General features: G+C 66.8%; 58 protein-coding genes and 1 pseudogene. 15 read left to right on the forward strand and 44 right to left on the reverse strand.

Features of this window, described 5'->3' with window-relative positions; translation table 11 throughout:
• Positions 1–118: 118 nt before the first annotated feature.
• A complete protein-coding gene (locus WC597_RS15530) occupies positions 119–385 on the reverse strand; it encodes a hypothetical protein (RefSeq protein WP_372694752.1) in 267 nt (88 codons plus the stop codon).
• 195 nt (positions 386–580) lie between these two features.
• Between WC597_RS15530 and WC597_RS15535 the strand changes: the two genes are divergently transcribed.
• Positions 581–1,033, forward strand: a complete 453-nt coding sequence (locus WC597_RS15535; RefSeq protein ID WP_372694754.1) for a hypothetical protein — start codon at positions 581–583, stop codon at positions 1,031–1,033.
• Positions 1,034–1,105: 72 nt separating this feature from the next.
• On the opposite strand, the gene rsmD is transcribed toward WC597_RS15535, so the two are convergent.
• The 3 genes from rsmD to WC597_RS15550 are packed head-to-tail and all read right to left on the reverse strand — an operon-like array spanning position 1,106 to position 3,672.
• Positions 1,106–1,681, reverse strand: a complete 576-nt coding sequence (rsmD, locus tag WC597_RS15540) for a 16S rRNA (guanine(966)-N(2))-methyltransferase RsmD (RefSeq protein ID WP_372694756.1) — start codon at positions 1,679–1,681, stop codon at positions 1,106–1,108.
• A complete protein-coding gene (locus tag WC597_RS15545; protein ID WP_372694758.1) occupies positions 1,681–2,094 on the reverse strand; it encodes a GFA family protein in 414 nt (137 codons plus the stop codon). Before WC597_RS15545 ends, rsmD begins: the two co-directional genes overlap by 1 nt.
• Positions 2,095–2,115: 21 nt before the next feature.
• Positions 2,116–3,672: a pseudouridine synthase gene (locus WC597_RS15550; protein ID WP_372694760.1), complete on the reverse strand. Its 1,557-nt coding sequence runs from the start codon at positions 3,670–3,672 to the stop codon at positions 2,116–2,118.
• Positions 3,673–3,684: 12 nt separating this feature from the next.
• Between WC597_RS15550 and tadA the strand changes: the two genes are divergently transcribed.
• Both tadA and WC597_RS15560 read left to right on the forward strand, forming a co-directional pair.
• The gene (gene tadA, locus WC597_RS15555) at positions 3,685–4,143 is read left to right on the forward strand and encodes a tRNA adenosine(34) deaminase TadA (protein WP_372694762.1); all 459 of its coding nucleotides are present in this window, start codon (positions 3,685–3,687) and stop codon (positions 4,141–4,143) included.
• A 43-nt stretch (positions 4,144–4,186) separates the two neighbouring features.
• Entirely contained in the window at positions 4,187–4,618 is a 432-nt protein-coding gene (locus WC597_RS15560; protein WP_372694764.1) for an MliC family protein, read from the forward strand.
• On the opposite strand, the gene WC597_RS15565 is transcribed toward WC597_RS15560, so the two are convergent.
• From WC597_RS15565 to WC597_RS15575, 3 genes are read right to left on the reverse strand one after another with little or no spacing between them, the layout of a single operon-like run.
• Positions 4,615–5,199 carry a GNAT family N-acetyltransferase gene (locus WC597_RS15565; protein WP_372694842.1) on the reverse strand — a complete coding sequence of 195 codons (585 nt, stop codon included), beginning with the start codon at positions 5,197–5,199 and terminating at the stop codon, positions 4,615–4,617. The two genes, WC597_RS15560 and WC597_RS15565, sit on opposite strands and share 4 nt — an antisense overlap.
• Positions 5,199–6,305, reverse strand: a complete 1,107-nt coding sequence (aroB, locus tag WC597_RS15570; RefSeq protein WP_372694766.1) for a 3-dehydroquinate synthase — start codon at positions 6,303–6,305, stop codon at positions 5,199–5,201. The genes WC597_RS15565 and aroB overlap by 1 nt, the downstream gene beginning before the upstream one ends.
• A complete protein-coding gene (locus tag WC597_RS15575) occupies positions 6,302–6,868 on the reverse strand; it encodes a shikimate kinase (RefSeq protein ID WP_372694768.1) in 567 nt (188 codons plus the stop codon). Before WC597_RS15575 ends, aroB begins: the two co-directional genes overlap by 4 nt.
• A 125-nt stretch (positions 6,869–6,993) precedes the next feature.
• On the opposite strand from WC597_RS15575, the gene WC597_RS15580 reads away from it, so the two are divergent.
• The 6 genes from WC597_RS15580 to WC597_RS15605 all read left to right on the forward strand — a co-directional run bounded on the left by WC597_RS15580 (position 6,994) and on the right by WC597_RS15605 (position 10,583).
• On the forward strand, positions 6,994–7,896 hold the full coding sequence (locus WC597_RS15580; protein WP_372694770.1) for a site-specific tyrosine recombinase XerD: 903 nt from the start codon (positions 6,994–6,996) through the stop codon (positions 7,894–7,896).
• A 17-nt stretch (positions 7,897–7,913) separates the two neighbouring features.
• Entirely contained in the window at positions 7,914–8,138 is a 225-nt protein-coding gene (locus tag WC597_RS15585; protein WP_159844687.1) for a DUF1902 domain-containing protein, read from the forward strand.
• A gap of 65 nt (positions 8,139–8,203) precedes the next feature.
• Positions 8,204–8,395, forward strand: a complete 192-nt coding sequence (locus WC597_RS15590; protein WP_372694772.1) for a type II toxin-antitoxin system HicA family toxin — start codon at positions 8,204–8,206, stop codon at positions 8,393–8,395.
• A 90-nt stretch (positions 8,396–8,485) separates the two neighbouring features.
• Entirely contained in the window at positions 8,486–9,433 is a 948-nt protein-coding gene (locus WC597_RS15595) for an acetyl-CoA carboxylase carboxyltransferase subunit alpha (protein WP_159844693.1), read from the forward strand.
• A 122-nt stretch (positions 9,434–9,555) separates the two neighbouring features.
• Positions 9,556–10,107 (forward strand): response regulator, encoded by a 552-nt coding sequence (locus WC597_RS15600; RefSeq protein ID WP_372694774.1) that lies wholly within the window; start codon positions 9,556–9,558, stop codon positions 10,105–10,107.
• A complete protein-coding gene (locus WC597_RS15605) occupies positions 10,104–10,583 on the forward strand; it encodes a chemotaxis protein CheE (protein ID WP_372694776.1) in 480 nt (159 codons plus the stop codon). The genes WC597_RS15600 and WC597_RS15605 overlap by 4 nt, the downstream gene beginning before the upstream one ends.
• Here the strand turns inward: WC597_RS15605 and WC597_RS15610 are convergent.
• From WC597_RS15610 to WC597_RS15640, 7 genes are all read right to left on the reverse strand, one after another.
• On the reverse strand, positions 10,568–12,460 hold the full coding sequence (locus WC597_RS15610; RefSeq protein ID WP_372694778.1) for an ABC transporter ATP-binding protein/permease: 1,893 nt from the start codon (positions 12,458–12,460) through the stop codon (positions 10,568–10,570). The genes WC597_RS15605 and WC597_RS15610 overlap by 16 nt on opposite strands.
• A gap of 68 nt (positions 12,461–12,528) precedes the next feature.
• Positions 12,529–13,545 (reverse strand): low specificity L-threonine aldolase, encoded by a 1,017-nt coding sequence (locus tag WC597_RS15615; protein WP_372694780.1) that lies wholly within the window; start codon positions 13,543–13,545, stop codon positions 12,529–12,531.
• Positions 13,545–14,486 carry a mechanosensitive ion channel family protein gene (locus WC597_RS15620; RefSeq protein ID WP_372694782.1) on the reverse strand — a complete coding sequence of 314 codons (942 nt, stop codon included), beginning with the start codon at positions 14,484–14,486 and terminating at the stop codon, positions 13,545–13,547. The genes WC597_RS15615 and WC597_RS15620 overlap by 1 nt, the downstream gene beginning before the upstream one ends.
• Positions 14,487–14,537: 51 nt before the next feature.
• Positions 14,538–16,226, reverse strand: coding sequence for a cisplatin damage response ATP-dependent DNA ligase (locus tag WC597_RS15625; RefSeq protein ID WP_372694784.1), 1,689 nt, complete (start codon positions 16,224–16,226; stop codon positions 14,538–14,540).
• 237 nt (positions 16,227–16,463) lie between these two features.
• On the reverse strand, positions 16,464–16,748 hold the full coding sequence (locus tag WC597_RS15630) for a hypothetical protein (protein ID WP_372694786.1): 285 nt from the start codon (positions 16,746–16,748) through the stop codon (positions 16,464–16,466).
• Between the two features lie 124 nt (positions 16,749–16,872).
• Positions 16,873–18,693 (reverse strand): response regulator, encoded by a 1,821-nt coding sequence (locus WC597_RS15635; RefSeq protein ID WP_372694788.1) that lies wholly within the window; start codon positions 18,691–18,693, stop codon positions 16,873–16,875.
• A gap of 80 nt (positions 18,694–18,773) precedes the next feature.
• Complete coding sequence (locus WC597_RS15640) at positions 18,774–19,079, reverse strand: BolA family protein (RefSeq protein WP_372694844.1); 306 nt, start codon at positions 19,077–19,079, stop codon at positions 18,774–18,776.
• A gap of 45 nt (positions 19,080–19,124) precedes the next feature.
• On the opposite strand from WC597_RS15640, the gene WC597_RS15645 reads away from it, so the two are divergent.
• Positions 19,125–19,793, forward strand: coding sequence for a J domain-containing protein (locus WC597_RS15645; RefSeq protein ID WP_372694790.1), 669 nt, complete (start codon positions 19,125–19,127; stop codon positions 19,791–19,793).
• A gap of 6 nt (positions 19,794–19,799) precedes the next feature.
• On the opposite strand, the gene WC597_RS15650 is transcribed toward WC597_RS15645, so the two are convergent.
• Positions 19,800–20,480, reverse strand: coding sequence for an SDR family oxidoreductase (locus WC597_RS15650; protein WP_372694792.1), 681 nt, complete (start codon positions 20,478–20,480; stop codon positions 19,800–19,802).
• 39 nt (positions 20,481–20,519) lie between these two features.
• Positions 20,520–21,695 carry an N-acetylmuramoyl-L-alanine amidase gene (locus WC597_RS15655; protein ID WP_372694794.1) on the reverse strand — a complete coding sequence of 392 codons (1,176 nt, stop codon included), beginning with the start codon at positions 21,693–21,695 and terminating at the stop codon, positions 20,520–20,522.
• A gap of 507 nt (positions 21,696–22,202) precedes the next feature.
• Between WC597_RS15655 and WC597_RS15660 the strand changes: the two genes are divergently transcribed.
• Genes WC597_RS15660 through WC597_RS15670 form a run of 3 tightly spaced genes read left to right on the forward strand, consistent with a single transcriptional unit; the run spans position 22,203 to position 27,217 of the window.
• Positions 22,203–24,950, forward strand: a complete 2,748-nt coding sequence (locus tag WC597_RS15660; protein WP_372694796.1) for a ribonuclease E/G — start codon at positions 22,203–22,205, stop codon at positions 24,948–24,950.
• Between the two features lie 59 nt (positions 24,951–25,009).
• Positions 25,010–26,410: a M48 family metalloprotease gene (locus WC597_RS15665; RefSeq protein ID WP_372694798.1), complete on the forward strand. Its 1,401-nt coding sequence runs from the start codon at positions 25,010–25,012 to the stop codon at positions 26,408–26,410.
• A 24-nt stretch (positions 26,411–26,434) separates the two neighbouring features.
• Positions 26,435–27,217, forward strand: a complete 783-nt coding sequence (locus tag WC597_RS15670) for a thioredoxin domain-containing protein (protein WP_372694800.1) — start codon at positions 26,435–26,437, stop codon at positions 27,215–27,217.
• 157 nt (positions 27,218–27,374) lie between these two features.
• Here WC597_RS15670 and WC597_RS15675 read toward each other — a convergent pair whose 3' ends face one another.
• Together WC597_RS15675 and WC597_RS15680 are read right to left on the reverse strand one after the other, a co-directional pair.
• Positions 27,375–29,096, reverse strand: a complete 1,722-nt coding sequence (locus WC597_RS15675) for a tetratricopeptide repeat protein (RefSeq protein WP_372694802.1) — start codon at positions 29,094–29,096, stop codon at positions 27,375–27,377.
• A 61-nt stretch (positions 29,097–29,157) separates the two neighbouring features.
• Positions 29,158–30,414 (reverse strand): ectonucleotide pyrophosphatase/phosphodiesterase, encoded by a 1,257-nt coding sequence (locus WC597_RS15680; RefSeq protein WP_372694804.1) that lies wholly within the window; start codon positions 30,412–30,414, stop codon positions 29,158–29,160.
• A gap of 99 nt (positions 30,415–30,513) precedes the next feature.
• Between WC597_RS15680 and WC597_RS15685 the strand changes: the two genes are divergently transcribed.
• Positions 30,514–31,425, forward strand: a complete 912-nt coding sequence (locus WC597_RS15685) for an ABC transporter ATP-binding protein (protein WP_372694806.1) — start codon at positions 30,514–30,516, stop codon at positions 31,423–31,425.
• On the forward strand, positions 31,415–32,272 hold the full coding sequence (locus WC597_RS15690) for an ABC transporter permease subunit (protein WP_372694808.1): 858 nt from the start codon (positions 31,415–31,417) through the stop codon (positions 32,270–32,272). The genes WC597_RS15685 and WC597_RS15690 overlap by 11 nt, the downstream gene beginning before the upstream one ends.
• Here WC597_RS15690 and WC597_RS15695 read toward each other — a convergent pair.
• The 26 genes and pseudogenes from WC597_RS15695 to rplB all read right to left on the reverse strand — a co-directional run.
• The gene (locus WC597_RS15695) at positions 32,244–33,161 is read right to left on the reverse strand and encodes a LysR substrate-binding domain-containing protein (RefSeq protein WP_372694809.1); all 918 of its coding nucleotides are present in this window, start codon (positions 33,159–33,161) and stop codon (positions 32,244–32,246) included. The two genes, WC597_RS15690 and WC597_RS15695, sit on opposite strands and share 29 nt — an antisense overlap.
• A 189-nt stretch (positions 33,162–33,350) precedes the next feature.
• The gene (locus WC597_RS15700) at positions 33,351–33,809 is read right to left on the reverse strand and encodes a GNAT family N-acetyltransferase (protein ID WP_372694811.1); all 459 of its coding nucleotides are present in this window, start codon (positions 33,807–33,809) and stop codon (positions 33,351–33,353) included.
• Positions 33,810–33,898: 89 nt separating this feature from the next.
• On the reverse strand, positions 33,899–34,318 hold the full coding sequence (gene rplQ / locus WC597_RS15705; RefSeq protein WP_055753399.1) for a 50S ribosomal protein L17: 420 nt from the start codon (positions 34,316–34,318) through the stop codon (positions 33,899–33,901).
• A gap of 104 nt (positions 34,319–34,422) precedes the next feature.
• Entirely contained in the window at positions 34,423–35,442 is a 1,020-nt protein-coding gene (locus tag WC597_RS15710; RefSeq protein WP_372694821.1) for a DNA-directed RNA polymerase subunit alpha, read from the reverse strand.
• Positions 35,443–35,535: 93 nt separating this feature from the next.
• Positions 35,536–35,925, reverse strand: coding sequence for a 30S ribosomal protein S11 (gene rpsK / locus WC597_RS15715; RefSeq protein ID WP_013268944.1), 390 nt, complete (start codon positions 35,923–35,925; stop codon positions 35,536–35,538).
• 9 nt (positions 35,926–35,934) lie between these two features.
• Entirely contained in the window at positions 35,935–36,303 is a 369-nt protein-coding gene (rpsM, locus tag WC597_RS15720) for a 30S ribosomal protein S13 (protein ID WP_159844768.1), read from the reverse strand.
• A gap of 128 nt (positions 36,304–36,431) precedes the next feature.
• Entirely contained in the window at positions 36,432–37,127 is a 696-nt protein-coding gene (locus WC597_RS15725) for an energy transducer TonB (protein ID WP_372694824.1), read from the reverse strand.
• Between the two features lie 27 nt (positions 37,128–37,154).
• Positions 37,155–37,715 (reverse strand): adenylate kinase, encoded by a 561-nt coding sequence (locus tag WC597_RS15730; protein ID WP_372694826.1) that lies wholly within the window; start codon positions 37,713–37,715, stop codon positions 37,155–37,157.
• 37 nt (positions 37,716–37,752) lie between these two features.
• On the reverse strand, positions 37,753–39,132 hold the full coding sequence (gene secY / locus WC597_RS15735) for a preprotein translocase subunit SecY (protein WP_372694828.1): 1,380 nt from the start codon (positions 39,130–39,132) through the stop codon (positions 37,753–37,755).
• 128 nt (positions 39,133–39,260) lie between these two features.
• The gene (rplO, locus tag WC597_RS15740) at positions 39,261–39,854 is read right to left on the reverse strand and encodes a 50S ribosomal protein L15 (RefSeq protein ID WP_372694830.1); all 594 of its coding nucleotides are present in this window, start codon (positions 39,852–39,854) and stop codon (positions 39,261–39,263) included.
• A gap of 142 nt (positions 39,855–39,996) precedes the next feature.
• Positions 39,997–40,185, reverse strand: coding sequence for a 50S ribosomal protein L30 (gene rpmD, locus WC597_RS15745; protein ID WP_183194946.1), 189 nt, complete (start codon positions 40,183–40,185; stop codon positions 39,997–39,999).
• Positions 40,186–40,188: 3 nt separating this feature from the next.
• Entirely contained in the window at positions 40,189–40,797 is a 609-nt protein-coding gene (gene rpsE, locus WC597_RS15750) for a 30S ribosomal protein S5 (RefSeq protein WP_135195334.1), read from the reverse strand.
• A 12-nt stretch (positions 40,798–40,809) separates the two neighbouring features.
• Positions 40,810–41,166, reverse strand: coding sequence for a 50S ribosomal protein L18 (gene rplR / locus WC597_RS15755; protein WP_135195333.1), 357 nt, complete (start codon positions 41,164–41,166; stop codon positions 40,810–40,812).
• Between the two features lie 3 nt (positions 41,167–41,169).
• Positions 41,170–41,703 carry a 50S ribosomal protein L6 gene (gene rplF, locus WC597_RS15760; protein WP_372694833.1) on the reverse strand — a complete coding sequence of 178 codons (534 nt, stop codon included), beginning with the start codon at positions 41,701–41,703 and terminating at the stop codon, positions 41,170–41,172.
• 1 nt (position 41,704) lies between these two features.
• Positions 41,705–42,103: a 30S ribosomal protein S8 gene (gene rpsH, locus WC597_RS15765; RefSeq protein WP_135195331.1), complete on the reverse strand. Its 399-nt coding sequence runs from the start codon at positions 42,101–42,103 to the stop codon at positions 41,705–41,707.
• 15 nt (positions 42,104–42,118) lie between these two features.
• Positions 42,119–42,424: a 30S ribosomal protein S14 gene (gene rpsN, locus WC597_RS15770; protein ID WP_135195330.1), complete on the reverse strand. Its 306-nt coding sequence runs from the start codon at positions 42,422–42,424 to the stop codon at positions 42,119–42,121.
• Between the two features lie 19 nt (positions 42,425–42,443).
• Positions 42,444–43,004, reverse strand: a complete 561-nt coding sequence (gene rplE / locus WC597_RS15775) for a 50S ribosomal protein L5 (protein WP_135195329.1) — start codon at positions 43,002–43,004, stop codon at positions 42,444–42,446.
• Positions 43,004–43,312 carry a 50S ribosomal protein L24 gene (rplX, locus tag WC597_RS15780; protein WP_372694836.1) on the reverse strand — a complete coding sequence of 103 codons (309 nt, stop codon included), beginning with the start codon at positions 43,310–43,312 and terminating at the stop codon, positions 43,004–43,006. The genes rplE and rplX overlap by 1 nt, the downstream gene beginning before the upstream one ends.
• 1 nt (position 43,313) lies before the next feature.
• Positions 43,314–43,682 (reverse strand): 50S ribosomal protein L14, encoded by a 369-nt coding sequence (gene rplN, locus WC597_RS15785; protein WP_003164378.1) that lies wholly within the window; start codon positions 43,680–43,682, stop codon positions 43,314–43,316.
• 18 nt (positions 43,683–43,700) lie between these two features.
• Complete coding sequence (gene rpsQ / locus WC597_RS15790; protein ID WP_008262472.1) at positions 43,701–43,943, reverse strand: 30S ribosomal protein S17; 243 nt, start codon at positions 43,941–43,943, stop codon at positions 43,701–43,703.
• Positions 43,944–43,953: 10 nt separating this feature from the next.
• Positions 43,954–44,151, reverse strand: coding sequence for a 50S ribosomal protein L29 (gene rpmC / locus WC597_RS15795; RefSeq protein ID WP_008263673.1), 198 nt, complete (start codon positions 44,149–44,151; stop codon positions 43,954–43,956).
• On the reverse strand, positions 44,151–44,591 hold the full coding sequence (rplP, locus tag WC597_RS15800) for a 50S ribosomal protein L16 (protein ID WP_017506052.1): 441 nt from the start codon (positions 44,589–44,591) through the stop codon (positions 44,151–44,153). Before rplP ends, rpmC begins: the two co-directional genes overlap by 1 nt.
• A gap of 3 nt (positions 44,592–44,594) precedes the next feature.
• Positions 44,595–45,350, reverse strand: coding sequence for a 30S ribosomal protein S3 (rpsC, locus tag WC597_RS15805; RefSeq protein ID WP_159844791.1), 756 nt, complete (start codon positions 45,348–45,350; stop codon positions 44,595–44,597).
• Positions 45,350–45,730: a 50S ribosomal protein L22 gene (rplV, locus tag WC597_RS15810; RefSeq protein WP_159844793.1), complete on the reverse strand. Its 381-nt coding sequence runs from the start codon at positions 45,728–45,730 to the stop codon at positions 45,350–45,352. The genes rpsC and rplV overlap by 1 nt, the downstream gene beginning before the upstream one ends.
• Before the next feature lie 3 nt (positions 45,731–45,733).
• Positions 45,734–46,012, reverse strand: coding sequence for a 30S ribosomal protein S19 (gene rpsS, locus WC597_RS15815; RefSeq protein WP_135195324.1), 279 nt, complete (start codon positions 46,010–46,012; stop codon positions 45,734–45,736).
• 2 nt (positions 46,013–46,014) lie between these two features.
• Positions 46,015–46,310 (reverse strand): annotated as a pseudogene (gene rplB / locus WC597_RS15820) (50S ribosomal protein L2); the annotation flags it as partial.

Genomic DNA, 46,310 nt, shown 5'->3' on the forward strand with positions numbered 1-46,310 from the left:
CCGGCCTCCTGCTCGCGCAGGATCCCGATGATCTGCTCTTCCGTGAATCTTGATCGCTTCATTCTGTCCGTCCTTTCGAGGGGCGGACTCTAGCTATTCCTGGAGGAGTTTCAGGGGGTCACGTCAGCAGCCGTTCCGTTGGTGCGAAGGCAGGCGGCAGTAGCCGTCGAACCTCAGTGGTTATCTCTGCTGTCGTCAGAGGCTGGTCGGCAGCCCTGAGGATTCTCAGAACCGTGCGGACGGCTTCTCCGTTTGGCTGCCTTCTTCCTTCGGCGTCCCGCAATGGTTGCTTGGGCCGAAAGGCGAGCAAGGCCGCATCGATCTTATCGAGATCAAGGCACGCACGGCTCTGCTCCGCCTGAAGGGCGCCGAGGTAGATGAGCAAGGCCTCTCGCCTGTCGAGCAGGCTGGATCGGTCCGGGTGGTCGTTTGATGCGTTCTCCATGGCGAAGAACGTAAACAGAACAGCCAGTTAGTCACCCCGGCTCTAGGTGACTTTGCGCCCTAACAGCGCCAACGGGAGAAGGACAGGACACGCCCACGTCCGCATCTGACGTAGCGTTGGTTTACGGCTGCGGTCATGACCGACGTCTATCGCATCCGCGCCGCTCAAACCTGGGCCCAGGCCCGCGCCGACTATCTGTCCGGCCTCAGCGCCGAGGCCGTGTGTCGCCGCCACGACCTGGGCCTGTCCGCCTTTCGCCGTCGCGCCCGCAAATACGGCTGGCGTCGCAGCGACCAGGTCGAGCCCCCGCCCGGCAAGATCGACCTCGGTCTCTATTCCGACCTGGACATGGACGACCTGGCCCGCACCGCGCGCCTGCGCTTCGCTGAGGCGGTCGAGAGCGGGCGCGCCACGGACGCCCGGCGCTGGCGGCGTCTGGCCGATGACCTGGCCCGCGAGGCCCGAGATTTCGACGCCGACTTCTTCAAGGGCATGAGCCGCGAGGCCATCGACGCTTGTCGCGTCACGATACGACGCGAGATCGCAGAGGAGGACGAGGCCCTGCTGGGTCCGCCGCCCGAGGACTGATCCCGTTGCGATCTGCTCGCAAAAATCTGCACGAAAGTGCACTCAAAAAATTCGGAGTGCACTTTTTCCCGCTCAGGCGGTCGGGGCCATCACTTTCAGGAACAGCACCCGCGCCGCGCCATAGTCTCGCGCGTCCAGCCGCTGATAGCCGGGCGTGTCGATCTCCGGCTCGTCCGACCCGCGCTCGAACACCACGATGGCGCCGGGCTTGAGCCAGTTGCCCTCCAGCAGCCGCGCCAGCGTCTGCTCCCCCAGCCCCTTGCCATAGGGCGGGTCCAGGAAGGCGATGTCGAAAGCCTCGGCGATGGGGCCGGGCCGCACGCCCAGGTCCGTGGCGCTGCGCCGATGCACCCGCGTGCGCCCCATAAGCCCATAGGCGTCGGCGTTCTCGCGGATGGCGCCGCGCGCGCCGTCGTCGGTCTCGACGAACAGGCAGAAGCCCGCCCCCCGGCTGACCGCCTCGAACCCCAGGGCGCCCGATCCGGCGTACAGGTCAATGACCCGCGCCCCCTGCAGGCTCTCGGCCCAGGCGGCATGTTCCAGCACATTGAACACGGCCTGCCGCGCCCGGTCCGAGGTCGGGCGCGTGCCCTGCCCGTCCGGCGCGACGATGGCCCGGCCCTTCAGGCTGCCGGCGACGATCCGCATCAGGCCTCAGGCGCCGCGAACTGCGCCCACAGTTGTTCGGTGGTCAGGCGCGGCCGGTCGCCCGCCAGCGCATAGGTCGCCGGCTTGCTCTCGATGCAGAACTCGTCCTCCAGCGCAAAGGCCGTCGGATCGTCGAAAGCCTGGGCCGAGACCATGGTGATCCCGCCATCGTTGGCGCGCCAGAACAGGCCGGTCCCGCACGCGGGGCAGAACTGCCGCGTCGCCCAGTCGGACGAGGCATAGGTCGCCACATCCCCCTGGACCTCGACGCTGTCGCCGCAATCGACGCTGAACAGGATGCCGCCCGAGATGTGTCGGCACGTGCCGCAATGGCAGGCGTGCATGCCGCCCTTGGGCGAGGCGGTGAAGCTCACCGCGCCGCACAGGCACCGGCCGGACAGGCGTGCATCCATCGTCAGGTCTCCAGTCGCCGCTTAGCGCGGCGTGCGGGGCTTGCCCCCTGGCGCGCGGCCGCTGGTGCCCGAGGGTCCAGCCGGCTTGCCGCCGCCGGTGCGGGGCGGCCGCGTCTCGCGGCTGCTGCCGCTGGCGCCGAAGCCGCGTGGCTTGAAGTCGCGCTTGCCTGCGTCTGCGCCCGCCGTGCGCGGCTTGTAATCACGCTTGGGACCGTCGCTGCTGCGCGCCGGAGCGCCGTCACGCGGCGTATAGGTGCGGGCGGGCCGATCACCATCCTCGCGGGGCGTGTAGACGCGCGCAGGGCGTTCGCCATCCTCGCGAGGCTTGTAGGCCTTCTTGGGATGGACGGTGCGGGGCGTCGCCTTGGCCCAGCCTTCCTTCTTGGGCGGACGCTCACGGCGCTCGACCGCATCGGCCTGGGCCGTCTCGGCGGCGCGGACCCGGCTGGGCTTGCGCGACGGATCGGACATGGCCGAGCCCGAGTTGCCCTTGAGGATCGGCGTCGACACCCGACGACCAGGGATGGGCGCCGGCGTCTCGACCGTATTGCCCATCGGCAGGTTCTCGGGCCGGATGTAGTCGGCCAGCAGCTCGCGGATCACGCGCGGCCCGATCTCCTCGACCGACCCGACGGGCAGGACGTCCAGACGGAACGGGCCATAGGCCAGGCGGATCAGCCGGTTGACCGTAAGGCCGACGGACTCCAGCACCTTGCGGACTTCGCGGTTCTTGCCCTCGGTGATCGAAACCGAAATCCACAGGTTGCTCGGCGTGCGGCCGTCCTCGGATTTGCTTTCCTTGGCCTTGTCCAGCGTCGCCACCATTGGACCGTAGGAGATGCCCTCCACGACGGCGCCTTTCTTCAGCTCGTCCAACTGCTCTTGGGTTATTTTGCCCCGCGCCCGCGCCCGGTACTGACGCACCAGCCCGGCCGAGGGCAGCTCCATCGCCCGGCTCAGCTCGCCGTCGTTGGTCAGCAGCAGCAGGCCTTCGGTCGACAGATCCAGCCGTCCGATCGAGATCACGCGCGGCAGGCCGGCCGGCAGGGCGTCGAACACCGTCGGGCGGCCCGTCGGATCCTTGTGGCTGGTCAGCAGGCCAGCGGGCTTGTGATAGCGCCAGACGCGCGTCGCCTGCGCCCCGCCCATGGGCTTGCCGTCCACGGTGATCACGTCGTCGCGCGTCACCAGGGTCGCCGGCGTGTCCAGGATGCGGCCGTTCACCGCCACCTTGCCCAGGCCGATCAGACGCTCGACCTCACGACGCGAGGCGATACCCGCGCGGGCCATGGTCTTGGCGATTCGCTCGGCGCGCAGGGGCGTGTCGGACGCCTTGTTGTCCTTGCCGCCGCCCCTATCCGCGCCCTTGTCGCTGCGCGGACGATCGCTCGCCCCCGCTCGCGCCGGCTTGTCGCCGAACCGCTTGGGGCCGTCTTCGCGAGGGCTGCGTGGCTTGTCGCCATAGGATTTCGTCCCGTCGCCGCTCTTGCGGGGACCGGAGGATTTAAAGGGCCGGGGCGACCGTTCGTCTTGACGGGCGCGGGGCTTCTTGTCGTTGTCGTCTGTATGGCGGACCATGATGAGCGGTTCATGCGCATGGCGCTGGACCAAGCGCAAGCGGCGGCGGACGCAGGAGAGGTGCCCGTGGGTGCAATTCTTGTCGATCCGGCCTCAGGTGAGGTAATTTCGACCGGCGCCAACGGTCCCATCGCCGCGCACGACCCCACCGCCCATGCCGAGATCGTCGCCATGCGCCGCGCGGCGACGGCGCTGGACAACTACCGTCTCACGGGCCTGACCCTCTATGTCACGCTGGAGCCGTGCGCCATGTGCGCCGGCGCCATCAGCCACGCCCGCATCGGCCGCGTCGTCTGGGCCGCCGACGATCCCAAGGGCGGCGCGGTCATCCACGGCCCTCGCCTGTTCGAACAATCCACCTGCCACTGGCGCCCGACGACGGACTCAGGTCTTCTGGGGCAAGAGGCGTCCAACCTGCTCAAGTCCTTCTTCCGTCAACGGAGGGGAACGGCTGCAGGCGGCGCACGTTAGAACGCCGCGAAAAGCTGCGCTGTTGGGCGTCGCCGTGGAGGGAATGTCGTTGTTCAAGCCGGATCTGCCGCAGTCGATCGTCTTCAGCGGGCTTGCCGCCCTGGCCCTTTTGACCGCCTGCGGTCCCGATCCCGACAAGGCGCCGCGTACCGGCGACGAGGTCAAGGAACGCGCCATCGACGCCCAGACCGCCCGCCAGCGCACCGGCGCCGAGATCCAGGACCGCACGCTGAACCGCGTCGTCCACACCGTCTATCTGTGCGACAATGGCGAGCGCCTGTCGGTCGATTTCGACAATCCGCGCCAGATGGCGACTATCCGCAACTCGTCCGGCGAGGCCATCGACCTGTATCAGGAACGCGCCGCCGACGGCATCTGGTACCGTGCCTCCAACGTCGAACTGCGCGGCAAGGGAGTCCTCGCCACCTGGTCCGTCGAAGGCCGCCAGCCCACGCAGTGCCGGGCGGTGGACTAAAACGCCGCCAGCCGCCGATCCAGCCCGTCGCGCACCGCGGGCCAGTCATCGTCGATAACCGCGAACATGGCGGTGTCGCGCGCCCGGCCGGTCCAGGTGATCTTGTGCTTGCGCAGCACGCCTTCGGCCTTGGCGCCCAGCTTCAGGATGGCGGCCTGGCTCTGGGCGTTAACGGCGTCTGTGATGATCTCGACCCGCACCGCGCCAGAATCGAACGCGTGGCCCAGCAACAGCCGCTTGCAGGCCGGATTGCTCGCCCCGCCCCGCGCCTGCGGCCGATAGAAGGTCGACCCGATCTCGCAGCGGCGATAGGCCGGATTGATCTCGTACAGGCTGGTCGTGCCGACCACCACGCGGTCCGACAGCCGCCGCACCGCATAGGCGATCCGTGTGCCCGCCTGCATCGCCGCCAGGGCGCTGTCCCACCAGGCTTCGAAATGCGCGCCATAGGCCGGCGCGACCATGATGTCCCAGGTCGCCGCGTCGCAGTCCAGCGCCGCCCGCACCTCGGTTTTCAGCCCATCCTCGAACGGCTCCAGCCGCACGAAACGGTCCTCCAGCGGGATCGTGGCGATTCGCATCACGCGGTCGCGCCTTCCTCGATCAGGAAGGCGCGCACCTTGGCGGCATCCACACCCTTGGCCACGAAGGCCTGGCCGATGCCGCGCGCCAGGATCAGGGTCAGCGCCCCGCCCTCGGCCTTCTTGTCGCCGGCCATCAGGGCCAGCAGCCGATCCGCCGCGAACACCCCCGCCTGCGCCAGCTGGGTCGGCAGGCCCGCCGCCGCGACCACCGCCTCGACCCGTTCCACATCGGCGGCAGAGCACAGCCCCTCGCGCGCCGAATACCGGAAGGCCATGCAGCACCCAAGGGCCACCGCCTCGCCGTGGGCCAGCGCACCCTCGGCGAAGCCGACCTCGGTCTCGACCGCATGGCCGAAGGTGTGGCCCAGGTTCAGCAGGGCGCGCCGCCCCGCCTCCTTCTCGTCCTCGCCGACCACCGCGCTCTTGATCTCGACCGAGCGGACCACCGCCCGTTCCAGCGCGGCCGGATCGCCGTCTGCGCCCGCCGCTCCCTCGCCCGCCAGCCAGTCGAAGAAGGCCGCGTCGCAGATCAGCCCATGCTTCAGCACCTCGGCCCAGCCGGACTTCACCTGACGCGGCGGCAGCGTCGCCAGCACGTCGATATCGGCCAGCACCAGACGCGGCTGATGGAAGGCCCCGACCAGGTTCTTGCCGCGCGGCGTGTCGATGGCCGTCTTGCCGCCGACCGACGAATCGACCTGGGCCAACAGGGTCGTCGGGATCTGCACGAAGTCGATCCCGCGCATGAACAGCGCCGCCGCCAGACCGGCCAGATCCCCCACCACCCCGCCGCCCAGAGCGATCACCACATCCTTGCGGTCCAGCCCGATCTCCAGCAACCGGTCCAGCACGCGCTCCAGCTCGGAGAAGGACTTGGACCCCTCGCCTGCCGGCACGGCCACGATCTCGCTCTTGACGCCCGCCGCCGTCAGCGACGCCATAAGGGCCTGGGCGTGGATGCCCGCCACCGTCTCGTCGGTGACGATGACCGTCCGCCCCTTGGCCAGCGGCGCGATATGCGCCCCCGCCTGCGCCAGCAGGCCGCGTCCCACCACCACGTCATAGGCCGCAAAGGCCCCGCCGCTGACCGGAATGATCGTCACGTCTTCGTCTCCGCACGCCGTCTGTGGCGCCAGTGCCGGCGCAGGTTCTTGTGAATGGCGTCCACCGCCTGGCCGTGCGAGCCCTGGCCCACGTCCACCGTCACGTCCGCCTCGCCATAGATAGGGTAGCGCGCCTCGGCCAAGCCGGTCAGCACCTCCAGCGGATCCTTGCCGCGCAGCAACGGCCGCGTGTCGCGCCGCGCCACCCGTTCCGCGATCACCGCCAGATCGGCCCTCAGCCAGACGGTGTCGGAACGCGTCTTCAGCAGGGCGCGCGTCTCGGGGTTCATCATCGCCCCGCCGCCGGTGGCCAGCACGATGGGCGGCCCCTCCAGCAGGCGGCGGATCACCCGCGCCTCGCCTGCCCGGAACTCGGCCTCGCCCAGGGCGGCGAAGATTTCCGACACCGTCATCCCGGCCGCCGATTCGATCTCCACGTCCCCATCGGCGAACGGCAACCTCAGCCGATTGGCCAGCCGGCGTCCCACCGACGATTTGCCCACCCCCATCAGCCCGACCAGGGCTATGGTGCGGGTCGGTCCCGGATTCGCGCGCCGCCTCATCCGGCGGCTCCGGCGGAACGGTCGGTCGAAAGGACGGCGAAGGCGGCGACGCAGGCAGGCATGATCGATCAAACCTCTACACCAAGCCCGCTCCCACGCCATCCGTTCGAAGGACGGACGGTGCGATGACGCCCCAGATCGAGGCCTTTCTGGAGATGATGGCCGTCGAACGCGACGCCTCGCCCCACACCCTGTCCGCCTATGGCCGCGACCTGGCCGACGCCGAGACGGCGCTGTCGGACGCCGGCGGCCTGATGAAGGCCGACGCCGAGGCGGTCGAGGGCTGGTTCGCCGACCTGTCGCGGCGCGGCCTGTCCGCCGCCACCGCCGCGCGCCGCCGGTCCTCCGCGCGTCAGTTCTATCGTTTCGCCCTGGCCGAAGGCTGGCGCACCGATGATCCGTCGCGCCGCCTCGACGCCCCGAAACAGGGCCGGTCCCTGCCCAAGGTTCTGACCCGCAACGAGATCGACGCCCTGCTGGCCGCCGCGGCCGCCCGCGACGCGGCGGCGGGCCTGCGCCTGGTCGCCCTGGTCGAGATGGCCTACGCCTCGGGCCTGCGGGTCTCGGAATTGCTGGGGCTCAAGGTCGAGGTCATCCGCCGCGACCCCGCCTATCTGATCGTGCGCGGCAAGGGCGGCAAGGAACGGCTCGCGCCCCTGAACACCGCCGCCCGCGAGGCCATCAAGGCCTGGCTGACCGCCCGCGATGAGAAGCGCAAGCCCGAGACGCCCGACAGTCCCTGGCTCTTCCCGTCATCCGGCCGCACCGGACATCTGACCCCGCGCCGCTTCGCCCAGTTGCTCGACGAGGCCGCGATCACGGCGGGCATCGACCCGGCCCGCGTCAGCCCCCACGTCCTGCGCCACGCCTTCGCCACCCACCTGCTGGAAGGCGGCGCCGACCTGCGCGTCGTCCAGACCCTGCTGGGCCACGCCGACATCGCCACCACCCAGATCTACACCCACGTCGCCACCGACCGCCTGGCCCAGGTCGTCCAGCAAAACCACCCCTTGGCGCGCGACGACTGACGGCGCATATTCGGGCCATGGCGCATTCATTCTACGTCAAGGCGATCTGGGACGCTGAGGCCAGCGTTTGGTACAGCGAGTCCGACATTCCGGGCCTCGTCCTTCAGACGGACACGCTGGAAGAATTCGAGGATCTGATCAGGCATTTCGCGCCCGACCTCCTCGCCTCCAATCTGGACATCCACGAACCCGTCGCTATTCGTTTCGAGGCGTCACGGCAACTCGATCTGGTCGCAGCCTGACCATGGCGTTGCGACTTTGCGGCCCGCGCGAGAATCGTTTCTAGATTCGATTCCGGGGAAGATTGATGGTTCAGGACTACTACAGAGACCTGACGCGACGGCTTAAGGATGCCGGCTTCGAGCGCGTTCCAGGCGGCAAGGGCAGTCACGAGAAGTGGCGAAATGCAGCGGGTCGCCAAGTCACCGTGCCATCCAAGCCCATGCGGATCATGGCCAACGAAATCCTCAAACAGGCCGGTTTGCCAAAGGCCTTCTGAACCGCCGCTTGCCCGGCGGCGTTGACCTCTCTAGGTTCCCCCGCCTTCCCCAAGGGCGCTCTTGCCCGCTCGCAGTTCCCGGACGCCTTGATGGCCACGCACTATCTCGACTTCGAAAAGCCGATCGCCGATCTGGAAGCCAAGATCGAGGAGCTGTCGCTGCTGTCCGACGCCTCGGGCGATTTCGACAACGAGATCGAGGGCCTGCGCAAGAAGGCCGAGCAGCTGCGCAAGAAGACCTACGCCGGTCTGGACCCCTGGATGAAGACCCAGGTCGCGCGCCACCCGCAGCGTCCGCACTTCATCGACTATGTCCAGAGCCTGTTCACCGACTGGAACGAACTGCACGGCGACCGTCAGTTCGGCGACGACCAGGCCATCCTGGGCGGCCTGGCGCGCTTTCGCGGCCGTCCGGTCGTGATCATGGGACATGAAAAGGGCCACGACACCGCCACCCGCATCACCCACAACTTCGGCATGGCCCGGCCCGAGGGCTATCGCAAGGCCGTGCGCCTGATGGACATGGCCGAGCAGTTCGGCCTGCCGGTCCTCAGCTTCATCGACACGGCCGGCGCCTATCCGGGCCTGGGCGCCGAGGAGCGCGGTCAGGCCGAGGCCATCGCCCGCTCGACCGAGCGCTGCCTGACCCTGGGCGTGCCCTCCATCGCCACCATCACCGGCGAAGGTGGATCCGGCGGCGCCATCGCCATCGCGGCGGCCAGCCGCGTGCTGATGCTGGAGCATTCGATCTATTCGGTCATCTCGCCCGAGGGCGCGGCCGGCATCCTGTGGCGCGACGGCGCGCGGGCCAGGGACGCGGCCATGGCGATGAAGATCACCGGTCCGGACCTGATGGGCCTGAAGATCGTGGATCGCCTGATCGAGGAGCCAGTGGGCGGCGCCCACACCGACCGCGACGCCGCCATGGCCAATGTCGGCGACGTTCTGGCGGAAGAGCTGAAAGGCTTCGAGGGTCTGTCGCCCCAACAGATCAAGAAGCGGCGCGCCGACCGTTTCTACGCCATCGGCGCCCTCTAGCCGAACAGCGTTAACGCAGCATCCACCATCGTCTGCCACGCTGCGACCTTCACTGGAGCGCATGGGGGTTTGCGACCGGCCATGATCACGACGACGGCGGGACAGACCGAAGCCTTTGCGGCATGAGCGGCGGCGAATCCCTGCGCGAAAGCGCCGTCTTCAACCTGGGTGGCGCGATCACGATGATCGTCGACGATTCGCCCTTCTCGCTGACGCTGACGTCCAACGCCTTGACCGGGTTCGGCATCCGGCCCGCCTTCGCCTGCGGCACAGGAACCCAGGCCAAGAAGCTGCTGACCGACAAGCCCATCGATCTGCTGGTCGTGGATACCGACATGCCCGACATCGACGGGTTCGAACTGGTGCGCTGGCTGCGCCGATCCGGGCCCAACCCCAACGCCTTCACTCCCGTCATCATGACCGCCAGCCACATCCGGCGCGGGCGTGTAGCCGAGGCACGGGACTGCGGCGCCAACTTCGTCGTCACCAAGCCGTTCAGCCCCGCCATGCTGCTGGAGCGGATCCTGTGGGTCGCGCGCGGCAGCCGGCCCTTCCTCGAAGTCGGCGACTATCTGGGACCCGATCGCCGGTTCCGACACAGCGGCTATGAGGGCGTCGAACGCCGGGTCGACATGATACGCAAGGCCAAAGGGATGGAGAGCCTGGCCCTATGACCGTCATCACCCACAATCAGCGCAAGTCGCGCCTGTCCGAGATGCTGGATCGCCCCGGCGGCGTCAGCGTCGGTGTCGCCCTGGCCCAGGCCAGGGCCAATCTGGACGCCTTGCAGGACCAGGCCCGCGCCATCATCGCCGACAATATCGCCGTGCTGTTGGCCAAGCCCGAGCCCGGCCTGATCGAGCCGATGCGGCTGGATCTGGCCTATTCCGCCTCCAGCCAGATCATCGACGCGGCCAGCCCGTTCGCGATGGACGACCTGTGCACGGCGGCGAAAGGGCTATGCGACCTGCTGGACGCAGCCCCGCGCCAAGGCGGATTCGACTGGCGCATCGCAACCGTCCACGCCCAGGCGATGAAGGTGCTGCTGTCCCTGCCGCCCGAGGAGCAGGCCGCCCGCAGCGCCATCCTGACCAATCTGCACGAAGTCCTGCGCAAGAAGCTGCCTTCCAGCGATCAGTCCGCGACCTGAGACGCCTTGCCGGCGCGCGTCTGCTTGCGCCACAGGGCGGCGTATTCCCCGCCCTGCCGCGCGACCAGCTCGTGGTGCCCGCCGCGCTCTACGATCCGCCCGGCTTTCAGCACCAGGATCTGATCGGCATCCGCCACGGTGGACAGCCGGTGCGCCACCACCAGGGTCGTGCGGCCATGACGCGCCTTTTGCAGGGTCTTCTGGATCGCGGCCTCGGTTCGGCTGTCCAGGGCGCTGGTCGCCTCGTCCAGGATCAGGATGCAGGGATCGGCCAGCAGAGCCCGCGCGATGCCGACACGCTGACGCTCGCCGCCGGACAGTTTCAACCCCCGTTCTCCCACCCGCGTCTCCATCCCGTCCGGCAGGCCGCGAATGAAGTCGGCCAGTTCCGCCGCCTCGGCCGCCGCCCAGACCTGGGCCTCGTCCGCATCGGGTCGGGCGAACGCGATGTTGGCGCCCAGGGTCTCGTTGAACAAAGCCACGTCCTGCGGCACCAGGGCCACCGCAGCGCGCAACGACGCCTGCGTCACCTGACGCGCATCATGGCCGTCGATCAGCACGCGCCCTTCCTGCGGATCGAGCAGACGCAACGCCAGTTTGACGATGGTGGACTTGCCCGAGCCGGACGGACCGACCAGCGCGGTCGTCGTGCCGGGCGCCGCAAAGAAACTGACGTTCTCCAGCCCATTGGCCCGCGCGTCGTGGCGGAAGCCGACGTTTTCGAACCGCACCGACGCGCCGCGCGCATCGACCGGGCGCGGCAGGGCCAGCGCATTGGGGGCGTCCGCGACCTGGGGCGTCTGACGCGTCACCTTCAGCATCTCCTCCATGTCGATGAAGGACTGGCGAATTTCGCGATAGGCGAAGCCCAGGATGTTCAGCGGCGCATACAGCGAGATCATGATCAGGACGGCCGCCGTCACGTCGCCCGGCCCCATCCGCCCGGCCGCCGCCTCGAACCCGGCCATCACAGCCATGACGCCCAGTCCCAGGTTCATCACCAGGGCCTGCATCCCGTTCAGCATGGCCAGCGAGCTGTTGGCCTTCAGCGAGGCCTCGGCATAGTCGCCCAGCGCCCGGTCATAGGTCTGGGCCGCACGCGTCTCGGCGCCGAACGACTTGACCGTCTCATAGTTCAGCAGGGCGTCGACCGAGACGCCGGCCGCCTCGGAATCGGCCGCATTCATGATACGGCGATGCTCCAGCCGCCAGTTGGACATGGCGAAGGTGGCGGCGGTGTAGATGACCACAACGACCACCGCGACGGCGGCGAACCGCCAGTCGTATTTCGCGCCCAGCACCCCCGCCGCCAGCACCAGCTCGACCCCGGTCGGGATCAGGTTGAAGGCCAGGATGCGCAGCAGGAAGTCCACCGCGCGTGACCCGCGATCCATCGTCCGCGACAGTGCGCCCGAGCGTTTGGTCTGGTGGAAGTCCAGCGACAGGCTCAGCGCATGGGCGAAGGCCTCGGCCGCCGTGGTGCGCTGGGCGGCGGATCTGACGGGTGCGAACACCACATCCGACACCAGCGGCGAGGCCGCCGACAGGAACCGCACGACCGTCCAGCCGATGGCGAAGGCCGCAAAGCCCAGACCGACGGCTGTCGCCGCGCCCTGCCCCGCCGCCAGCCGATTGACCGCCGCGCCCAGCACCAGGGGCGCCATGACGCCGAGCCCCTTGCCCGCCAGCGTCAGCAGGATGGCGCAGATCAGCCTCAGTTTCAGGTGCGGCGCGCCCGAACGAGCTACCAGCCGCGCAAGGTCCGCCAGCGCCGTCAGCGTCGGGGGTCCGTCCGTCTTGTCCTGTGTGCTCCCCGCCTGCTGCGCCTTGACCATCGGGTCACGCCTGCCGCCGGAGCGTTCGCCTCGTATCGCCATGATCCGCATATGGAAACCCAATGCGACCGGGGAAAGGCCACGCTGGCGCGTGACAGGGGATTAGTGGCTCAACCCAGGCCGACGACCGCCTCGATCAGCTCGTCCACCGCCGCTTCCTGTGTCGCCCACGAACAGACGAACCGCACCGATCCATCGTCGAACGGATAGCAGGCCCAGCCCAGGGCGTTCAGGCGTGCGTGCGCCTCGGTCGGCATGCGCACGAAGACGGCGTTGGCCTCGACCGGATGGGCCAGGGTATAGGGCGAGCGCCCCGCGATCCCCGCCGCCAGCTTCTGCGCCATCAGATTGGCATGCGCGCCGCCGCCCTCCCAGTCGCCGCTTTCCAGAAGCCCCAGCATCGGTCCCGACAGCAGGCGGGTCTTCGACGCCGTCTGCCCGGCCTGTTTCAGGCGGTTGTCCAGCCGCCGCGCCAGGCTCTTGTCGAACAGCACGATGGCCTCGGCGCAGTTGGCGCCCGCCTTGGCGCCGCCGAACACCAGCACGTCCACGCCCAGGCGCGGAATGTCCTTCAGGTCGAACCCGCAGGCGACGGCGTTGGTCAGTCGCGCACCGTCCATATGGACGCCGTAGCCCAGCGCCTTGACCGGCTCGATCAGGTGCCGCAGCTCTTCTTCGGTATAGACCGCGCCATACTCCGTCGCCTGGGTCAGCGACAGGGCGGCCGGCGGCTGGCGGTGACCGACCTCGGGTTCGGCCAGTTGCGCCTGCAAGGCCAGCGGATCGATCTTGCCCGAAAAGCCCGGCAGGCCGATCAGGCCGACGCCGTGGCCGAAGAAGCCCGGCGCCCCCGTCTCGTCGGTGCAGATGTGGGCGGCGTTGTGCGCCAGCACCGCCTCGTAGGGCTGGGCCAGCATCGACAGGGCAATGGCGTTGGCCGCCGTGCCGCTGAAGACGAAACGCACCTCGGCGTCGGCATCCAGCCGCTGGCGAATCTGATCGGCGGCGCGGGCGGTGACGTCGTCGGCGCCGTAGGCTCTAGCGAACCCCTTGTTGGCGCGCACCAGGCCCTCGATGGCGCTCAACGCCATGCCTGCGGTGTTGTCGGAGCCGAAATCGTAACGCATCAACTGGCCTTGAACGCGGTGACAGAGGCCGTTGCGCCGGGAATGGCGGACGACGGGTCATGGTCGCCATAGGGCACAGCGACCTGGTGCGGGAACGGAATCTCGATACCGGCGGCGTCCAGCGCCTCCTTGCCGCCCTGCATCAGATCGGCCTGGGTCTGCCACCAGTCACCGACCTTGACCCAGGCGTGCAGCGTCACCTGAACCGAACTGTCCAGCAGGCCCGTCACTCCCGTCCAGGGAGGCGGATCTTGCAGCACCGCCTCATGCGCCTCGGCCATGTCGACCAGCGCCTTGCGCGCCCGGTTCAGATCGTCGCCGTAGCCGACGGTGAAGTTGATCTCGATCCGGCGGGTCTGCTGGCCGGTCAGGTTGGTCAACGCATCGCTCAGAACCTTGGAATTGGGGATGACGATCTTGTGGTTGTTGGCGTTCGACAACTGGGTCGTGAACAGGTCCAACCGCTGCACCGTGCCGTTCATCCCGCCGACATCGACGATGTCCCCGACGCGATAGGGCCGCAGCACCAGCAGCATGATCCCGGACGCCACGTTCGACAGCGTGCCCTGCAACGCCAGGCCCACCGCCAGTGACGCCGCGCCCAGGACCGCGATGATCGAGGTCGTCTGCACCCCCAGCCGTTGCAGCACCGCGATCATGCCGATGATGAACACCACCACCCGCACGACCTGGACCGCAAAACTCAAGACCGTCGGATCGTGACGGAAACCCTTCACCCGTGACAGGGCGTTCCTCGCCGCCCGCGCCGCCCATTTGGCCGCGAAGACCGTGGCGACGAAGATCAGGATGGCGATGGTCAGGTTGATCGCGAAGTCGCCTGCCATATCGGTCAGCTTGGCGATCATGGCGGCGTCGATGGAGACGGCCTTGCGCCCTGCGGCGACCGCCTGGGCGACATCGGTTGGAAGAGGCGAGGACATGCGGCGGGTCTAACGCGTGGCGCGCCGATTGGAACCCCCGAAAGCCCGATTTCAGCCCTTTGCGATCCGCCCGCCGCCGCTTTCGATGGCGTCCAGCAGGTCCATCACGTCTTCGATGGTGTTGGCCTCTCGCGCCGGCTTGTCCCAGCGGATGCGGCTGACGCGCGGGAAGCGCATGGCCACGCCCGACTTGTGCCGGGTCGATCGGTTCAGCCCCTCGAAGGCGATCTCAAGCACTAAGCCGAAATCCCGCTCGGCCCGCACTGAACGCACTGGTCCGAAACGGTCGATGGTGTGGTCACGCACGAACTTGTCGAGCTGTTTCAGTTCCTCGTCGGTGAAGCCGAAATAGGCCTTGCCCACCGGCGTCAGCGCCCCCTCCGGCGTCCAGACGCCGAAGGTGTAGTCGGAATAGAAGCTGGATCGCTTTCCATGACCACGCTGGGCGTACATCAGGACGGCGTCGATGACGTGCGGGTCGCGCTTCCACTTGAACCACGGCCCCTTGGGTCGTCCCGCCAGATAGGGGCTGTCCCAGCGTTTCAGCATCAGCCCTTCGGCCGCGGCCCCGACCGGCGGATCGGCACGCAGGCGCGCCAGTTGGTCCCAGTCGGCGTAATCGACCACCGGCGACAGATGCAGCCGTTCGCCCGCATGGCCCGCCACCAGGGCCTCCAGCTGCTTCCGACGGTCACGAAGCGGCTGGCTTCGCAAGTCCTCGCCGTCCTGCGCCAGCAGGTCATAGGCGACCACCGCCGCCGGGAAGGCCTGCATGGCCTTGGCGTCCACCGTCTTGCGGTTCAGCCGCTGCTGCAAATCCCCGAACGGCGCCACCGCCCCGTCGCGCCAGACGATCAGCTCGCCGTCGATCGCGCCCTGGAACGCCAGGGCCTCCATCACATCGGGAAAAGCGGCCGAGATTTCGTCGCCGGTGCGCGAATAGAGCTTGCGGACCTCGCCCTCCAGCACCGCCTGGATGCGGATCCCGTCCCACTTCCACTCGGCGGCGTAGTCGGCGGGCGACAGCTTGGGCAGATCGACGGCCTCGTCGATGGCGACCGCCAGCATGACGGGGCGGAACCGGCCGGGCGCGTCGGGGCTGGGCCGCTCCGCCCTGCCCTCCAGCCAGGCGAACAGATCGGCATAGGGCGGCTCGACCGCGTGCCAGACCTCCTCAATGGCCGAGGCGTCGAGGGCCTGCAGCGTCGTCTGCGCCTCGTCCCCGTCCGGCGACGGCGGCGCCATCACGGCGTCCGGTCGCATCATCGCCGCCGCCGTCTTGGCCAGCCGCGCCGACAGCCCGACGCGCAAGGCCCCGGTCATCAGCTTCAGCAGCGCCCACCGCCCCTTCGGCTCCAGCGCATCCAGCCAGCCTTCCAACAGTCCCCTCACCTCGGCCCGACTGGCGGTGCGAAGCGCCTCGACCACCTCGGCCAGCTCCGGCTCGCGATTGGGTCGGTGATCGGGCGTCACGGGCCAGATCAGGGCTACGGTCTCGGCCAGATCCCCGACATAGTCGTAGGACCAGCCGAACAGCACGCCGTCCACCCGCCCCTCGACCGCCTTTCTGATCATGGCCGGCTTGGCGGCGTCGAAGGTCAGGTCGCCCGTCAGCGCCGCCAACGCCCACCCCCGGTCAGGATCGGGTGTCGCCCTCAGATAGTCGCGCACCAGCACCAGTTTCGCATTGCGCGAAGCCGTCAGGGACAGGCGATCCAGAAGCTCGGCGAAGGCGCGCATCGTCATCCATCTTGGGCGCGCGAAGCGTCGCCGTCCCTCCAGAACGAAGAACGCCCCGGAGGTTTCCCTCCGGAGCGCATCTCAAGTCTGCCGTGGGTCAGTTGAGATCACGGCGGTGATCAGACCACCGGCTACGGCGGCCAGAACCACGTCATTGCCTTTGCAGGTTTATTGACAGCCCTGTGGCGGCGCGCGCAAACCATAGCGGTTGTAGTCGTCGCTCACCGCATAGGCGTTCTACCGATACCGCTGACCATAGCTCCAGGTCCGAACCTCATAACCCCGCGGGGGCGCATAGTGAGGCGCGCTGTAGCGGCGCTCGGCCCGTTGCCAGCGATCATAGTCGCGTTGTTGCTGGCGATAGTCCTGGCGGTCCTGACGGTGGTCGCGGCGATAGTCGCGACGGTCTTCTCGCTGCTCGTAGCGATGATCGCCGCGCGACTGGGCCGATGCCGCGCCGGCGGCGCCCAGGGTGGTCGTGGCCATCAGGACGGCCATCGTGGCGGTGAGGATCTTTCTCATGATCGTATCTCCATCTGCGCCGAAGAATTTCGACTTGAGCGCAGTTATGGAGCGCGGCGACTGAGGCGTGTCTGAACCGCCGTCAGCGCCTGAGGTTCATCGCGGGAACACGTCGCGGCCGCAATCAGGCGGCGGCGGCGGTCTCGGACGGCGGCAGCGCCATCTGGCCGACGGCTTCGCGTCCGCCCCCGACCCGCCCCATCAGGGTCGCCAGGGCGCTGAAGTCGATGGGCTTGTTCAGATAGGCGTCGGCTCCGGCGTCCAGGCCGGCCTCGTGATCTTCGGTTCGGGCCGAGGCTGACAGAACGACGATGGGCGTGCCCGCATTTCGGCCCCCGCCGTCGCGAATAAGTCGGGTCGCGGTCAGGCCGTCCATGACCGGCATGTTCACGTCCATGATGATCAGGTCGAACGGCTGATCCTGGGCGATCTCGACCGCAATCTGGCCGTTTTCGGCCGTCGAGGTGACGTGGCTGGCGGAACTCATCCAGGCCTCCAGGATCATGCGGTTCACCGGATGGTCCTCGACCACCAGCACCCGCAGCGATTCGCCGCCTTCGATCTCGGCGAAGATTTCATCGGCCGCGACCGGCTTGGCCCACTCCACCACCTCGGCCTCGATCTCCAGGGTGAAGCACGAGCCCTCGGCCAGCCTGGAGGTGACGGTGATGTCGCCGCCCATGATGTTGGCCATGCGCCGCGCAATGGTCAGGCCCAGGCCCGTGCCGCCGAACCGGCGCGTCGAGGAAGTGTCGACCTGGGTGAAGGGCAGGAACAGCCGCTCCAGGTCCGCCGCGGCGATGCCGGTGCCGCTGTCCTTGACGATGAACTCGAACCGCACACGCTGGTCCGAAATCCGGTGGCCACGCACGATATAATGAATCTGGCCGGCCTCGGTGAACTTGACCGCGTTCGACAGCAGGTTCTGAACCACTTGGCAGACTCGCAGCGGATCGCCGCGCACCACCGTCGGGATCTCGCCCTCCAGGGTCGAGACGAACTCCAACCCCTTGGCTTCCGCCTGGGCCTCGAACGGGCCGGTGATCCGCTTGTGCAGGCTGTCGACGGCGATATCGATCACCTCGAAGTTCATCTTGCCCGCCTCGATCTTGGTCATGTCGAGGATGTCGTTCAGCAGCGACAGCAGGTTGTCGCCCGAGTTGCGGATGATCGACAGATACTCCCGCTGCGTCGTCTCCAGACGGGTGGCGCTGAGCAGTTGGGCCGCGCCCAAAACGCCGTTCATCGGCGTGCGCAGCTCGTGAGAGATCACGCCCAGGAAGTTCGACTTGGCGTCGTTGGCCGCATTGGCCTTGTCGCGCGCGGCTTCAAGCTCCTCGATCAGATGAGCCTGATGCGACTGGAAGGCGCGGATGCGCTCTTCGCGCAGCAGGGTCATGGTCACCAGGACGAACAGGCCCGCCGCCGTGAACGGCAGGACGGCCAGCATGGACCAGAACTCGCTGGTGCCCCACAGGCTGAACAGAATGACCGCCGCCGCGGCGCCGTAGGGCGACGAAATTATCATGGCCTGACGCGGCGAGCTGCGCAGCTGGGCGAACACCAGCACATAGCCGGAGATGATCAAAGCCAGGGCCAGCGGCCGTCCGAAATCGGAAGGCGAGAACCAGGCCAGCAGGGGCGCGATGGCCCAGGCGCCGGTCGTCACCGTGGCGACGATGGGGAAGATCATGCCCCATCCCGTCTCGACCTGGTGGCTCAGCCGCTTTTCGACCATGCCGCGCACGGAGCCCGCAGCGACCGTCAGCCCGAACCACAGCACGGCCTGCCACAAGCCCACCGTACCCATCAGGCCCAGGGCCCAGGACGCGATGATCATGTAGCGCAGGTACTGCGTCTGCAGAATGGCGGTCAGCGCCTGGGCTGCATCCCCGGCGCGTTGATCGCCCGGAAGCGCCTTCGCGAGGCCGTCTGATTCCACCATAAGCCCAGATCCCCACGTTCTGTTTGGTCGCGTGACGTTAAGACGAAGGTTCTAAGACGATGTGAACGCTGTTTTTTTGGTCATGCGGGGTTTCCCGCCTCCTCCGGCGTCAGCGCCTTGATCGACAGGGCGTGTACGGGTCCGGCCATCTCGTCTTTCAGCAAGGCGTTCACCGCGCGCTGGCGGGCCAGGCGCGATTGCCCCTGGAAAGCGGCCGAAACGATCACCAGATTGAAGTGGCTCTCCCCGCCGGGCTTCGCATCCATACCGCCTTCATGGTGGTGGCCAGCGTGTCGCCAGCTGTCATCTTCGACCTCAAGCCGTTGCGGCGAGAGCCCATCCATCAGTTTTGCACGAATAATCGTCGCGACCGGGCCTTCAGACATGATCGATTCCTTGATGCGGTCCAATTCGGCCCTACACTTCGGCTGATGTCCGCCTCCTTTCAATACAAGCCGCGCTTCACCGACATTCGGGTCAAGCCGCCCAAGCCCGATGAAGAGGCGGCGAAAGCCGACGTCCTTCACCTCAAGCCGGGCGAAAAGCCGTGTCAGTGGCCCGACTGCCGCAAGGCCGCCGCCGCCAAGGCGCCCAAGTCGCGCGAGCGGCTGAACGACTTCTATGAATTCTGCCAACCCCACGCCGGCGAGTACAACAAGGGCTGGAACTTCTACGCCGGGATGAGCGAAGGCCAGATTCGCAACCTTCAGGAGAACGAGGCCATGACCGGCGGCCGCCCGACCTGGGAAATGCAAGCCGGCAAGTTCACGCGTGAGGCCGCCGCCTTCGCCGCCAAGATGGGCACGTCCAACACCACCGGCGCAGGCTCATGGCGCGACAGCTTCGGCCTGTTCGGGCGCAAGGGCGACCAGGCGCCCCAGTCTCCGACCGAGGATCGCCGCATCGGCAAGCTGGAACGCACCGCTCTGGCCGACCTGGATCTGGATCCCGGCGCAGACAAGGCCAAGATCAAGGCCCAGTACCACGACCTGCTGAAACGCTTTCACCCCGACACCAACAACGGCGACCGGGGCGCGGAGGCCAAGCTGCAACGTGTCATCAAGGCCTGGAAGACGCTCAAGAAGGCCGGCCTGGCCTGACCTCGCCTATTCGGCGTAGATCATCTTGCGGGTCATGCCGCCGTCCACCGTCAACACCTGACCCGTGACGAAGCCCGCGTCGGCCAGATAGAGCACGGCCTGGGCGATGTCCTCGACACGCCCCACCCGGCCGACGGGATGCTGGTCATGATCGACGGGTCGCAGGTCGTCGTCGCCGGAAATCCAGCCCGGCGCGATCGCATTCACCCGCGTCTTCGGCCCCAGGCTGATGGCCAGGGCGTGGGTCAGGGCGACGATGGCGCCCTTGGACGCGGCATAGGCTTCGGTCTCAGGTTCCGACATGAAGGCGCGGGTCGAGGCCATGTTGATGATGCTCCCGCCCTTCGCCAGCAGCGGAATGGCGCTGCGGGTCATCAGGAAGGCGCCTGTCAGGTGGCTGTCGACCGTGTTGCGCCAGGTTTCCAGCGACAGTTCGGCCAGCGGCCCGTTGACGGGATCAGCGACGCCGCCGTTGTTCACCAGCAGGTCCAGTTCCGACCAGCCGAGTTCCTCATAGGCTTTGGCGACCGAGGCCTCGTCGCCGATGTCACACAGAATCTGGCGGGTGTCGGTGCTCATGCCGGCCTTCAGGTCGAAGGACGCCACCTCCCACCCGCATGCGCTCAACGCCTTGCAGATGCCCCAGCCGATCAGACCCGCGCCGCCCGTCACGATTGCTTTCTTCATGGTCCCGAAACCGGCGACGACCGGCTTGGTTGCGCCGGATCAGGGCTGACCGGCGGCCTGGCTGGTCGAGGCGGTCATCATCGGGGCCGAAGGTTCCCGGAAATAGCGGTCGATGCCGTCCGCAACAGACTTCATCAAACGACGGCGCGCGCGCTCGTCGGTCAGCAGCCGCTCGTCCTCGGGATTGGTGATGAAGCCCATCTCCAGCAGCACGGCCGGCACGTCCGGCGCCAGCAGCACGGCCAGACCGGCATCGCGGTGGCTGCGGCGCAGCAGCGGCTGGTCCGAGGCCTCCAGATGGGTCAGCAGAACGCGGGCGAATTGGGCCGAGCGGTTCTGGGTCGCGCGCTGGGTCATATCCAGCAGGATGCGATCCACCGACGGGTCGCGGCCCGGCAGGTGCAGTTCGCGGTGCCAGTTGTCGCCGCGCGTGAACTCGCGCACGGCACGGCCCGCGCCCTGTTCCGATAGCGTATACACGCTGGCCCCGCGCAGCGCGGGATCGGCCCCGGCGTCGGCGTGCAAAGAGATGAACAGGTCGGCGTCCGACTGACGTGCAATCGACACCCGGCGATACAGGTCAACGTACCGATCATCGGACCGGGTAAGGCGCACGCGATAACGACCGTTCTTCTCCAGTTCGGCCTTCAGCGCCAGGGCGGCGGCAAGAGTGACTTCCTTTTCTTTAGCGGTGGCGCCGCTGGCGCCGGGATCGTTGCCGCCGTGGCCGGCGTCGATGACGATCAACGGCCGTTCGGCCCGGCGCGGCGGCGCGCTGGGTCGCGGCGCAGGCGTGTTGGACGCGCGTACGGCCGCGCCGGTCGCCTTCAAATCCACGACATAACGATAGTGGCTTACGCCGTCGCCGGGCGGCAGCAGGAAGCGTCGTTCGATCTCGCTGCCTCGCGCCAGTTCCAGCTGAACCCGCGACGACCCGCCGGACCATGTGACTTCATAGGACCGCACCAGGCCCGATCCGCCGCCGCTCAGCCCCCGTCCCGGCGCCACGCCATTCAGGGCCAGGACCACGCGGCCCTCGCCGCCGGCGTCGATGACGCGGCCCTGCGCCGACTTGTCCAGATCGATGACGACACGGGTGCGGTCGCCGTCGGCGCCGAAGCGCACGGCCAGCACGTCGCCCTGGGCGCCCCAGGCGAAACCGCGTGTGGCGAACAGGCCGACCATGCAGATGACCACGAAGGCAAGGGCGGTCATCGCCCATTCCTTCGCGCCCCAGCGCATCAAACCTGTCAAAACGCGACCGCTCATTGCGACGGCGAACCCAATTCAAGCCTACTCGATCCTCAGGATGCCAGAGGCTCGTGTGCAGGGGGTTAAGGCGAACGCCTTTTAATTCTCCAGTTGCGTGACTATGCTGTGAACGCTCGCGAACCGATCGCGCCGATTTCGCCTCTGCGAATCTTGGCGCGCCCTCCTCGCGGCGTGACTTTCACCAATCCGAGAACCGCCCCGGCATCGCCGATGGTTCGAAGAGCGGACCAGGGACGCGGCCTTCCCAAGGGATTGGCGCGCCCGGTTCAGGACCGACGACTTCAATGGGCCTTTCCGCCTGCGTTCCCCAACGGCTTGATCAAGCCCGCTTCGCCGTTCTCGGCGAGGGGATGTCGCGCGCGCCGGCCCCCACCTTCATTCGGCGAGCCGCCATGACCCTGCCCGGTGTTCCGGGACGGTCGGCCTGCGCGCGCCAGAGAGAGACTATCCATGTCAAAGACAATGCTGATCGATGCGGCGCATCCCGAGGAGACCCGGGTCGCCATCGTGGACGGACGGCAAATTGAGGAATTCGATTTCGAATCCCGTGCGAAGCGCCAGCTTCGCGGCAACATCTACCTCGCCAAGGTCACCCGCGTAGAGCCCAGCCTCCAGGCTGCGTTCATCGAATACGGCGGCAATCGCCACGGCTTCCTGGCCTTCAACGAAATCCACCCGGACTATTACCAGATCCCTGTCGCCGACCGCGAAGCCATCATGGCCGAAGCGCACGACGACGAGGACGAGGACGATCTGGACCGTGAGTCCGCCGGCGACGACGTCGATCCCGAAGGCGCCCTGGCCGACGAGGAACGGCTGAAGCGTCGCCTGATGCGTCGCTACAAGATCCAGGACGTCATCAAGCGCCGCCAGATCCTGCTGGTTCAGGTCGTCAAGGACGAGCGCGGCGCCAAGGGCGCGGCCCTGACCACCTGGCTGTCGCTGGCCGGCCGCTACTGCGTTCTGATGCCCAACACGGGCAAGGGCGGCGGCATTTCGCGCAAGATCACCAACACCTCCGACCGTCGCCGCCTGAAGAGCGCCGTCTCGGCCCTGGAAGTGCCCAAGGGCATGGGCCTGATCATCCGCACGGCCGGCGCCAAGCGCACCAAGGCCGAGATCAAGCGCGACTATCAGTATCTGATGCGTCTTTGGGAAACGATCCGCGAGACCACGCTCTCGTCTCACGCCCCCTCTGTGATCTACGAGGAAGAGAATCTGGTTCGCCGCGCCGTGCGCGACATGTTCGACAAGGATTTCGACGGCATCCAGGTCGAGGGCGTCGAGGGCTTCAAGGAAGCGCGCGACTTCATGCGCGTGCTGATGCCGGCCCAGGCCAAGAAGGTTCACCTGTATCGCGGCTCGCGGCCCCTGTTCGCGGCCAACGGCATCGAGGAACTGCTGACGCAGATTCACCAGCCGGTCGTGCCGCTGAAGTCCGGCGGCTATCTGGTCATCAACCAGACCGAGGCCCTGGTGGCCATCGACGTCAACTCGGGCCGCGCCACCAAGGAACGCAACGTCGAGCAGACGGCGTTCAAGACCAATATGGAAGCGGCCGAAGAAGCCGCCCGCCAGCTGCGCCTGCGCGACCTCGCCGGCCTGGTCGTCATCGACTTCATCGACATGGATGAGAGCAAGAACAACCGCGCGGTCGAGCGTGTGTTGAAGGAAGCCCTGTCTTCCGACCGCGCCCGCATCCAGATGGGCCGCATCTCGCCCTTCGGTCTGATGGAAATTAGCCGCCAGCGTCGCCGCCTGGGCGTGATAGAGGGCGCGACCGAGGCCTGCCCGCACTGCCAGGGCACCGGCCGCATCCGCTCCGCCGAATCGGCCGCCCTGATGACCCTGCGTGCGGTCGACATTGAGGCCGGCAAGAACGGCGCAGGCGTCGTGGTTCTGAAGGTCTGCACCGCCGTCGGCCTGTACATCCTGAACCACAAGCGCACCTATCTGCAGTCGCTGCTGGAACGTCGCGGCCTGAACGTCATCGTCCAGATCGACGACAGCCTGGGCCAGGGCGAGCACAATATCGAGCGCACCGAGACCAACGAGGACTTCGTCGCGCCCGAGATCGAGATGCCCAATCTCGACGACGGCGATTTCGACGCCTCGCTTTACGAAGACGAGGATGAGGACGACGACGAGGAAATCGTCGGCGACGACGATGACGACGATGTCGAGGGGCTGGACCGCGAGGACAGCGACGACGACGAGCCGCGCGAACGTTCTGAACGCGCCGAGTCCGGCGGTCGTGATCGTGGTCGGGGCCGCAATCGCCGCCGTCGCGGCGGTCGGCGCGACGAGGAGACCGTCGAGGTCGCCGAAACCTCGGAAGCCGCCGACACGCTGAACGTCGACGACGCCTCGGACGACGAGGAAGACGAGAACGGCCGTCGCCGTCGCCGTGGCCGCCGTGGCGGTCGCCGCGTCCGCGAGGATGGCGAGCGCGACGTCTATACCTGGGTCCGCGGTCGCACCCCGTCGCTGGACGACCCCTATGTATGGTTCGACCCGCTGAACCCGGGCCGCCCTGAACCGCGTAACGAACGTCCCGAACGCGCCGAGCGTCCGGCAGAGGCTCAAGCCGAGGTCAAAGGCCTGGACGCTGTCGCCGGCGAAGGCTCCGGCGAGGAAGGCGGCCGTTCGCGCCGTCGCCGTCGTCGCGGCCGGGGTCGTGGCGACGCGCCCGTCGGCCACGAGATCAAGGTCGAGAACCGCGCCACCAACGAAGGCATGCCGCCCGACGGCTCGCCCGAGACCCCGATGGCCGTCATCGTCGAACCGACCGGTGAGAGCGTCGAGGCTGCTGCGCCGGCCATCGCGCCCGAGCCCCAACCCGAACCTCAGCGCCGCCGCGTGCGTCGCAAGTCGGCCAGCGCCAATGTCGAGATCGCGGCCGAACCGCATCCCGACACGGCCATCGAGCCGAACGAGGCCACGGTCGAAGGCGCACCGGTCGAACTGGACGTGACCCCGCACGAGGCCCTGGTCGCCGAGCCGGTCGCCGTCGCCCCGGTCGAGCAGCCTGCCGCGCCGGTCGCTCCCCCCGTTGTGGCCGAACCACAGCCGGCCGTCCTGGCCGAGCCGTTCGTGGCGCCGACGCCCGAGGTCGATGTCGAAGCGATCATCGCCGAAGATCCGAACCAGATCGTCGCACCGCCTGAAAAGCCCAAGCGCGGGTGGTGGCGCCGCTGATCGGTCACGATTAGACTGTCAGGATGCAGGCGGGGCCCGGTCGCTATTGGAGTAGAGCCATGAGGTGGCTTCCCCGATCTGCATCTCGTGTTCTGGCGGCGGCGACGGCGGGCCTGATGGGTCTCGTCGTCGCCGGCCAGGCCTCGGCCCAGAGCCTGATCCGCGACACCGAGGTCGAGGGCATCGTACGCGAATGGGCCGACCCGGTCTTCGTCTCGATGGGGCTGAACCCCACCGACATCCAGGTCTTGCTGGTCAATGACAACGACCTGAACGCCTTCGCTACGCGCGGGCGGATCATGGGCGTCAACACCGGCCTGATCCTGCGCACCAAGACGCCCGGCGAACTGCTGGGCGTGATGGCGCACGAGGCGGGCCACATCAAGAACCGCCACACGCTGCGCGATGGAGCCCAGAACGCCGGCAAACAGCCGATGTTCATGACCATGGCCCTGGGCGCCCTGGCCATCATAGCGGGGGCGCCGGACGCGGGCGTGGCCCTACTGGGTTCCAGCCAGTATTTCGGCGCCTTGGGCGCCTTGCAATATATGCAGAGCCAGGAGGGGGAGGCCGACCTGTCAGGCGCGCGGGCGCTGGAAGGCGCCGGCGAATCGGGCGCGGGCCTCGTGTCGTTCTTCGAGAACTTCCGCTCGCAGGAGGTCTTCTCGGACGCCCGCCGCTATCCCTATTTCCGCAGCCACCCCCTGTCGTCGAACCGGATCGAGACCCTGCGCCGCTATGTGCAGGAACAGCCGCACTACGATCATCGCGACAGCCCCGAACGCCTGGCCCAGCACGCCCTAATCCTGGCCAAGATCCACGCCTTCATGGATCCGCCGAACGCGACCCTGCGAGACTATCCGTCGACCAACACCGCCTTGCCCGGCCGCTACGCGCGCGCCATCGCCTGGTATCGCGACGGCCAGACGGAAAAGGCGCTGACGGCGGTGGGCGACCTGATCGCCGGCGACGTGAACAACCCCTATTTTCAGGAACTGAAGGGCCAGATCCTGTTCGAGGAGGGCCGCCCCGCCGACGCCGTCGCCGCCCACCGCGAGGCCGTTCGCCTGAAGCCCGACGCGCCCCTGTTGCGCGTCAACCTGGCCCACGCCCTGATCGAGACCAACGACAAGGCCAATCTGGACGAGGCCGTCGATCAGCTGAAACACGCCGTCGTCGCAGAAAAGGAAAACACCTTGGCCTGGCGCCTGCTGGCCCAGGCCTATGCCTCGCAAGGCAAGGAGGGCGAGGCGCGCCTGGCCTCGGCCGAATACTATTTCGCCGCCGGCAGTGAAAAAGAGGCGACCCAGTTCGCCCTGCGCGCCCGCTCCATGCTGGACCCCGGCTCCATCGAATGGCGCCGGGCGGTGGACATCGTCCTGGCCTCGGGCGCCACGCCCGACGACATACTGGACCTCGACCGACGCGACGCCGCGCGCCGACCGGCCAGCCTCAACTGACCCCTTCCCCGACTGCGAGCCTCAATGACCGACGACGCCTCCACGCCAGCGCCTGCACCCCAGACCGCCAAACCCGCCCCATTCAGCGGGGCTCTGGCCGGCTATCTGGCCCTGGGCCTGTCGGTCATCGCCCTGGGTTTCTCGGTCGCGCCCTATTTCAACGCCGGTGAGTCCGACGTTCGATCCTATCTGCTGGAGCACCCCGAGGTGCTGCAGGAGACGCAACTGGCGCTGCAGTCCAAGGAAGCCGAGGCCAGCGTCGAAGAGAGCAACCAGGCCGCCGCCGCAAACGCCGGCCTCTTGGCGCCCGATGCCCGCGACCCCGCCTTCGGTCCGGCGAACGCCAAGGTCACGGTGGTCGAATTCTTCGACTTCCGCTGTCCCGGCTGCAAGGCCGTTGCCCACGACTATCGCGCGCTGATGGCCGCCCATCCCGAGGTCCGCTTCGTCTTCAAGGACTGGCCCATCCTGGACCGCGGCGACGACATCACCTCGCAATACGCCGCCCGCGCCGCTCTGGCCGCGCATCAGCAGGGCAAGTATCTGGAGGTCTATGACGCACTGATGACCGAGCGCGCCTTGTCGATCGAGTCCATCGACGCCATCCTCGCCGCCAACGGCGTTGACATGGCCCGCGCCAAGGCCGCCATCGCCGCGCCCGACACCACCCGCCACATCGCCGACATCCACACCACGGCCGCCGCCCTGCGCCTGCGCGGCACGCCCACCTTTTTCGTCAACGGCAAGGCCAGCCCCGGCATCGACCCGGCCGAAATCGCCAAGCTGATCGAGGCGGCAAAGCGCTAGCCTACCCTCTCCCGTTGGGAGAGGGCTTGAGCCTCCGAGAGCGCAGCGATCGGCAAGGCGAAAGGGCGAGGGGTTACGGTGTGCGACACGATCAGCGTCGTAACCCCTCATCCGGCCCTTCGGGCCACCTTCTCCCTATGGGAGAAGGAAAAGCGTGTCACGCCTCGCCCAGCGTCATCTCCCCGCCGATCCACTCCACCCCCGCATGGCGCAGGGCGTCGTTCGCCGCCGCCTCGTCGCCCATCGCCTGCTCGGCGCGATAAAGAACGTAGTAGCTGTACGGATCGCTGGGCCAGTCCTTCAGCAGTTCGGCGATCTTGGCCTTGGCCCCCGCCGCATCGCCGGACGCCAGCATCGCGGCCGCCAAACTGCGGCGCGTCGGATACCAGATCATAGGCGGATCGCCGCCCTCGGGCGCCATCGCCTGGATCGCCGCCGCCCGGCCATAGGCGGCGATGGCGGCCGGATAGTCCCGGTCGATCATGGCCGCGCGGCCTTCCAGCACCTTCTGGAACAGTTCGGCGAAACCAACCTGGCGATCCGCCATCGGTCCCTTGAACGCCTTGTTGGCCAGCAAGGCCGCGATGGCCTGGGCCTCGACCCGAACGGCCGCGGCATCGCCCCGCCGCGCCGCCGCCTCGCCCCGCGCATAGCGCCAGCCCACCCGCATCAAGGGCCGTCCCGCGTTCGGTTCAGGCAGGGCCGCGACCTGAGCTGCCGATCCGAACCGGCCGTAGAGCGCATAGGCGTCCGCCGCCATCACCTGGCGATAGGTCACATAGGCGTCCTCGCCGGGCTCCGGCGCGGCCGACAGCTGCGGGTAGGTCGCTAGATACCAGTTGGCCAGCTCCAGCCCCCGCTCGGCGCCGCCCGCCATCAGGGCGCCGCCCATGCCGAAATGGATGTTGTGGGCGTGCAGTCTCATGCCGCGAATACCGCCGGGCGGGCTGGCCAGCCGGTCGTAGGTCTTGTCCAGCGCCACCGCATTGACGTTGGACATCATCGCGTCCTTGTACCGCCCCACCCGATAGAAGGTGTGCGACGGCATATGGACCAGGTGGCTGGCCCCCGGCGCCAGCAGCGCCAGCCGCTCGCCATAGGCCAGCGCCCGATGCGGATCGTCAGACCATTCCGTCAGGTGGATATACAGGTGGATGGACGCCGGATCGTTCGGCTTGACCGTCAGGCTGTGCTCCAGGATCGCCATCGCGCGCGTCACTGCCGGATCGGTCGCCTTGCCGTTATCGTCCCACCATTCGCCCTCGGGCTGCAGCATCCAGGCGTCGGCGGTGATGGACCCCACCGACACATCGTCGGGATGGCGTTTGGCGATCCGGTCCATGGCGCGGGCGAAGCGAAGAGCGCGCGTGTTTTCCTTGCCGGAGTAGCGTTGGATCAGGGCATCGATCATCTGGCGCTGCATCGGCGTGGCGTCGCCGGCCAGCGGCCGGGCTTCGCGCGCCGTTCTCAATCCTGTGGCGATGGATTCAGGGTCGTTCCCGCCGCCGTTCAGATTCGGCCCGATGGCCCAGGCCTCGCCCCAGGCGCACATGCCGCACGACGGATCCAACTGCCTCGCCTTGCGGAAGGCCCGCACCGATTCCGAATGTTCGAACGCCCAGCGCAGCCGCACCCCGTGGTCGAACCAGGCCTGGGCCTCCGGGTTCTTCGTATCGACGGCGAAGCCCTCGTCGCCGAAGCCGGGGACCATGACCATGTCCGCCGTCGGCTGGACATCGCCGACCGCGCCCACGCGCCCGCAGACCTGGGGATTGGCGATCAAGGCCAGGGTCGCCGCCGTCGCCGTTGCGTCGGCCACCGCCACCGGCGCGATCAGACAGGCGACCGAAACCGTCGCGACCCACAGACCCTTGCGCATTCCAGCCTCCCCCGCTTGCCGACCTTTGTGCGCCTAATTGGCCGCCTCGCCAATCACCCGATCAGGGCGTGGTGACGGGCAAGGTGTCGGCGGCTCGGCCGTCACCCGCAGGGGCCGCAATGCCCAACATCCGCGCCAGGAAGGGCTGAACGTCCACGCTGTCCAGATCGGTTAGTCGCCGCCCCGCCACGACGCCCGGCCCGTGGGCGATAAAGACCGCCGCCATCTCCGGCGCCTGATTGTCATAGCCGTGGGCGCCGCCCGCGCGGGTCACCGGCCGGTCGCGCGTCGCCGTCAACCAGCCGGTCTCGACCAGGCAGACGATCTGGGCCACGCGCGGGTTGGAGCCATAGACCAACCTCGCCGGCACATCGGCCTTGTTCCAGCATTCCATATGGGCATGACGACCGACCAGCTTCTGCTGCACCTCGGCCTCGCGCCCCGGGGCCGGGTCGGCGGTCAGGACCGCTCTGCCATAGCCGATCTTCAGCGCCGCCGGGTCGATGATGTCGTCGATCCAGACCACCCGGTCCGGCGAGGTCGCGGCCATGCCGTGATCGGACACCACGACCAGCATCGTCCGATCATAAAGCCCCCTCGCCTTCAGCCCCTCGACCAGCTGTCCCATGGAGGCATCGACCGAGGCCACGGCGGCGCCCGTCTCGGCCGCATCGGGGCCGTTGCGGTGGCCGGCGGTGTCCACGATGTCGAAATACAGGGTCTCCAGCTTCGGCCGCTGATCCATCGGCAGGTCCAGCCACGACAGCACCCGATCCACCCGCGCATCGCCCGGCATTCCCTGATCGAAAGGCGTCCACTGGCTGGGGCGCACGCCGTCAATCTCGACCTCCGATCCCGGCCAGAACATGGTGCCGGTGCGAATGCCGGCCTTTTCCGCCGTGACCCAGATCGGCTCGCCCTGATCCCAGAAGCCGGTCTCCTTGCTGGCCATGGTGAAGACGCCCAGCTGCGCGTCGGTGAAGCGGTTGCCGACCACGCCGTGATGGTCGGGGTGCAGGCCCGTCACCAGCGTATAGTGGTTGGGGAAGGTCACGCTGGGGAACGACGGCCGCATCGGCCCGAATGCGCCGCCCGCGACCAGCGCGTCCATTACCGGCGTCTGACCCTTGCCCAGATAATCCGGCGAGAACCCGTCGATCGAGACCAGAATCACCAGATCGGGGCGTGCCGACTGCGACGACGAGGCGGAAACGACCGGGGATTGCGAGACGGGTTGGACCGAGACTGGCGCGATCGCGCACGACGCAACCACAACGGCGGCGACCAAGGCCAGGCAGGAGGCGGGAAGACGGGACATAAGCTTACTCACAGACGACATTGAACCATTGCCTAAACTTAATGGACGACAGGCGCGCGACGGCTTGTGGGAACATCGTTCTCGCGCCAAGCTTGCGTCATGGAAACCGTCATCGACATTCGCGGCCTGACCAAGACCTATGGGACGGTGAGGGCCCTGGACGGCCTGACCCTGTCGATCCCGCGTGGCGGGGTCTATGGCGTTCTGGGCCCCAATGGCGCGGGCAAGTCCACCCTGTTTCGCACCCTGCTGGGCCTGATTCGCCCGACCGAGGGCGAGGCGACGGTGATGGGCGGACGGATCGGCGATCCGACCTCGATGCGCCGTATGGGCTCGATGATCGAGACGCCGCGTTTTCCGCCCTTCATGACCGCCCGCCAGGTGCTGGAATGGCTGGCCCGCGCGCACGGCGGCGTGACGTCGGCCGAGATCGACAACTGGCTGCAACGCGTCGGTCTGACCGAGGCGGCGAACCGACGCGTGAAGGGCTTTTCGGTCGGCATGCTGCAACGCCTCGGCGTCGCCGCCGCCCTGATGACCAAGCCGGACCTCGTCATCCTGGATGAGCCGACCAGCGGCATGGATCCGCCCGGCATCCAGGAGATGCGCGCCCTGATCCGCAGCCTGGCCGACCACGACGGCGTCACCGTCATCCTGGCCAGCCACCAGTTGCAGGAGGTTCAGCGCGTCTGCGACCGCGTCGCCATCTTCAACAAGGGCAAGGTGATCACCGAGGGCCGGGTCTCCGACCTGACCGCCTCGGGCGAGCGTCTGCGCCTGTCCGTCACCCCCCTGGCCAAGGCCCTGTCGTTGCTGGGCGAGCGCGCCACGCTGGACGGCGACGCCGTGGTGGCCGCCGTGCCCCGCGCCGAGGCCGCCGCCGCCATCAAGGCCCTGGTCGAAGGCGGCGTCGATATCGAAGAAGCCCGCTGGATCGGCGCCGACCTGGAAGACGTCTTCATGAGCGAAACCGGCTGGACCGGCGTGCAGGAGCAAAACCGTGCTGGCTGACGCGATCCGATCCGAAACCTACCGCCTGTCAAAGAACCGCACCGCCCTGTTCTGGAGCGTGTTGTTCATACCGATCATGGGCGTCCTCCTCGCCACCCTGGGCTTCGTGGTCGCCAAGGCCAACGAGGCCAAGCTGGCCGGCAAACTGCCGCCCGAACTGATGAAGGGCGGCCCGCTCGATCTGGGTCTGACCCTGGTCAAGAGCGCCGGCGACTTCGCCAATCCGGCGATCCTGATGTTCGTCCTGATCGGCGCGGCGACCATCTACGCCGGCGACTATCGCTGGGAGACCTGGCGCTTGATCAGCGCGCGTAACACCCGCCCGAACCTGCTGATCGGCAAGGTGGCGGTCGTGGCCCTGGTGATTGTGCTGGCGACCTTCGCCGCCCTGATCTCTGACGTAATCGCCAGCCTGATCCAGGCGGCGGTGTTCGGCCGGCCCATCACCTTCTCGATGACCGGCGCAGCGGCGACTGATTTCGGCCTGCTGACTCTGACCTCCTGGGCTCGGATCCTTCAGTTTACCATGCTGGGCCTGCTCGGCGCGGTGGTGACCCGCTCGCTGCTGGCGGCCCTGTTCGCGCCGCTGGTGATCGGCGTGGCCCAGTTCTTCCTGCCGCAGCTTCTGATGCCCATGGGCGTGACGACGGACGGCTGGCTGCTGCCCTTGCTGTCGCCCGGCTTGGCCACGGACCTGCTGAAAGCCGTCATCCAGGGCGGCATGGCGGCGACCGAACTGCCCGATCACGCCGTCGCCAAGGGCGTCATCGGCCTGGCCCTGTGGATCGTCGTGCCCTTCGCCGCCGCAGTCGCCTGGTTCAATCGCCAGGATCTGTCGAAGGAATAGGCGGCGGCGGACTGCGCTCGCCTTCCGCGACCAGCCAGTCGCGGAAGGCGTCGACCGCCGCATCCCTGCGTCCCTCCGGCCGCAGGAAAGCGAACCACGACGGCCGCTCCACGAAGCCGAACGGCGCCGCCAGCCGCCCCGCGATGACGTCCGGCGCCACGAAGGCCCACGGCGCGATAGCCACGCCAAGGCCCGAGATGGCCGCCTCGACCAGCGAATGGTTGTGGGCGAACTCCCGCTCCGTCGTCACCGTCGGCAGAGCCACGCCCGCCAGTTCCGACCACGCCGGCCAGGCCCGACGGAAGGTGGCCGAGCGCAGGCGCGGCGCATGCGCCACGGCCTCCAGCGTCGGCAACCCCGCCATCAAGGTCGGCGTCCCGACCGGCCCCTGATACTGCGCCAGAAAGCGCGTGGATTCGGTGCGGACATGGACCTGATCCGGCTCGACGATGCGGATCGCGCCGTCGAACCGATCACGCCGATAATCGACCGTCGCATAGGATTCCGACAGCCTGACCCGCACGTCCGGATGGGCCTCCAGAAACCCCGGCAGGCGTGGGATCAGCCATTTCAGCGCGAACGTGCCCAGGCAAGAAATCTCGATCTCGCGCGCCGCACCCTGGCGCACGCCGTCGACGGCATCGGTGATCGCGCCAAAGGCCGGCGTCAGCCGCTCGGCCAGTTGCGCCCCCGCCTCGGTCAGGGTCAGCGCATGACGCGGCCCCGTCACCAGGGGCACGCCCAGCGAGGCTTGCAGCGCCGCGATCTGGCGGCTGACCGCGCCGTGGGTCACGCACAGCTCGGCCGCTGCACGGGTCATGCTTCTGTGCCGGGCGAAGACCTCGAAGGTTCGCAATGCATTGAGCGGTGGCGGCGCACGGCCCGACATGTGATCTCCCCTCACAGACACCGACCCGCTTAATCGATTTCTGCGCCTTGGGAAATCAGGTTCAAGCTTGGCGATGCCGCTCCCTAACCCGCCCCCAAGACCGCCCCGCCCCTCACGCCAGGACCAGATCGCCTATGGCCTGTGCATTCTGCTCATATGGGTCATGGCGGTCGCCGCCATCCTTGACGGCTAGAGCCGCTTCTCCATGAAGACATCGGCGCGGGCATAGGGCGTCGGCCGTGCCGGCAGATGGACGAAGCCGAAGCTTTCATAGAGGGCGATGGCCGGCGTCAGCGCGCTGTTGGTCTCCAGATAGAGCCGACCCGCACCGGCCACCCGCGCCGCCGCTTCGCAGGCCTCCAGCAGGCGCCGGGCCAGTCCCAGGCCGCGCGCGGCCAGCGTGACCGTCATCTTGCAGACCTCGACCCCGTCGTCGGTCGGGACCAGGGCGCAGCATCCCACGGCCTCTCCGTCCCGCTCGGCGATGAAGATGCGCCCGCCCTTGTCCAGGAACATCCCCTGCGGATCGTCGATGGCGACCCGATCCTTGGCCTCGACGGCGAACCCGCCCTCGGCCAGCCAGGCCGTATTCAGCTGCGCCCAAACGGCGGCGTGGTCGGGACGATAATCAACGATCGAAACGCTCATTCACCCCTCATGCCCCGTGTCCGCGCAACGCAAAAGGGCGGTCGGATTGCTCCGACCGCCCTTCCGGCGTTTGGTCATGCGACCAAATCCTAGTCTTCGTCGCCGCCTTCGAAGGCCAGGACCGGACCGGAGTCCTTGCCCTTGGCTTCGACGTCGCGATCGACGAACTCGATGACGGCCATCGGGGCGTTATCGCCATGGCGGAAGCCGGCCTTCATGATGCGGATATAGCCGCCGTTACGCTCGCTGTAGCGCGGGCCGAGCGTTTCGAACAGCTTGCCGACTTGCGGCACGTCGCGAACCTGGCTGATGGCCTGACGACGAGCGTGCAGGTCGCCCTTCTTGGCGAGGGTGACCAGCTTCTCGACGAAGGGGCGCAGTTCCTTCGCCTTGGGCAGGGTCGTGGTGATCTGCTCGTGCTTGATCAGCGAGGCGGCCATGTTCGCGAACATGGCGGTGCGGTGGCTGCTCGTGCGACCGAGTTTACGATGGGCGGCGCCGTGGCGCATCAGGGTCTCTCCTACTCCGGAACCGGTATCCTCAAAGGGACCTGGAACCGTAATCTTCTAACCGCCCCGACATTCTCCCAAGGGAGACGGGCGGAGGGTTGAACTTAGATCTGGTCGTCGAACTTCTTGGCCAGGTCTTCGATGTTTTCGGGGGGCCAGTTCGGCACGTCCATGCCGAGGCTGAGACCCATCGTCGTCAGAACTTCCTTGATCTCGTTCAGCGACTTGCGGCCGAAGTTCGGGGTGCGAAGCATTTCGCCCTCGGTCTTCTGGATCAGGTCGCCGATGTAGACGATGTTGTCGTTCTTCAAGCAGTTGGCCGAACGAACCGACAGTTCCAGTTCGTCCACCTTCTTCAGCAGCGCCGGGTTGAAGGGCAGGTCGGGCTTGCCGTCCGACTGCTCGACAGCCTTCTTGGGCTCTTCGAAGGTGATGAAGATCTGGAGTTGGTCCTGCAGGATGCGCGCCGCATAAGCGACGGCGTCAACCGGCGTGACCGCACCGTTGGTTTCGACTTCCAGCAGCAGCTTGTCGTAGTCCAGCGACTGGCCCTGACGGGTCGGCTCGACGCGGTAAGCCACCTTCTTGACCGGCGAATACAGGGCGTCGACGGCGATCAGGCCGATCGGCGCATCTTCCGGACGGTTCAGTTCGGCGGCGACATAGCCCTTGCCGTTCTGAACGGTCAGTTCCATGCGGACCGACGCGCCGTCGTCCAGCGTGCAGATGACGTGGTCGGGGTTCAGAACCTCGATGTCCGCCGGCACGTCGATCTGGCCGGCCGTCACAGCGCCGGGGCCTGTGGCGCGCAAGGTCATGCGCTTGGGGCCTTCAGCGTGCATGCGCAGCGCCAGTTGCTTGATGTTCAGGACGATGTCGACCACGTCTTCCCGCACGCCTTCCAGCGACGAGAATTCATGAACGACGCCGTCGATCTGGATGGCCGTGACAGCCGCGCCTTGCAGCGAGGACAGCAGAACGCGACGGAGCGCGTTGCCAAGCGTCACGCCGAAGCCACGCTCGAGAGGTTCGGCCACCAGGCGCGCCTTGCGCTGGGCGTCGGAACCGGTCTCGATCTGCGGCTTCTCGGGACGGATCAGCTCTTGCCAGTTTCTTTCGATCATTTTGTCCCTCGAACGGGTTTCGCCTGCTCCGGCCTTGTCGACGAGGCCATGATGGAGCGGACGGAGATGGGGGGTGCCTTAGAACGCTATCGCTTAGACGCGACGACGCTTGGGCGGACGGCAACCATTGTGCGGCATCGGCGTGACGTCGCGGATGGTCGTGATCGTCAGGCCGACCGACTGCAGAGCGCGCAGGGCCGACTCACGGCCGGAACCCGGACCCGAGACGTTCACTTCCAGCGTCTTCACGCCGTGTTCCTGAGCCTTCTTGCCTGCATCTTCAGCGGCCATCTGTGCGGCGTAAGGGGTCGACTTACGCGAACCCTTGAAGCCCATGTGTCCGGCCGAAGACCACGAGATCGCGTTGCCCTGGGCATCGGTGATCGTGATCATGGTGTTGTTGAACGAAGCATTCACGTGGGCGACGCCCGAGGTGATGTTCTTGCGCTCGCGCTTCTTTACGCGACCCGGTTCCTTGGCCATGTGTCTGTCTTACTTCTTCTTGCCGGCGATCGGCTTGGCGGGACCCTTGCGGGTGCGGGCGTTCGTATGGGTGCGCTGACCGCGGACCGGCAGGCCCTTACGGTGACGCAGGCCGCGGTAGCAGGCCAGGTCCATCAGACGCTTGATGTTCATCGACGTCTCGCGGCGCAGGTCGCCCTCGACGGTGTGATCCTTGTCGATCGTCTCGCGGATCGACAGGACTTCGGCGTCCGTCAGCTGGTTTACCCGGCGGGCGGCTTCGATGCCCACCTTCTCGGTGATGTCCTTGGCGGCGGCAGGGCCGATGCCATGGATATACTGAAGCGCGATCTCTACGCGCTTGTTGGTCGGGATGTTGACGCCAGCAATACGGGCCACGAAATTCTCCAGATACGCGTTAGTCAGACGCAACAAACGCTCCGGTCAACAGACCAGGAGCGTGGCGCCCTTCGCGGGAAGGCGCCCTTATACATGTGATTCACGAGGCGTCAACATCTGGAGGCGCGTCAACGCGGCGGACGGCCGAAGTCCACGCCGACAGTGACCCGCTGCCCCTCGACGGGTTGGCCGTCCTCGGTAGGGGGCTGGAAACGGAAGAAGCCGGAGACCTGGAGGCCTGCCGCGCCGAAGCCCAGGCCAGGGGGCGACTCATCGACCACACGACAAGCGTCAAGCCGGCTGTCCAGTCGGATGACGCACGACAGCTCCACCCGCCCGTAACGGCTCCGGGCGCCCTGGGGGTGGTTGGCGCGGATCTGACCGATGGTGGGGCCGGTGACCAGGCGCGGGCCGGTCGAACCGCTGCCTGTCCCCTGCCCGCCCAAACCGAAACCAGGCTGGGGCGACGGAGCCGGGGCGATACCCACGACGGTGGCGGGTTCGGGCGCTTTCACGGGCGGAGCGGGAACCTCGCGCGGGCGTTCCTTGGGCGGAGGCGGCGGCGTGTGGATGATGCTGGGCGCAGCGGGCGCGCCGCCGCCTGTCTCGGGCGCGGGCGGTTCGTTCGAAATGGGCGGCGGGGGATCGTAGAGCACGACCTCGAACGGCGGCGGGTCGACCAAAGGCGTCTGCGCCGGCCCCCTCACCCGCCCCAGCAACAGGAACAAGCCGATCTCGGCGACGGCGACGACGACGAACAGGCCCGCCATGCGCCAGCGACGCAGGCGGGTCTTCTCAGGCTTTAGGTCGGCGTGTTCGGTCATCAGGCGATCAACGCCCGAGATCGCAAATCAGGCCAGGGCCTCGTCGATGGCCTTGGCCACGGACTCGATCGTGCCCATGCCGTCAGCCTGCGTCAGCTTGCCCTGGGCTTCGTAATAGGGAAGCAGCGGCGCGGTGTTGCGGTTGTAGGCCTCAAGCCGGACCTTGAACGATTCGGGATTGTCGTCGGGGCGGCCCTGTTCGGCGAACCGCTTGGCGATCCGTTCGGTCAGGGCGGTGTCATCGACCTTCAGCCTCACGACGGCATCGATCTGGACGCCGCGCTTGGCCAGCATCTCGTCCAGCGCCTCGGCCTGGGCCACGGTGCGGGGGAAGCCGTCGAAAATGGCGCCGCCGGCGGCCTCAGCCTCCGTCAAGCGGTCCTCGATCAGGGCGATGACGATCTCGTCCGTGACCAGGTCGCCACGCGCCAGCACGTCCTTGACCTTGAGCCCCAGATCCGAGCCAGAGGCGATCGCCGCGCGAAGCATGTCGCCGGTGGAGAGTTGGACCATGCCCTTCTCTTCCACCAGCCGCTTCGCCTGGGTGCCCTTGCCCGCCGCCGGCGGTCCGAACAGGATCAAGTTCATGCTTCAGCCCTCCCCTAGGCGTCTGTCAGCTTAAGACTTAGCGGCGCACGGGCGTGGGCGCGCCACGACCGCCACGTCCGCGCAGCTTGGCCTTCTTGATCAGGCCTTCGTACTGGTGCGCCAGCAGTTGAGACTGAATCTGGGCCACAGTGTCCATCGTGACCGAGACGACGATCAAGATAGACGTTCCGCCAAAGTACAGGCTGTTGCCCATCTGGGCGACCAGGAACTCGGGCAGCAGGCAGACGGCCGTGATGTAGGCGGCGCCGATCACGGTCAGACGGGTCAGGACATAGTCCAGATATTCCGCCGTGCGCTTGCCCGGACGGATGCCTGGCAGGAAGCCGCCGTATTTGCGTAGGTTCTCGGCCGTATCCTCGGGGTTGAAGGTAATCGAGGTGTAGAAGAAGCAGAAGAAGACGATCAGGGCGGCGTACAGCGCCATGAACAGCGGCTGGCCGTGCGTCAGCTGCGCCGTCACCAGCGGCAGCCAGCTCATCCAGCTGGGCAGATCGGCGTTCGCCGTCATGGTCGCTACCGTCGTCGGCAGCATCAGCAGCGACGAGGCGAAGATCGGCGGGATCACGCCTGCGGTGTTGACCTTCAGCGGCAGGAACGAACGCTCGCCCCCGGCCATGCGGTTGCCTTCCTGGCGCTTCGGATACTGGATCAGAAGACGGCGCTGGGCGCGTTCCATGAAGACGATGAAGACCACGGTGGCCACGGCCAGGATGGCGATGAACAGCAAGGCGAAGGCCGACATCTGGCCTTGCTGAGCCAGGCCCAGCAGGCGCGCGATCGTGGACGGCAGGACCGCCACGATACCGGCGAAGATGATCAGCGAGATGCCGTTACCGACGCCGCGCGCCGTTACCTGCTCACCCAGCCACATCAGGAACATGGTGCCGCCGGTCAGGGTCACGACAGTCGAAGCGATGAAGAAAATGCCGGGATTGTCGACCAGACCGGCCGTGCTGTTCAGGCCCGCCGCGATGCCGAAGGACTGCGCCAGCGCCAGGAACACCGTCAGATAGCGGGTGTACTGGTTCAGCTGCTTGCGGCCGCTTTCGCCGCCTTCCTTCTTCAGCTTCTCCCAGGGCGGATACACGGTGCCCATCAGCTGCACGATGATCGAGGCCGAGATGTACGGCATCACGTTCAACGCGAAGATGGCCATACGCTCGACCGCGCCGCCCGAGAACATGTTGAACATGTCCAGGATGCCGCGCTGACCCGACGGGTCCTGGAAGAACTGCAGGAAGGCCTGCGAGTTGATGCCCGGGATCGGCACGTACGTCCCGATCCGATAGACCAGGAGCGCGCCCAGCGTGAAGAGCAGGCGCTTGTGCAGCTCGGTCGCTTTCGCGAACGAGCCCATGTTCATATTGGCGGCGAGTTGTTCTGCGGCCGAAGCCATTATGCGTCCCCACGACTGATTGAGTCGTCAGATAGGCGAGAAGCGGCGCTCTTGCGAGGCCGCTTCCGTTCTTTCGTCGTCGCAGCGGTATTCAGGCCACGGCCTAAATGACCGCGACGACGCGTTGCTTAGGCTTTGGCGGCGGCGCGCTTGGTGCGGGCCGAGATCTTGTTCTCGTCGCCGCGCGGCGCCTTGGGAGCCGGGGCCTTGCCCTTGGCGGCGTTGCGCTTCTCGACGCGCGCAGCAGCCTTGGCTTCGGCTTCGATGCGCTGTTCGACGACGGAGCCACCGGCTGCTTCGATGGCCTTTTTGGCACCCGAGGTGGCCGACCAGACGACCAGGTTCAGCGCTTGCTTCAGCTCGCCGGTGCCCAGAAGACGCACGCCGTCCTTGACGCGACGGATCACCCCGGCGGCGACCAGGGCGTCGCCCTTCAGTTCCGACTTGGCGTCCAGCTTGCCGGCGTCGATGGCGTCTTGCAGGCGCCACAGGTTCACTTCGGCCAGCTTCAGAGCGTTGGCGTTGTTGAAGCCACGCTTGGGCATACGCATGTACAGCGGCATCTGGCCGCCTTCGAAGCCGCCGATGGCGACGCCCGAACGCGACTTCTGACCCTTGACGCCACGGCCAGCGGTCTTGCCCTTGCCAGAACCTGGGCCACGGCCGACACGCATGCGCTTCTTGTGCGCGCCTTCGTTGTCGCGGATTTCGTTCAGTTTCATATGCCTGATCCTTTCGGGTGCTAGCGCCCGGACATCGTCCGAACTCGGCTTGGAAAAATTGAAGGGCCGCTGATAGGCGACCCTTTGGGTATTCGCAAGAGCAGAAACGCCCTCCCCCGTGTTCGGGAGAGGGCGAAACGGCTTACTTTTCGACGATCTCGGTAAGGTGGGCGACCTTGGCGATCATCCCACGAACCGAAGGCGTGTCTTCCAGGGTCGATTCACGACCCAGGCGGTTCAGACCCAGGCCCACCAGGGTGGCGCGCTGGTCGTTCTTGCGGCGGATCGGCGAGCCGGTCTGCTTGACGGTGACAGTTTTCTGTTCGGCCATGATTTAGGACTCCACAGCTTCGGGCGTCGAGGCGCCGTCGTTGCGACGGCCCATCAGATCCGCGACCTTCTTGCCGCGCTTGGACGCGACTTGACGGGGCGAGGACTGGACCTTCAGCGCTTCGAACGTGGCGCGGATCATGTTGTAGGGGTTCGAAGAACCGGTCGACTTGCCCACGACGTCCTGGACGCCGAGGGTTTCGAGCACGGCGCGCATCGGACCACCTGCGATGACGCCGGTCCCGGGAGGGGCAGCGCGCATCATGATCTTGCCGGCGCCCCAACGGCCGTTGCCGTCGTGGTGCAGGGTGCGGTTCTCGCGAAGCGGAACGCGGATCATGGTCTTCTTGGCTTCTTCGGTCGCCTTGCGGATGGCTTCCGGCACTTCGCGCGCCTTGCCGTGACCGAAGCCGACGCGACCCTTGCCGTCACCGACGACCATCAGGGCTGCGAAGGAGAAACGACGGCCGCCTTTGACGGTGGCGGCGACGCGGTTGATGTGGACCAGCTTCTCGACGATGTCCGAATCCGGACCATCGGCTTGGGGGCCATTGCGGTTGTCACGACGGTTGCGGTCGTTGCCGCCGCCGCCACGTTGGGGTTGATGCGCCATCTGTCGCGTCCCTTAGAAGTTCAGGCCGGCTTCACGCGCGGCTTCCGCCAGCGCCTTGACCCGTCCATGATAGATGTACTCGCCACGGTCGAAGACGACGTCCTTGACGCCCTTCTCGATGGCGCGTTCGGCGATCAGCTTGCCGATCGCGGCGGCCGCAGCCGTGTCCGAACCACGCTTGCCCTTGCCGCCTTCCAGCGACGAGGCAGACGCGACGGTCACGCCTTGGGCGTCGTCGATGATCTGGGCCGAGATGTTCTTGTCCGAACGGCTGACCGACAGACGAAGGCGACCGTTGGCGACAGCCTTCAGGCGGCGACGAGTGCGCTCCGAGCGGCGCTTGGCTTGTTGTCGAAGAGAAAGAGCCATGACTTACTTCTTCTTGCCTTCCTTGCGACGGACCTTCTCGCCCGCGTAACGGACGCCCTTGCCCTTGTAGGGCTCCGGCGGACGCAGCTTGCGGATGACCGCGGCGATCTGACCGACGGCTTGCTTGTCAGCGCCCGAGACCTTGATCTCGGTTTGCTTCGGCACTGCGAAGCTGACGCCGGCCGGCGGAGCGATATCGACTTCATGCGAGAAGCCGAGTTGCAGCGACAGGGCGTCGCCCTTCATCGCGGCGCGGTAACCCACGCCGACCAGTTCCAGAGACTTCTCGAAGCCCGTGGTGACGCCGACGACCATGTTGTCGACCAGGGTGCGCGACAGGCCCCACATCGCGCGACCGCGTTGCGTGTCCGACCGCAGACCCAGCGACAGTTCGTCGCCTTCCTGGGTGACTTCGATTTCGTCTGCGACGGTCCAGGAGCTCTCGCCCTTGGGGCCCTTCACGGTGACGTTCTGGCCGTCGAGCGTGACAGTCACGCCCTTCGGCACAGCAATGGTTTTCTTGCCAATACGGGACATATCAGTAGACCCTGCAAAGGACTTCGCCGCCGACGTTAGCGTCGCGGGCGGAGGCGTCGGACATGACGCCCTTCGAAGTCGAGAGGATCGAGATGCCGAGGCCGTTCTTGATCGGCTTCAGATCGCCGATCGCCGAATAGACGCGGCGGCCCGGCTTGGACACGCGAGCGATCTCGGCGATGACGGGCTGACCGTCGAAGTACTTCAGCTCGATCTCGAACTGCGGAAACTCACCCGGGTTCTGAACCAGGTTGTAGCCGCGGATGTAGCCTTCGTCCTGCAGCACGTCGAGGACGCGCTGACGCAGACGAGAAGCGGGGGTCAGCACCTTGGAACGCTTGCGGGTCGCCGCGTTCTTGATGCGAGCGATCATGTCGCTCAGGGGATCGTTGATCATCATGTCTGTTCGCTCCCCTTACCAGCTGGATTTCGTCAGGCCAGGGATCTGGCCCTGGTTGCCGAGTTCACGCAGCGCAATCCGGCTCATCTTGAGCTTGCGATAGAACGCCCGCGGACGACCCGTCACTTCGCAACGGTTGCGAATGCGGCTCGGCGCGGAGTTGCGCGGCAGTTCAGCCAGCTTCAGGCGCGCGTCGAAGCGCTCCTCCAGCGGCAGGTTTTCGTCGTTGGCGGTCGCCTTGAGGGCGGCCCGCTTCGCGGCATACTTCGCAACCAGGGCCTTGACGGCTTCGTTACGGTTTACGGCGCTTTTCTTAGCCATTGTGCTCTTCCCTTCCCGCTCAGTTCTTCACGAACGGGAACTTGAACTCGGTGAGGAGAGCCTTGGCTTCCTCATCGGTCTTGGCCGTGGTGCAGACGACAATGTCCATGCCCCACATCTGATCGATCTGGTCGTAGTTGATCTCCGGGAACACGATGTGTTCCTTCAGACCCGTGGCGTAGTTGCCGCGACCATCGAAGGACGTGCCCTTCAGACCACGGAAATCCTTCACGCGCGGCAGCGCGATCGTGATGAACCGGTCCAGGAACTCGTACATCTGTTCGCCGCGCAGGGTGACCTTGCCGCCGATGACCATGCCTTCGCGCAGCTTGAAGCCGGCGATGGAGTTACGGGCCTTGGTGGCGACGGCCTTCTGACCGGCGATGGCCGTCAGGTCCTTGAGGGCGGTGTTCGCCTTCTTGGAGTCCGCGACAGCTTCACCGATGCCCATGTTCAGGACGATCTTGTCCAGCTTGGGCACCTGCATTTCGTTCGTGTAGCCGAACTTTTCCTTCATCACCTGGCGGATGCGAGCGTGATACTCGACCTTGAGGCGCGGAGCGTACTTTTCGGTAGCCATCAGATGACGTCTCCCGTCGTCTTGGCGATGCGGACCTTGGTGTCCCCATCGATCTTGAAGCCGACGCGGGTCGCCTTGCCGTTGACGTCGGCGATCGCGACGTTCGACAGGTGAAGCGAGGCTTCCTTGTTCTTGATACCGCCCTGCGGGTCAGCCTGGCTCGGGCGCGTGTGGCGCTGAACCATGTTGCAGCCTTCGACGAGGACGCGGTTTTCGGTAGGCAGGACCTTCAGCACGTTGCCCGTGCGGCCCTTGTCCTTGCCGGTGAGGACGACGACGCGGTCGCCCTTCTTGATCTTGGCGGCCATGTTACAGGACCTCCGGAGCCAGCGAGATGATCTTCATGTGGTTCTTGGCGCGCAGTTCGCGAGGAACAGGGCCGAAGATCCGCGTGCCGACGGGCTCGTTCTGCTTGTTGACGATGACGGCGGCCGACTTGTCAAAACGAATGACCGAGCCGTCCTTGCGTTGGATGTCCTTGGCGGTGCGCACGACGATGGCGCGAACGACGTCGCCCTTCTTCACGCGGCCGCGGGGGATGGCTTCCTTCACGGAGGCGACGATTGTGTCGCCGATCGAGGCGTAGCGGCGCTTGGAGCCGCCCAACACCTTGATGCACATGACCCGGCGGGCGCCCGAATTATCGGCCACTTCCAGGTTAGTTTGCATCTGGATCATAAGATCAGATCCTTCTGATTACGAGGCGGAGGCGTTGGAAAGGACTTCCCAGCGCTTCAGTTTGGATTTCGGGGCGCACTCGACGATGCGAGCGATGTCGCCGACTTTGAGCGCGTTGGCTTCGTCGTGCGCGTGATACTTCTTCGAAAGACGAACGATCTTCTTCAGAACAGGGTGCAGCAGCGTGCGCTCCACCTTCACGACGACGGTCTTTTCGCCCTTGTCGGACACGACCACGCCTTCAAGAATTCGCTTGGGCATATTCGTTTCCTTACGAGGCCGCACGCTTCTCGCGCAGAAGCGTCGAGATGCGAGCGATGTCTTTGCGGACTTCACCGACGCGGTGAGTCTTTTCCATTTGGCCGGTGGCCGCCTGGAAGCGCAGGTTGAACTGTTCCTTCTTGAGCTTCAGCAGCTCGTCGGACAGTTGGTCGGTCGTTTGCGACCGCAGATCGGCGATCTTGGTCATTAGGCGGCAGCCTCCACATGCGCGACGCCGGCGTCGATACGGGTCACGACCTTGGTGCGGACCGGCAGCTTGGCGGCGCCGAGACGGAGCGCTTCGCGGGCGACGTCGTCCGGCACGCCGTCGATTTCAAACAGGATACGGCCAGGGTGGCAGCGCGCGGCCCAGTGATCTACGGCGCCCTTGCCCTTACCCATCCGGACTTCGGCCGGCTTGCCCGTGACGGGCAGGTCGGGGAAGACGCGGATCCAAACGCGGCCCTGACGCTTCATCTGGCGAGTGATCGCGCGGCGAGCCGCTTCGATCTGACGCGCAGTGATGCGTTCCGGCTCCAGCGTCTTCAGGCCATACGACCCGAAGTTCAGCGAGAAGCCACCCTTGGCCGAGCCATGGATCCGGCCCTTGAAGGCCTTGCGGTACTTGGTCTTCTTCGGTTGCAACATGACTTAGTTCTCACGTCCCCGGTCGCGACGCGGACCGCGGTCGCCACGGGGGCCGCCGCGTTCGCGGCCTTCGTTCGAGGACGGACCCGAAGCTTCCTGGGCCCAACGCTTGTCCTGCGCCATGGGATCGTGCTCCAGCACTTCACCCTTAAAGACCCAGACCTTCACGCCGATGATGCCGTAGGTCGTCTTGGCTTCGTAGAAGCCATAGTCGATGTCGGCGCGCAGCGTGTGAAGCGGCACGCGACCTTCGCGGTACCATTCCATACGTGCGATTTCCGCACCGCCCAGACGGCCCGAGACATTCATACGAATGCCCTTGGCGCCGAGACGCATCGCCGACTGCATCGAACGCTTCATGGCGCGACGGAAGGCCACGCGGCGTTCCAGTTGTTGCGCGATGTTTTCAGCGATCAGCTGCGCATCGGTTTCCGGCTTGCGGACTTCGATGATGTTCAGGTGAACTTCACCTTCGGTGCGCGCCGAGATGTCCTTGCGGAGCTTCTCGATGTCAGCGCCCTTCTTACCGATCACGACACCCGGACGGGCGGCGTAAATGGTGATGCGGCACTTCTTATGCGGGCGCTCGATGATGATGCGCGACACACCGGCGGCGCCCAGACGTTCCCGCAGCCACTCGCGCAGCTTCAGGTCCTGGTGCAGCAGGCGGGAGTAGTCGGCGCCGGCGGCGAACCAACGGCTGTCCCACGTACGGTTCACGCCGAGGCGCAGACCGATCGGATTGATTTTCTGACCCATCAGGCGGCCTCGCCGGCTTCACGGACCACGATGGTGATCTCGCTGAACGGTTTCAGGATGCGCGACGAACGACCACGAGCACGGCTCGCGAAACGCTTCATCACCAGGTTCTTGCCCACATAGGCCTCGGCGACGACCAGGTTGTCGATGTCGAGGTTGTGGTTGTTCTCGGCGTTCGAGATCGCCGAATACAGGACCTTGCGGACGTCGGTCGCGATACGTTTACGGCTGAATTCCAGCTCGTTCAGCGCCTTCTGGACCGGCATGCCGCGGATCGATGCGGCGACCAGGCCCAGCTTTTGCGGGCTGATGCGTACGTTGACCAGCTTTGCGCGGGCCTCTGTCGGGGCGACCCGACGTTCATTTTTTGTCTGGGCCATCAGTTACTTCCTTTTGGCCTTCTTGTCCGCCGCGTGACCCGGGAAACTCCGGGTCGGGGCGAACTCGCCGAGCTTCATGCCGACCATCTCTTCCGAGACCGACACGGGCACGTGCTTCTGACCGTTATGGACGCCGAACGTCAGACCGACGAACTGCGGCAGGATGGTGGAGCGGCGCGACCACGTCTTGATCACGTCCTTGCGGCCCGACGTTTGAACGGCGTCGGCCTTCTTGAGCAGATACCCGTCGACAAACGGGCCTTTCCAGGAGGAGCGGGCCATTCTTAGCGAGCCTTCTTAACGTGGCGGGTACGGATGATGTACTTGTCCGTAGCCTTGTTCTTGCGGGTACGGGTGCCCTTGGTGTCCTTGCCCCACGGGGTAACCGGGGTACGACCACCAGAGGTCCGGCCTTCACCACCACCATGCGGGTGGTCGATCGGGTTCATGGCGACGCCGCGAACGTGCGGGCGGAAGCCCATGTGACGCTTGCGACCGGCCTTGCCCAGGTTCTGGTTCATGTGGTCGGGGTTCGAAACCGCGCCCACCGTGGCGATGCAGCCGTCCAGGACCATGCGCA

The sequence above is a fragment of the Brevundimonas sp. genome, assembly GCF_041648115.1.
Classification (GTDB): Bacteria; Pseudomonadota; Alphaproteobacteria; order Caulobacterales; family Caulobacteraceae; genus Brevundimonas.

What these genes read in the sequence shown, in the direction of transcription:
- WC597_RS15535 (WP_372694754.1), top strand. Translation starts at nt 581, where the DNA reads ATGACCGACGTCTATCGCATCCGCGCCGCTCAAACCTGGGCCCAGGCC.
- rsmD (WP_372694756.1), bottom strand. Translation starts at nt 1,681, where the DNA reads ATGCGGATCGTCGCCGGCAGCCTGAAGGGCCGGGCCATCGTCGCGCCG.
- WC597_RS15545 (WP_372694758.1), bottom strand. Translation starts at nt 2,094, where the DNA reads ATGGATGCACGCCTGTCCGGCCGGTGCCTGTGCGGCGCGGTGAGCTTC.
- WC597_RS15550 (WP_372694760.1), bottom strand. Translation starts at nt 3,672, where the DNA reads ATGGTCCGCCATACAGACGACAACGACAAGAAGCCCCGCGCCCGTCAA.
- tadA (WP_372694762.1), top strand. Translation starts at nt 3,685, where the DNA reads ATGCGCATGGCGCTGGACCAAGCGCAAGCGGCGGCGGACGCAGGAGAG.
- WC597_RS15560 (WP_372694764.1), top strand. Translation starts at nt 4,187, where the DNA reads ATGTCGTTGTTCAAGCCGGATCTGCCGCAGTCGATCGTCTTCAGCGGG.
- WC597_RS15565 (WP_372694842.1), bottom strand. Translation starts at nt 5,199, where the DNA reads ATGCGAATCGCCACGATCCCGCTGGAGGACCGTTTCGTGCGGCTGGAG.
- WC597_RS15575 (WP_372694768.1), bottom strand. Translation starts at nt 6,868, where the DNA reads ATGAGGCGGCGCGCGAATCCGGGACCGACCCGCACCATAGCCCTGGTC.
- WC597_RS15580 (WP_372694770.1), top strand. Translation starts at nt 6,994, where the DNA reads ATGACGCCCCAGATCGAGGCCTTTCTGGAGATGATGGCCGTCGAACGC.
- WC597_RS15585 (WP_159844687.1), top strand. Translation starts at nt 7,914, where the DNA reads ATGGCGCATTCATTCTACGTCAAGGCGATCTGGGACGCTGAGGCCAGC.
- WC597_RS15590 (WP_372694772.1), top strand. Translation starts at nt 8,204, where the DNA reads ATGGTTCAGGACTACTACAGAGACCTGACGCGACGGCTTAAGGATGCC.
- WC597_RS15595 (WP_159844693.1), top strand. Translation starts at nt 8,486, where the DNA reads ATGGCCACGCACTATCTCGACTTCGAAAAGCCGATCGCCGATCTGGAA.
- WC597_RS15600 (WP_372694774.1), top strand. Translation starts at nt 9,556, where the DNA reads ATGAGCGGCGGCGAATCCCTGCGCGAAAGCGCCGTCTTCAACCTGGGT.
- WC597_RS15605 (WP_372694776.1), top strand. Translation starts at nt 10,104, where the DNA reads ATGACCGTCATCACCCACAATCAGCGCAAGTCGCGCCTGTCCGAGATG.
- WC597_RS15610 (WP_372694778.1), bottom strand. Translation starts at nt 12,460, where the DNA reads ATGGCGATACGAGGCGAACGCTCCGGCGGCAGGCGTGACCCGATGGTC.
- WC597_RS15615 (WP_372694780.1), bottom strand. Translation starts at nt 13,545, where the DNA reads ATGCGTTACGATTTCGGCTCCGACAACACCGCAGGCATGGCGTTGAGC.
- WC597_RS15620 (WP_372694782.1), bottom strand. Translation starts at nt 14,486, where the DNA reads ATGTCCTCGCCTCTTCCAACCGATGTCGCCCAGGCGGTCGCCGCAGGG.
- WC597_RS15625 (WP_372694784.1), bottom strand. Translation starts at nt 16,226, where the DNA reads ATGCGCGCCTTCGCCGAGCTTCTGGATCGCCTGTCCCTGACGGCTTCG.
- WC597_RS15630 (WP_372694786.1), bottom strand. Translation starts at nt 16,748, where the DNA reads ATGAGAAAGATCCTCACCGCCACGATGGCCGTCCTGATGGCCACGACC.
- WC597_RS15635 (WP_372694788.1), bottom strand. Translation starts at nt 18,693, where the DNA reads ATGGTGGAATCAGACGGCCTCGCGAAGGCGCTTCCGGGCGATCAACGC.
- WC597_RS15640 (WP_372694844.1), bottom strand. Translation starts at nt 19,079, where the DNA reads ATGTCTGAAGGCCCGGTCGCGACGATTATTCGTGCAAAACTGATGGAT.
- WC597_RS15645 (WP_372694790.1), top strand. Translation starts at nt 19,125, where the DNA reads ATGTCCGCCTCCTTTCAATACAAGCCGCGCTTCACCGACATTCGGGTC.
- WC597_RS15650 (WP_372694792.1), bottom strand. Translation starts at nt 20,480, where the DNA reads ATGAAGAAAGCAATCGTGACGGGCGGCGCGGGTCTGATCGGCTGGGGC.
- WC597_RS15655 (WP_372694794.1), bottom strand. Translation starts at nt 21,695, where the DNA reads ATGACCGCCCTTGCCTTCGTGGTCATCTGCATGGTCGGCCTGTTCGCC.
- WC597_RS15660 (WP_372694796.1), top strand. Translation starts at nt 22,203, where the DNA reads ATGTCAAAGACAATGCTGATCGATGCGGCGCATCCCGAGGAGACCCGG.
- WC597_RS15665 (WP_372694798.1), top strand. Translation starts at nt 25,010, where the DNA reads ATGAGGTGGCTTCCCCGATCTGCATCTCGTGTTCTGGCGGCGGCGACG.
- WC597_RS15670 (WP_372694800.1), top strand. Translation starts at nt 26,435, where the DNA reads ATGACCGACGACGCCTCCACGCCAGCGCCTGCACCCCAGACCGCCAAA.
- WC597_RS15675 (WP_372694802.1), bottom strand. Translation starts at nt 29,096, where the DNA reads ATGCGCAAGGGTCTGTGGGTCGCGACGGTTTCGGTCGCCTGTCTGATC.
- WC597_RS15680 (WP_372694804.1), bottom strand. Translation starts at nt 30,414, where the DNA reads ATGTCCCGTCTTCCCGCCTCCTGCCTGGCCTTGGTCGCCGCCGTTGTG.
- WC597_RS15685 (WP_372694806.1), top strand. Translation starts at nt 30,514, where the DNA reads ATGGAAACCGTCATCGACATTCGCGGCCTGACCAAGACCTATGGGACG.
- WC597_RS15695 (WP_372694809.1), bottom strand. Translation starts at nt 33,161, where the DNA reads ATGTCGGGCCGTGCGCCGCCACCGCTCAATGCATTGCGAACCTTCGAG.
- WC597_RS15700 (WP_372694811.1), bottom strand. Translation starts at nt 33,809, where the DNA reads ATGAGCGTTTCGATCGTTGATTATCGTCCCGACCACGCCGCCGTTTGG.
- rplQ (WP_055753399.1), bottom strand. Translation starts at nt 34,318, where the DNA reads ATGCGCCACGGCGCCGCCCATCGTAAACTCGGTCGCACGAGCAGCCAC.
- WC597_RS15710 (WP_372694821.1), bottom strand. Translation starts at nt 35,442, where the DNA reads ATGATCGAAAGAAACTGGCAAGAGCTGATCCGTCCCGAGAAGCCGCAG.
- rpsK (WP_013268944.1), bottom strand. Translation starts at nt 35,925, where the DNA reads ATGGCCAAGGAACCGGGTCGCGTAAAGAAGCGCGAGCGCAAGAACATC.
- WC597_RS15725 (WP_372694824.1), bottom strand. Translation starts at nt 37,127, where the DNA reads ATGACCGAACACGCCGACCTAAAGCCTGAGAAGACCCGCCTGCGTCGC.
- WC597_RS15730 (WP_372694826.1), bottom strand. Translation starts at nt 37,715, where the DNA reads ATGAACTTGATCCTGTTCGGACCGCCGGCGGCGGGCAAGGGCACCCAG.
- secY (WP_372694828.1), bottom strand. Translation starts at nt 39,132, where the DNA reads ATGGCTTCGGCCGCAGAACAACTCGCCGCCAATATGAACATGGGCTCG.
- rplO (WP_372694830.1), bottom strand. Translation starts at nt 39,854, where the DNA reads ATGAAACTGAACGAAATCCGCGACAACGAAGGCGCGCACAAGAAGCGC.
- rpmD (WP_183194946.1), bottom strand. Translation starts at nt 40,185, where the DNA reads ATGGCCGAACAGAAAACTGTCACCGTCAAGCAGACCGGCTCGCCGATC.
- rpsE (WP_135195334.1), bottom strand. Translation starts at nt 40,797, where the DNA reads ATGGCGCATCAACCCCAACGTGGCGGCGGCGGCAACGACCGCAACCGT.
- rplR (WP_135195333.1), bottom strand. Translation starts at nt 41,166, where the DNA reads ATGGCTCTTTCTCTTCGACAACAAGCCAAGCGCCGCTCGGAGCGCACT.
- rplF (WP_372694833.1), bottom strand. Translation starts at nt 41,703, where the DNA reads ATGTCCCGTATTGGCAAGAAAACCATTGCTGTGCCGAAGGGCGTGACT.
- rpsH (WP_135195331.1), bottom strand. Translation starts at nt 42,103, where the DNA reads ATGATGATCAACGATCCCCTGAGCGACATGATCGCTCGCATCAAGAAC.
- rpsN (WP_135195330.1), bottom strand. Translation starts at nt 42,424, where the DNA reads ATGGCTAAGAAAAGCGCCGTAAACCGTAACGAAGCCGTCAAGGCCCTG.
- rplE (WP_135195329.1), bottom strand. Translation starts at nt 43,004, where the DNA reads ATGGCTACCGAAAAGTACGCTCCGCGCCTCAAGGTCGAGTATCACGCT.
- rplX (WP_372694836.1), bottom strand. Translation starts at nt 43,312, where the DNA reads ATGGCCGCCAAGATCAAGAAGGGCGACCGCGTCGTCGTCCTCACCGGC.
- rplN (WP_003164378.1), bottom strand. Translation starts at nt 43,682, where the DNA reads ATGATCCAGATGCAAACTAACCTGGAAGTGGCCGATAATTCGGGCGCC.
- rpsQ (WP_008262472.1), bottom strand. Translation starts at nt 43,943, where the DNA reads ATGCCCAAGCGAATTCTTGAAGGCGTGGTCGTGTCCGACAAGGGCGAA.
- rpmC (WP_008263673.1), bottom strand. Translation starts at nt 44,151, where the DNA reads ATGACCAAGATCGCCGATCTGCGGTCGCAAACGACCGACCAACTGTCC.
- rplP (WP_017506052.1), bottom strand. Translation starts at nt 44,591, where the DNA reads ATGTTGCAACCGAAGAAGACCAAGTACCGCAAGGCCTTCAAGGGCCGG.
- rpsC (WP_159844791.1), bottom strand. Translation starts at nt 45,350, where the DNA reads ATGGGTCAGAAAATCAATCCGATCGGTCTGCGCCTCGGCGTGAACCGT.
- rplV (WP_159844793.1), bottom strand. Translation starts at nt 45,730, where the DNA reads ATGGCCCAGACAAAAAATGAACGTCGGGTCGCCCCGACAGAGGCCCGC.
- rpsS (WP_135195324.1), bottom strand. Translation starts at nt 46,012, where the DNA reads ATGGCCCGCTCCTCCTGGAAAGGCCCGTTTGTCGACGGGTATCTGCTC.